Consider the following 52,508-nt stretch of genomic DNA (forward strand, 5'->3'; position numbering starts at 1 on the left):
CCGGAGGACCGGGCGGCCAGTCCTCTCGAGCCATCAACGGCACACAGCCATCAGCCACACCCGGTCCTCCCGGACCGCCTTACATTCTTAGGGACGGCCATGTCCCACAGTCCCAGCGGTGAAGTCCATCGGCTCAAGGCCAACTCGGTCGGTCTCGTCGGGGTGGTGTTCATGGCGGTCGCCACCGCCGCGCCGATCACCGCGATGACCGGAAACCTGCCGATCGCCGTCGGTTTCGGCAACGGTGTCGGGGCCCCGGCCGGCTATCTCTTCGCCACCCTCGTCCTGACGGTCTTCGCCGTCGGATACGTGGCCATGGCCAAGCGGATCACCGCGGCCGGCGCCTTCTACGGATACATATCCCATGGCCTGGGCCGGATCGCCGGCATGGCCTCCGGCATGCTCGCCGTCCTCGCCTACATCGTTTTCGAGGCCTCGATCGTCGGCGTCTTCTCGTACTTCGCCAAGACGACCGTGCACGACCAGTTCGGACTCGACCTCCCCTGGATCCTGTACGCGGCCGTGATGCTCTGCGCCACCGCCGTCCTCGCACACTTCGACATCAACCTCACCGCCAAGGCACTCGGCGTGATGCTGGTCGGGGAGATAGCCGTCCTCTTCGCCGTCGCCACCGCCGTGCTGCTCGCGGGCGGCGGCCCGGACGGCATCCCGCTGGAGCCGGTCCACCCCAAGAACGCCTTCACCGGCACCTCCGCCGGGCTCGGCCTCTTCTTCGCCTTCTGGTCCTGGGTCGGCTTCGAATCGACCGCCATGTACGGCGAGGAGTCCCGGGACCCCAAGCGGGTGATCCCGAAGGCCACCCTGATATCGGTCATCGGCGTCGGCCTCTTCTACATCTTCGTCTCCTGGATGACCATCGCGGGCAACGGCCTGTCCAAGTCGGTCGAGCTGTCCGCCTCCGCCGGCCCCCTGGACCTCTTCTTCGCACCCACCCGAGAGTTCCTCGGCTCCTGGGCCGTCGACTCCTTCCAGTGGCTGCTCCTGACCGGCTCCTTCGCCTGCGGCATGGCCTTCCACCAGTGCGCCGCCCGCTACCTCTACGCGATCGGCCGGGAGGGCTTCCTGCACCCGGCGCTCGGCCGCACCCACGCCCGCCACGGCTCCCCGCACACCGCCTCCCTCGTCCAGAGCTCCATCGCCGTTGCCCTCGTCGGCGGCTTCTGGCTCACCGGCCAGGACCCGTACATCCACCTCTACACCCTGCTCGCGATCCTCGGCACGATGGCGATCCTCATCGTCCAGACCCTCTGCTCCTTCGCTGTGATCGGCTACTTCCGCAAGAACCACCCCGAGGACCGGCACTGGTTCAGGACCTTCACCGCCCCTCTGCTCGGCGGCATCGCCATGAGCGCCGTCGTCGTCCTGCTGGTCCTCAACATGAAGACGGCGGCCGGACTCGCCGCCGACTCCCTTGTCTTCACCCTCATCCCCTGGATCGTCGCCGCCGTCTTCCTCGGCGGCCTGGGACTCGGCGTCCACCTCAAGCTCAGGGCGCCCGAGCGCTACGAGGTCATCGGCCGGATCGTCCTGGAGGACGCCACCGAACGCACCGACCCCGGCGCCGAGACCCCTTCCCCCTCCGCCGCGAACGTCTGACATCCGAGGAGCCACCCGCCATGGCCCGAACCTCTGTCATGCACGCACTCAAGCAACTCGCCGCCGAACACTCCGCCGCCCGCCGACTTGCCCTCCCCGCTGTCGACGTACGGGGCTTGAGCCGCCGCGCCCTGTTGGAGCGGGCCGCGGCCCTCGGCCTCAGCACCGTGCTGGCAGGCGCCGCCACCACCGCCCCCGCCCGTGCCGAGACGCCGCCGGACGACAGGAAGCCGCCGACGGGCAACCCCCGAGTCGCCGTCGTCGGCGCGGGCATCGCAGGCCTGACCGCCGCCCTCACCCTCAAGGACGCGGGCATCGCCTGCACCGTCTACGAGGCCGACCCCACACGGGTCGGCGGCCGCATGTGGACCCAGCGCGACCACTGGGCATACGGCCAGACCTCCGAGATCGGCGGCGAACTGATCGACACCAGCCACAAGAAGATCCTCGAACTGTGCCGCCGCTTCAACCTGCCGACCGAGGATTTCCTCGGCGGCGGACCCAACGGAGCCGAAGAAGTCCTCTGGTTCGACGGCGCCTACTACCCCCGTGCCCAGGCCGACGAGGACTTCAAGGCCGTCTACCAGGCGCTGCGCCGCGATCTGCAGGACGCGGGCGAGGTCACCTGGAACTCCACCACTCCCACCGGCACGGCCCTCGACAACATGTCCCTGTTCCAGTGGATCGAGACCCGTGTCCCCGGCGGGCACACCTCACGCCTCGGCCAGTTCATCGACGTCGCCTACAACGTCGAGTACGGCGCCGACACCGCCCACCAGTCCGCCCTCGCCCTGGTCCTCCTCATGGGGTACCAGCCCAACCCCGGCCACTTCAACGTCTGGGGCCTGTCCAACGAGCGCTACCACATCATCGGCGGCAACGATCGGCTTCCCCAGGCCATGGCGCAGGCCCTGCCCGCAGGCTCCCTGCTGATGGGACGCGAACTCACGGCGGTCAGAGCCAATGCCGACGGATCCCAAACCCTCACCTTCGACGACTCGGGCACCACCCGCACCGTCACCGCCGACCACACCATCCTGTGCGTACCCCTGCCCGTACTCCAGCGCATCGACCTCGCGGCAGCCGGATTCGACCCGCTCATGAGGAACCTGCTGCGCGATGCCCGCATGGGCTACTGCACCAAACTCACCATGCAGTTCACCAGCCGGCCCTGGCGCGGCACCGGCCCCTGGCCCGGTGTCTCGGCCGGCGACTGCTTCACCGACTCCGACGTCCAGCAGACCTGGGACACCACCAAGGTCCAGCCCGGAAACGGCGGCATCCTCCTCCAGTACGGGGGCGGCACCCTGGCCGGTGCAGTGACGCCCGCGACCCCCTTCGCCACCGAGGCCGACCCCTGCGTACGGACCCTCGCCACCCGGATGCTCACGGGCATCGACGCGTTCTTCCCCGGCACCAAGGCCGCGTGGAACGGACGCGCACAGGTGTCGGCCTGGCACCGCCACCCCTACACCCTCGGCGCGTACTCGTACTGGCCCACCGGCTACCTGCACCGGTACGCCGGGTACGAGGGCACCGCGCAGGGGAACGTCCACATCGGCGGGGAACACTGCAGCTACGACTTCCAGGGCTTCATGGAAGGCGGCGCCACCGAGGGCGAGCGTGCGGCACGTGAGGTCGTCGCCGCCCTGATGTAGACGGTGACCAGCCCTCACACCCGAGTCAGACGCAAGCGGCTCCCCCCCCGTGCGGGGTGTGGGGAGCCGCAGGTGCGCGCCGCCGGCAGGGGCGGGATCAGGCGGCTTGGGGCTGCCGCAGTTCTGCCTGGCCGAAGAGGAGGGCGTAGCCTCCCGGGAGCCGGCGGAGGATGCGGGCGAGAAGCTCGGGTCCGGCGAGCGTGGCGACGGCGGCGAGGACGGCGCCGGCGTCCCAGCGGGCGGTGGCCGGTGTGGCGCCGGTACGGGCGGCGAGGTCCTTGACGAAGCCCCAGCCGGTGAGCTGCTCGTCGTCGGGGATCTGGGCGGTCAGGGTGAGGGCGGCCTCGACGGGCAGGCACTGTGCGAGGTCGACGCGTTCGTCGCCGGTGACCTGTCGGCCGAGGGCGGCGAGGACGTTGTGGACGGCTTCTCCGGCGCGTTCGCGGGTGGGGTAGGCGCCCTCGTAGCGCACGCGTTCCAGCATGTGGTCGAACGTCATGGCCCTGGCGTGCGGGTTCGGTCGAGGCTGGTCGTACATGGTGCTGCGGTTGCCTTTCTCTTCGAGGGTTCGGGTTCCGGCCGGTGACGGCGGTCAGGTGGGCTGGGGGTGGCCGAAGAGGAGGTCGTAGCCGGGCGGGAGCTGGAGCAGGACATCGCGCATGAGGACGTCACCTGCTGCGGCGGCCACGGTGCTGAGGACCGCGCCGATGTCCCACAGGGCCGTCTTCTCGGTGGCGCCCTCGATCCAGGCCGCGGTCGCGCGGACGAAGCGTTCGGGTGAGAGCGGTTCGGCGGCCTGCAGGGGATTGAGGAGGATCAGGGCGTACGTCTCAGGGAGCCGGGCCGCGAGTTCGGCCCGCACGGTGCCGACCAGATGCGCGCCCAGCAGGGCCAGGACGACGCGGGCCGCCCGTTCGGCTTCCGGCAGGGTCGTGTACTCGCCGCGTTCCTGGACGTGGGCCAGGAACGCCTCCCTGCGTATCGACATCACGGCACCTCCGGGGGAGGGGAGGGGTGGTGAAGGGGCGAGGGGTGCGGAGGACGGGGTGCCGGAGGGGGATCGGGTCCCCGTCCTCCGCCGCTGGTGCGGGTCTGTTCAGCCGGAGATCTGCTTGCGGCCGGACTCGCCGCCGATGCTGATCTTGCGGGGCTTGGCCCGCTCGGCGATCGGGATGCGCAGGGTCAGGACACCCGCGTCGTAGTCGGCTTCGATGTGTTCGGTGTCGAGGGTGTCGGCCAGCATGAGCTGGCGGGAGAAGACGCCGAGGGGCCGCTCGGAGAGTTCCATCTGCACGCCGTCGGACTTGTCCGTGGGGCGGCGCTCGGCCTTGACGGTCAGCATGGTCCGCTCGACGTCGATGTCGATCGCCTCGGTGCTCACGCCGGGGAGGTCGAAGGCGATCACGTACACGTCGCCCTGGCGGTAGGCGTCCATCGGCATCACGGACGGCTTGGACCACGTGCCCGAGGCACCGGACAGCTGCTGGACGATCCGGTCCATCTCGCGGAATGGGTCAGTGCGCATCAACATCGCGAAACACCTCCAGTCGGTTCAGGCAGGAACTGCCCATGCGCTTCAACGTGCTTCCGTTGTAACATGTCATCCAAGCGATGACAAACAGGCAGTCATCTGGAGGATGACAGACCGACGGAGAGTGTCATGAACGAGGCCGCCCCCACGCCCGCCCAGGTGTCCTTTCTTGCCGCCGCAGCGGCGCTGCAGACCATCGAGCAGGCCGTGAAGGACGCGCAGCAAGCCCCCGCGGGATCACCGACGGCCCCAGCGACGCCCGCGCCGGGTCCGGACCCGGGCCCGGACCCGGCCCTGGCCGCCCTGCTGATGCTCCGCGAGATCCGTGAGCAGCTCGCCGGCTGGGAGAGCGGGCTGATCGAAACCGCCCGAGGGCAGGGCGCGAGCTGGGCCGACCTGGCCGGGCCGCTCGGGGTCGCCAGCCGGCAGGCGGCAGAACGCCGCTACCTGCGCCTGCGCCCCGGCACGGCGGGCAGCACCGGCGAGCAGCGCGTCCAGGCCACCCGCGACACGCGCGCCGCCGACCGCATCGTGACCGCCTGGGCGCGCGACAACGCGGCCGACCTGCGCCGGCTCGCAGGCCAGGTCACCGCCCTCACCGGCCTCCCCGACAGCGCGCAAGGCGCCGTCGGCGACCTGAACCTGGCCCTCGCCGACAACGACGCCGCCCGCCTCGTCGGCCCACTGGCCGACACCCGGCCTCATCTGCGGCCGCAGGACGCCGATCTCGCCGATCGCATCGACGCCCTGACCCGGCACACCGATCAGCTCCGCCAGGACACCCACGACCAGCGCAGCATGTGATCCACAACCCCGGACCACCGACGGCCAGAACCCCGGACCACCGACGGCCAGAGGGCTTCGGGGCGGGCCACGCCCGCAGATGCAAGGAGTGAACCACCATGGTCGAACACCCTCCCCGGACGGCCGGCGGCCACGACATCACCGTGGAGGTCCTGGACCACGCCGTCGCGGTCAGGCCCACCGGCGAGATCGACATCGAGACGGCACCCTCCCTGCGGTTCGCCCTCGCCGAAGCCCTTGCCCACGCCTCACCGGACAAGCCCGTGGCGGTCGACTGCAGCCGCCTCACCTTCTGCGACTCCGCGGCACTGAACGCACTCATCACCGCGCGGCGGGCTGCACAGGAGGCCGGCACCGACATCCGCCTCGCAGTCCCCAATCACCAGCTCCGGCGACTTCTGGAGGTGACCGGCACCCTGTCCCTCTTCCCCGTGGACCGGGAGCCGCCGACGGCCGGGCGCGTTCCGAGCGGATGCCCGGACGGACCGCCTCAGTAGGCGCGGCGCCGGAACGCGGGCGCCTTCCGGCACCGCGCGGGTGTCACAGGAACCGGCGGATGGGGGTGACGGCAAGCTCTCGCAGCCGTTGGGCCGCAGAACGGCGACTCCAGCGCGCGGGCTCCATCTGCTCACTGACCTGCACATCCTCGTCGAAGTGGCGGTCCAGGGTTGCGGTGAAGTCCTCGTCCAGGACCGCGAGCATCACCTCTTCGTCGTGATCCAGGGAGCGGCGGTTGAAATTGGTGGAGCCTATGAGCGCCGCGATCCGGTCGACGGTGATGACCTTGGCGTGCATCATCGTCGGCTGGTACTCGAAGATCTTCACTCCGCAGGCCTGGAGCTCCGCGTAGAAGTTCTGACCGGCCAGCCGACAGACCCGCTTGTCGGTGTGCGGGCCGGGCAGGAGTATCTCGACCTCGACGCCCCGACGTGCCGCCGCGCACAGCAGCTCGATGAAATAGGCGTCCGGGGCGAAGTAGGCGGTGGACAAGCGGAAGCGTTCCTGGGCGGACTCGATGGTGACCCGGATCAGGGTCTGCATGTCCTGCCAGCCGATGCTGGCCGAGCCCCGGACCACCTGCACCACTGCCTCGCCCTGCGGCGTGTGGCCGGTGAAGCGGTCCCGGTCGTCGAAGAGGGTGTCGTGGCACTCGGCCCAGTTCTGTGCGAAAGCGGCGGCAACGCCGTCCACGGCGGGCCCGCGCAGCTGGACGTGGGTGTCGCGCCACTCGTTCTCGTTGCGGGCGTCACCGCACCATTCTTCGGCGATGCCGACGCCGCCGGTGAACGCCGTCTGTTCGTCGACAACCAGCACTTTGCGGTGGCAGCGGTGGTTCTGCTTGAGCGGGGAGAGGTAGAGGGGCTTGCGGAACCACGCCACGTCGGCCCCGGCGTCCGCCATCAGATCGAGCAGGTCCTGCTCGATGAGCCGGCTGCCGAAGCCGTCGAGCAGCAGCCGTACCCGGACGCCCGCGCGGGCCCGGTCGGCCAGCGCATGGGCGAACTGCCGGGCTATCTCGCCGCGCCAGTACACGAACGTCATCATGTCGACGGTGTGTTCTGCGGCGCGGATGCTGTCCAGCATCGCCGTGAAGATCTCGTCGCCGTTGCGCAGGGCAAGCAACGCGTTCCCTTCGGTGGCGGCGATGCCGATCAGCCGCTCGAGGCGCCGCCGCATCCGCTCTTTGCGCTCGGCCACCGGCAGCACCGGGGCGACGGTCGTCCCGCCGGGCGGTTGCGACCCGCTGATTGCACTCGTCATGACTCCACCTGACCGGTCGGGGAAGACCGCCCCGCACGTCCGGCAACCGCCGGGGCGAGCCGACTGTACACAGCCTCAGGCCGGGGATACGCGTGGGTTCCCCTCATCAGGTCCGGCGGCTATGGCGCCGAGCCGGCCGGGGCGCCGCCTCTCATGGCGGAAGCCTGCGACCCGGGCGCGGCTGGCCGCTGCTCCGGTCGCCGGTCTCGAGCGGCGGACGGCAATCCCCGGAACCGTCGCGCCCGGGCTGCCAATATCTGTCACCGCGATGCAAGAATTTAGCGGTCCATGCGACGAGGCTTTTTAGCGCGACGACCAGGATGAATTATTTTTCGTACGCAGACCGCTACGACATGCTATTGTCGCTCTCAGTTGCAGTCGTGGTTCCCAAAACTTCAAGCGCTCCAGTCGATCTCCGTATCGTGTGGGAGCGCTTTATATTTCCGGTCATTTTCCGAGCGGGGCATCATCGCGGCGACACGGTGTCCGTGCAGTGCGGATGCTGGTGTACTGCCCCAAAGGAGATCTGACATGGCATCTGGCACCGTGAAGTGGTTCAACGCGGCCAAGGGTTTCGGCTTCATCGAGCAGGACGGTGGCGGCGCTGACGTGTTCGCCCACTTCTCGAACATCGCCGCCCAGGGCTTCCGGGAGCTCGTCGAAGGCCAGACGGTCACCTTCGACGTCGTGCAGGGCCAGAAGGGTCCGACGGCCGAGAACATCCTTCCCGCCTGACGCTGACACGCATCTTGTAGCTGGGGCCCGCATCCTTCGGGGTGCGGGCCCCAGCTGCGGACACTTTCCCGCAGCGGTTTCACCTGCGGCGTGCCCGCCGGACACGGACCTACAGGGCCGCAGACAGCTGCGGAGCCGCACCCCCCTGATGTCCTGTGTTCGATGTCCGCTTGACGTCACCCTATTTCGAGCCTCCGCGACACTGATTTCCCGTGCCGGGTTCGATTTTGCATTCCATTCGGTCCGTTCTCGTGATTCTCGCGCTGCACTTCCGCTGTGGGAATTCCTGATGCGTGCCGTATCAAGGAAGGTTCTGAATGAGCCCCACGCGTACGAACGACCGCTCCTCCCGCGGCCGACGTAGTCCCGTTTCGGCGGCTCGGCGCAGCAACGTGCGGCAGTCCGCATTCGACGCGGCGGCCTGAGACGTACGTGATCGGGAAACTGACCCACTCTCTGCAGGAGGCACGTTTTGACGCTGGTCCAGATGCAGTCCCGCTCGGTGAGTGCCAACCCCGTGCACCCGGTGGTGGTCGACGCCATGGAGGCCGCAGGTCCGCAGGTCTGTGACGACATGACGGTCGAAGTGGCCCTGTCCGTCATGGCCAGTGCCCGCGCAGGTCATCTGCTGGTCTGCGACGAGGACGGCCTGTGCACCGGGCTGGTCACCCCGGCTCAGCTCGCCGCCGTCCGTGACAGCGACGCGTACACGGACCGAGTCCGGCTGCGCGACGTCCTCGGTGACCGCGGGCCCTTCGCCTCCCCCGCGACCACGAGGGCCGAGGCCGAGCACGCGATGCGCTACCGCCGGCTTGACGCTCTGCCCGTCGTCGACGAGCAGGGCGGCGCTCTGGGCGTCCTCGCCCTTGCACGCTGACCGCCTCACCGCGGCACCACCCTCCCCTTTCTTCTCCCTGTGAGGCTCCATGCGCTGTGTCATCGCCCGTTTCCCGTTCGATCTGACCAAGAGCGGCGTCCTGGAATCGATGAAGGGCATCAAGCCCGAGCAGGTGCTCGGCGAGTCCGTGATCATCGGCCGCCGCACCTACCCCGTCAAGCAGGTCGGCCAGGTCGTCACCCGCCAGGACCGCCGCGACTTCAGTGCCGGCGAAGTCCTCCGGGCCATGACCCAGCTCGGCTTCACCTGCCGCAGCATCCCCCGGGCCGCCGCGCCCACGCGCGTCCTCAGCCCGCTGCAGAGGGCATCCGCCATGCTCGGCGCCCCGGTGTCCGTCTGACCGTCTGACCGACGGGACCGGCGCGAGCCACACCGCAACGAGGACCGACCGGCGTGCGCCGGTCGGTCCTCGTTGCGTGGCGGGGGCGCCGACCGCTCTACGGGGCGCCCGCGGTGGACGAACGCCCCTACGGCGAGTCCCGGAAAGCCCACGGGCAGCGGGTGCCGAGGGGCGGAGCACCGTCGCGGAAGTGCGCGGCGCGGGCACGCTCATGGCCGTCCCCCTCCCGTACCGCCGTCGCCCGGCGCGGCCGGATGGCGTACCGGCGCCGAGGCGGTGGTCGTGGGGGCCGGGGCGGGGTCGGGGCGGCGGCCGACCGGGGTGATCCGGGCGGCGCCGGTCTTGAAAAGCGGCTGCTTGGAGGCCGGATCCCAGGTGGTGGGCGTCAGTTCGTTGGCCGCCCGGTGGTGGCCGTCCCGGTCGGGGGCGTCCCAGTAGCCGTAGTGGAACGGCAGGAAGAGGACGCCCTCGCGGATGCCGGTGATCCGCACCGCGGCCCGGACCGTACCTCGCCGGGTGGACACCTCGGCCAGATCGCCTTCCTCGATGCCGGCGGCTGCCGCATCGGCAGCGGACATCTCGATCCACATCTGGGGCGCCGCGGCACGCAGTTCGGGCACGCGACCTGTGCGCGTGCGGGTGTGGAACTGGTAGAGGGTGCGGCCGGTCGTGAGCCAGAGGGGATAGTCGGCGTCGGGCTGTTCGGGCGGCGAAACGTACGGGGCGGTACGCAGGACCGCCTTGCCGTCGGGGTTCAGGGAGCGGTAGGCGTCCTCGTCCTGCGGGGTGCCCGTGAGGAGGTCGCGGCCGTAGCTCTCACAGTCCTCCGGACGGCTGCGGAAGTCGCCCGTGGTGTAGAGGCGCTCGGTACCGTCGGGGTGTTCGGCGGTGCAGGGCCACTGGACGCCTCCGCGTTCGCGCAGCAGGGCGTAGCTCAGTCCGCTGTAGTCGCAGGGGCGGCCGCGGCTGCATTCCTTCCACGCCTCGAAGACCTCCTCGGGGCCCCGCCAGGGCAGGAGCGGTGCGTCCGAGGCGTCGCGCAGGTCCATGCGGCGGGCGAAGTCCAGAAAGACGCCGAGGTCGGGCCGGGCCTCGCCCGGCGGGTCGATCGCCTTGAGGGAGAGGTGCACGGTGCGGTCGGCGTTGGTGAAGGTGCCGGTCTTCTCACCCCATCCGGCGGCCGGCAGCACCACGTCGGCGAACTCGGTCGTCTCTGTCGGGAAGAGGTCCTGGACGATGAGGAAGAGCCGGTCCTGACCGAGTACGGCGCGGATGCGCTCCAGTTCGGGCAGGGACACGGCGGGGTTGGTCCCGGAGATCCACAGCATGCGCAGGGAGCCTTCCTCGGCGAGGCGGATCATCTGCATGAGGTGGGTGGGCGGACCGTCGTGCGGGATGCGGTCGGGGGACAGGTTCCAGATCTTCGCGAGCTCCTCCACATGGCGGAGGTTGGCCCAGTTGCGGAACCCGGGCAGATCGCCGTCGGCTCCGCACTCGCGGGTGTTCTGGGCGGTCGGCTGGCCGTTCATCTGCAGGACGCCGCAGCCGGGCCGCCCGAGCATGCCGCGGATCAGGTGCAGGTTGTTGACCTGGACGGCGGCCGCGGTGGCCTGGTGGGACTGGTAGAAGCCCTGCAGGACCGTCGACAGCAGCCGGCCGGCCTGGCCGAGCAGCCGGGCCGCGGCGCGGATCTGCTCGGCGGGTATCCCGGTGGCCTCGGCGGCGGCCTCGGCGGGGAACCCGGCCACCTGCCGTTCCAGACGGTCGAAACCGACGACATGGGCCTCGATGTACGCGGGGTCGGTCCAGCCGCCTGCGATCACCTCGTGCAGGAGGCCGTTCATGAGGGCGAGGTTCGTGCCGGGCCTCGACTGGAGATGGATCGTGGCGACCTCCGACACCGGTCCCGGACGGGGGTCGACGCACAGCAGCACGGGCGGCTCGGATCCGGCGAGACGGTCCAGGACCCGGCTCCACAGCACGCCCTGGGTCTCCGCCATGTTGTGGCCGAACAGGGCGATGGTGTCGGCATGGTCGACGTCGCCGTAGGAACCGGGCTGGCCGTCGCAGCCGAACGACTCCTTGAGGGCCTCGCCGGCCGTCGCCGTGCACAGGCGGGTGTTCCCGTCGAGGTGCTTGGTGCCCAGACCGCCACGGGCGATGAGCGCGAGCGCGTAGTACTCCTCCAGGAACAGCTGGCCGCTGGTGTAGAAGCCGATCGAGGAGGGGCCGGGGCCGTCGAGGAGTGCGCGGGTACGGTCGGTGATCCGGGTCATCGCGGTGTCCCAGTCCGTCTCCCGCCGGACGCCGTCCTCGCGGACCAGCGGCCGGGTCAGGCGGTCCGGCGAGGCGATGGCCTGCCAGCCGTACACATCCTTGGGGTCGAGGCGGCCGCGGTTCACCCGGTCGCGGGCCACGCCGCGAACGCCGACGAGCCGCCCGTCCCGGACCGCCAGCTCCATCGCGTCGCCGTTGGAGTGCAGGTTCGAGGCCGTCGGAACCCACCGGTCGACACGGACGGCGCCGTGGTCGTCGGCGCCGGCGGAGTCGGAGTCGGAGTCAGCGTCGGCGTCGGCGTCGGCGGAGTCCGCGGTGAGGTACGAGTCGACGCGTACGGGCCAGGGCCCGCCGCGGGCGTAAGGGGTCCGGCGGCCCCACGGTTCGGCGATGCGATCGGGAGCAGGCTCGGAGGTGGCCATGCCCGGCACCTGCCCGCATTCACGCCTGCCATGCCCGGCCGGCCGCCCGCCCGCGAGGTCCCTCTCAGGCCGGGCACGGAGGTCAGGGCAGGGGAGTGCCGCCGGTCGCGTTGACGATCTCCCCGGTGATGTAGCCGGCTTGAGGCGAGGCCAGGAACACGTAGGCGGGCGCCATCTCCGCCGGCTGAGCCGGCCGGCCCAGAGGCGACTGTTCGCCGAACTTCGCCGCGTCGGGCATGGTCGCGGGGATCAGCGGCGTCCACACCGGCCCGGGTGCGACGCCGTTGACGCGGATCCCGCGCTCGGCGAGCATCTGCGCCAGCCCGTGGGTGAAGGAGATGATCGCCGACTTCGTCATGGCGTAGTCGAGCAGGTGGGGGCTCGGCTGGTACCCCTGCACGGAGGTGGTGTTGATGACCGACCCGCCGCGCGGCATGTGGGCGAGGGCCTTCCGGGTGAGCCAGAACATTCCGTACAGGTTGGTCTTCATCACGCGGTCGAACTGCTCCGTGGTGATCGCTTCGATGCCGTCGGGCTGGGACATCTGGTAGGCGGCGTTGTTGACGAGGATGTCGACGCGCCCCAGTTCGCCCACGGCCCGGTCGATCAGCGCCGCGCACTGCTCCTCGTCACGGATGTCACACGCGACCGGTACGGCCTTGCGCCCCGCTTCCCGGATCAGGCGCGCAGTCTCGGCCGCCTCGTCCGCCTCCTCCGGCAGGTGGGTGAAGACCACGTCCGAGCCCTCCCGGGCGAACGCCAGGCAGACGGCCCTGCCGATACCGGAATCCCCGCCGGTGACGACGGCCGCCCGGCCGAGGAGCACGTCGTGGCCCTGGTAGGAGTCCTCGCCGTGGTCCGGTCGTGGCTCCATCGCCTCGGTGGAGCCGGGATGGTCCTGCTCCTGGTCGGGAAAGGGAGGGCGCGGGTGCCGGGTCGTGGGGTCGGGGACTCGGGCTGGTTCCTGAGGCATGGGATCTCCGTCGGGCCGGGTCGGCGGGGCGGCCACCTCTGTGGCCGGGGGCTCAGGGCGAGGGGGCTTCCCCCCGGGGGCCAAGGGGATGCGGGTACGGGCCGCCGGACGCGCACGGGCCGGGCGGAACTGATCGGCAGGCCGCCCGGTACCGCGCGTGGGTCAGTGACCGAGGGCGTTCCTGAGCTGCTGCTTGGTCATGGTCGAGCGACCTTCGATACCGCGCTTCTTCGCCTCCTCGTAGAGCTCGTCCTTGGTGCGCTCGGACGAGCCACCGCCTCCGCCTCCGCCGCCGGACTTCTGCCCGCCCCGTTCAGAGGCGGACTTGCCCTGCGTGGAACCACGACTGCTCGTCTTGCTCTCTCCCGACCGGGCACGCTCCTTGTTCACCGTGCGGGAGGCCATCTCCTTCGCACGGTCTTCGGACATGCCGCGCTTCTCGCCGGACTCCTTGACGTGCTCGTACTGGCGTTCCCGCTTGGGACTTGATCCTCGAGGCATGACAAAACCTTTCATCGTCGGACACGGCTCAAGGTCATGGTGCGCGTACCCGCATCTGCCCGCATCTCACGCCGATCGGACGAGGAGCCGGCCCGAGACCGACTCGGCTTCGCGCCGTACGAACACGCTCGCCGGCTGTGTGACCTTGCGAAGGCGGCACGGAGTGGATGCGGATGCGGATGCGGAGCCGGGCGCGGCACGGCACGGTAGGCGGGTGGCGGGGCAGGCGGGGCAGGCCGCACAGGGCAGAGGGAGGAACAGCCGTGAACGAGCCGGATGCAGGTCCATTCGTCGTCTTCGCCAACTTCCTTTCGGACTTGGCGGTCGATCTCGAGGAAGGTGAGGTGCTGGCGCAGTGGGCACTGCAGGCCCCGCGGAAGGCGTGGTTGCTGCGGCCGGGGGACGTGCTCGTCAGCCCCGGCCCCCTGAGCGGCGAGTTCCGGCGGTACGTGAGCGGCCTGACGGGTGTACCGATCGAGCAGGCTGCGGTCATCGCGGTGCCGCCCGCGGGCTCCGTCCCCCTTGCACAGGCGGTCCGTCGGGCCGGCCTTCTCGAAGAGGTGCGCGCTCACGCGAGCCGCCCGGGCACGGCCCTGTTGCCCACGGCCATGGACGCGTCCGCCCTCGCGTTCGCCCGGGAACTCGGAATCACCGTGCACCCCTACGACACGGTCGACGAGGCCGCGGCCGCCCTGCCGACGACGATGCTGCTGAACACGAAGGCGGGATTTCGACAAGCCGCCGGGCAGGTGGGCATGCGGTTGCCCCATGGACGGGTGTGCAGCCGCCCGGAGGTGGAAGAGGTCGTAGGCCGGCTGCTTCGGCAGCATGAGCGGGTGGTGGTCAAACCCGACCGCTCCGCAGGGGGCCACGGTCTGCGTTTCCTCACGAGGAAGGACGTACGGGGGACCGCCCTGGCGCTGGAGTCCGTCGGCGGACCACATGGCACGTGGGTGGTGGAGGAATGCCTGCCGGTGGCCGAGTCGGTGAGCATCCAGATGGAGAACACGGCCTGCGGAACGCGCGTCCTGTTCAGCGGTGCTATGCGAACGGAGCAGGGCTCCTTCACGGGATATGTCTCCCCCCTGCCGCCGTCGTGTGCGCATGTGGCGGGCGAACTGGAGGAGTGGGGGAGGGGGCTGGGCCGCCACCTGGCCGGACAGGGGTACCTCGGTCCCTTCGGGGTGGACGCTCTCGTCACCACGGACGGCGTCGCGTACGCAAGTGAGAGCAACGTCCGCCGTACCGCGACCACCACGCCCTACACGATGGTCACCCGGCTGGCGGCGGCGTCCGGCCTTGCGCGTCCGGTGTGGGCACTGTCGAAGAGGCGAACCCGTGAGCCCTTCGGCTTCGAGGAAGCCCTCGACCGGCTGCGTGAACACCGACTCGCCTTCGACCCGGCGCGCGCGGAGGGAGTGGTGCTCTACGCGGACGCGCCGGCGGACGGTCACTCATGGCGCTACGCGGTCATCGCCGCGCACTGGGAAGGTATGCGCGAACTGGAGACGCTTCTGGCGCGGGCCATGGGATTCGACGGCCCCTGACCGGCTGTGCGCCACGGGCGCCCGGACGTCCGTCCGATGGACCGCCTGGAGCTCCAGGCCGTGCACGCCACCCGGTCCGGTCGAACGGGCGTCCGGGACCCTTCCCTTTGCTATGCCCCGCAGCGGTTTTGCCGACTGCGACGCACGAGGACGAACACCAGGAGGGCGACCCCGGCCGACAGCAGGGGGGTCCACTTGGATCCAGCCGCGTGCGCAGCCTTGTCACGCACCGCCTCGGGGGTTTTGTCGGCTGCGAGTTGTCCTGCGCGGGCTGCGGTGTCGCGCACGTGCGCAGCGGTTTGGGCGGCTGTGTGCACGAGTGGCTCGGGTGCCTTGCTCTTCGCCAGCTCGCTTGCGTGGGCGGCCTTCTCCCGGACCTGGGAGGTGGCCTGCTTGGCTTTGGCGAGAGTCTGTTCCTTGATCGCGGCGGTCTTCTCCTTCGCTGTGGGCTTGTCGCCGGGTGACTCCCCCGGCTCGCCGGACCGGCCCTGTTCGTCCTGGGTGGGATCGGCCGGGTCTTGGGGCTCTCCCGAGGGGGAGGAGGACTCGCTGGCGTCATGCGGGCTGGTCATCGGTGTACTGCTCCGTCCCGGCCTTGCGGCCGCGTTTTCGTGGTGGGCATCAGGCGGGTGCCTGTGGTTGCAGGGCCGCTGCGGTGATGATGGCGCGGGGAACGGCCGGATGCCCGGCGCCGAGCTGGTGCTCTACTCCGGTCGGGGTCAGGCACGACACGGTGGGCGGTACCGGACAGGGGCTATTCGGCGCGGTGCGCCTTGTGCGCGGCCATCCGCAGCTGCGCTGTCGCGGGGAGCCGGGTCCGGCCGGTGGACTGCCTGGCGCGTTCCAGCGGACCGTCGCACAGCGCCTGCAGGACGGGGCCTGGTTCGCTGCCGGGGGTGAGGGTGAGGTCCAGGTGGGCTTCCGGGTGGCTGGGACGACCGTCCATCCGTGCCCGGGCCTTGTGGACGCCGGGCTGTTGCCCGGCATCGGCGGCCAGAGCATCGCTGAGGGCGCGTTCGCGCAGTTCCACGCCCTCCATGGCGGGGGGTCCGCCGACGGGAATGTGGCCGGGGTGGGTACGGCGGGTCTGGGCCAGCAGCCACCAGAGGGCGAGCAGGACGACGATGGCGAGAGCGGCGATCACTGCGGGCCACCACCATCCTTCGTCCGTCCACCGGGTGCGATCGGCGGCGTCGAGCAGGACACCGCCGGGGCTGGTCCAAGGCCAGCCGTCGGGTGGTGCCACGCGCCAGCGCCGGTACAGGTCGAAGCCGCCCGCCAGAATCAGGATTCCTGTGCTGAGCAGGACGATGCCTGTCAGGGCCAGCAGGACTCGGTTGGTTGCGGATTTCCTCTTCATGGGATCCGTTTCCTGTCTCTTGCTCGCCCGTGAGCCTCCACGGACGAGTCACTTGCGCCGTGCGCGGACCCGGACGGCGATTCCAGGCGGGTGGGCGAGGGCGAGCTGGGCGAGTTCTCCCTGCAGGGCGGCCAAGAGATCGGTCTTGACGTCGGCCGCGGGGCGGTAACGCACGTTCGCGCGTGCCCCGATGCGGCGCCGGCCGATGCGGATCCGCGCGCCGCTGACGCCTGGCACACGCATGGCGGCATCCCGCAGGAGCAGAGCCACAGCGTCGCGTTCCAGCACGGCCCGCACGTCGGCGTCAGGGGATCTGAGAGGCATCTGGTGACGCAAGCCCGGGGTGACCGCCAGGATGATCAGCCAGAGGCCGAGAAGGGCGATGACGGCGGCGCCGATCTGTATCCACATGTCGTTCAGAGGCCGGGTGGCCAGCTCGTCGGCGAGACGCATGCGCCAGTCGGCCGCGCCCGCGTCGGCGCCGGCCCGCACCCTCGCGATGTCGAAGAGGAAGACCGCGGCCGCGGCCGCGATGACCAGGGCCGTCACTGCGGCAGGTATCCGTCGCGCGGACCACGGGCGCCCGACACGGGGCCGTGGGCCGGGTTCCTTGGCGAGCTGGACCACGGTGCGGGAGGTGACCTCGTCGGTTGCGGTGGGGTGCTCGGTCTCGGCGGAGGCGTCTTGGTCCCGTTTCATACCGGCTCTCCTTCCGGGTGGGACTACCGTCCGGGCTCACTGCACACGCCGGCGTTCCAGACCGCCGGAGGGGACCAGGCGCTCAATGGCGAGGGTGACCTCGGTGACGCGCATCCCGGTCAACTGGGTCACGCGCTCGCCGACGTAGTTCTGCACCTGACGAGAGGTGTCGGCGAGATCCACCGGATAGGGCAGCTCGAGAAGCAGGTCGAGCCGCGCGGATCCGCTGCTGACGGTGACCGAGGCGCGCGGAGCGACCAGTTTCACGTGACCGGAGGCGGTGAGCGCATGTGTGGCCAGGGCCTCCTGCGCGGCGCGGACCGCAATGCGTGACACCACCCTCTCCGGAATCACCGTGGCGCCGCGTTCGGCCGCCGGGAGGAGCGCCGGGGCTGACGATGCCGCTCCCGCGGGCGGAGCAACGGCGGGTTGCGCGCTCACCGCTGGTTCCGGGAACGCGTGAAGTCGGACATCTCCAGGTCACCCTGGACCATGCGGCCGACCACCAGGCCTACGAGGCCGAGGACCGCCACGAGGAGGAAGGCCCAGAAACCACCGAAGAATGCGGCGAAGCCCAAAGCCATGCCGGCAAGCAGGCCTGTAGTTGCTGCGCTCATCTCACTCACCTGTTTTTCCTATCGTTCTCGTCCTGCCCGGTGGGTGGAGTGCCGGGGCAGGCTGCGGGGTCATTGCACGCGGCCCTCTCCGCTCTCGTCGTCCTCCTCGTCGGGAAGGTGGACGTCGTCGACGGTGACGTTCACCTCGACGACCTCCAGGCCGGTCATGCGTTCCACCGCCGTGATGACGCTGGTGCGGATGTCGGCGGCGACGTCCGCGATGGCGACGCCGTACTCCACGACCACGTCGAGATCGATGGCCGCCTGACGTTCCCCCACCTCGACCTTCACGCCGCGCGAGACGCTGGACCGGCCCCCGACCTTGTCCGACACCGCCCCGAGCGTGCGGGCCATGCCGGTACCGAGGCTGTGGATGCCCGGCACCTCGCGGGTGGCCATGCCTGCGATCTTCTCGACCACACTGTCGGAGATGGTGGTCCGGCCCCGCGACTCGGGCGCCGTCCCTGCGCCGGTGTGGCCCTCGAGCGTGTTGCCCGCAGGACGCGCTTGGGCGCGAGTGCGGTCCCTGCCCTCGGGGCGTGGCTCATTCCCACCCGAGGTGGGGTTGGTGATGTCCGACATGAGGACCTCCCCAGGCTGTCCGTCCGGGCGCCGGTGCGGTGCCCTGAACGTTTAGACACATCTCGGGGCGAATCCTCACCCCGCTCGTGAGACGCGCACCCCCTACCATCGAAGAGTGCGTACGCAGGCCGCGACGACCGTCTTCGGCAGAAAGCGAGCGGCGGATGCGCAACCGGACCAGACCCCCGCCCCCACACGGTGCAGACCTCCCACTGCGGCCCGAACCGCGGTGGCTCGCCGACCCCGCAGCGAGCCGCGAGCCACTCGGTGAGGCCGACGACAGGGTGCTGGCCGTGCGGGCCTCCGAAGGGGATGAGGACGCCTTCGCGGTCCTGGTCCGTCGACACACCAGCCGCCTGCTGGCCCTCGCCCAGCACCTGCTCGGCAACCGGCTGGACGCCGAGGACGCCGTCCAGGACGCCTTCCTCAGCGCCTGGCGCCAGCTCCCGGAATTCCGCCACGGCGCCTCTTTCGGCACCTGGATGTACCGCATCGTCGCGAACCGGTGCCTCAACACGATGCGCCACAGACCCCACCCGCTGCCCTTGGACACCGTCCCCGAACCCGCCGCCGCGGATGCGAACAGCTCACCGCCCCGAGCGGCCGAGTCGGACGCGGCCACAGCTGCTTTGGCGCGAGCCCTGATGGAACTCCGCCCCGAACTGCGCGTGTGCTGGGTCCTGCGGGAGCTGCACGGCCTGCACTACGACGAGATCGCCCACGTGGTGGGCACCAGCGAGCAAACAGTGCGCGGCCGGCTCTTCCGCGCACGACGCGCTCTGATGGAGGCGATGCGCCCATGGCGCTAGACGACCCGCACCTCACCTCCGGCCCCGAGCCCCGGCGCGTGGGCGCCGCCCAGCCTCGAGCGCTTCCGAGCACCGACGCCGAAATGCTTGCCGGCGCGGAGCTGCTGCCCTGCGGGCGCCCCCTTGGACACGCCTGGGAACAGGCCCGCGACCCCGTCCCGGCAGACCCGCACACCGCACACTGCCCCCACTGCCAAGAGGCTGTCGAAGGGCTGACAGCCCTGGACCGGGCCACCCGTGCTCTGCGCGGCCAACGACAGCCCGACGGCCACGGCCTCGCCAACCGGGTCATCAACGCGGTACGGGCCGAGGTACGGCTGGGCGCCATGCTCCTGCTGGACGACCCCGATCACGACCTGCGCATCGCCGAGAGCGCCGCCGCGAAGGAGCTGCGCCGAGCCGCCGACACCGTTCCCGGACTCCGCGCGGCCAGTTGCCGTCTGACCCCAACCCAGGACGGTCGGGCCTCTCATGTCGTCACCCTCACGATCGCAGCCACGCTCGACCAGCCGTTGCCGGAACGGGCCGAGAAGGCACGCCGAGCCGTTCTCCACGCGGCTGACCGTCTCCTCGGCCTCGCCGTCACAGCCGTCGACCTCAAAATCAACGCGGTTCTGGAACCCACCGCGGGTCGTCGCTCCGAGCTGAGCCACCGATGACCGACACACGGAAGGACATCCACCGGGCCGCAGCCCGGGCAGCGCTCGGCGTACCCGGAGTGGCAGCGCTCCAGCCCTCGCTGGCCGACCGGCTGGCCCTCGCGGCCGCCCGCGTGCAAGAGGCCGTGACCGCCACGGGAACGGGCACCACTTCCCAAACGACCACGGGCACCACCTCCCAAACGGCCACGGGAACGGGCACCGCCTCCCACTCCGAGCAGGCCGGCATCCGGACCCAGATCACCCCAGAGGGCAGCTGGCACGTGGAAGTGCGCTGCGTGCTGAAGGCTGACCGCCGGGTGGTCGCCACAGCCCGGCAGGTGCGCGAACAGGTGCGCACCGCCGTCACCGCGTGCCTCGTGCAGCACGGCGCAACCGCCCCGGTCACGGTCCGCGTCATGGTGACCGTCACCCGCACCGTTTAGCGGGTGTAAGGCACCCTGCGCCTACTCCACGATCACCGGCGGGAACGCTGCACGGTCTGCCCGCAGGAGGTCCGCGCCCGCGGGATCCGGCGCCGCCTGCTGCCAGACGCGGACGTACTTGGCCTTCGCAGCCCAGACCCCCAGATCCGCGGTGTCTGCGCTGTAATCCTGCCGGTCCCTGCCCCGCTCGCCGTCGTAGATGCGCAGGCTGTCCGGCTTGGTCTCCCACACGGTGATGGTGGTGACCCGGCGTAGTTCCTGCCGGAACGGGTCGTCGGGGTGGGCGGCCAGGGCGGGGGCCCGCAGGGAACCGAGTTGGCGCAGGCCCAGGGAGGCGAGCGAGTACGCGACCGGTGCCCCGCCTTCGGCCCACGCGTCGGGCTTCACCGTGACGGCGGTGCCCTCGTACTGCGTCGCGTCGTACAGGGTCGCCCCGATCGGGCCGGCGTCGTCTGCCATCACTCCACTCCCGCCCCGCCTGACTGGCTCCTGCCCCGCGCCGGCCACCGCATACACGCCCGGCCGGCCCTGTCCTTCGTGCCTGTTCCGACCCACCCGGGGTATAGGCCCTATGCCATAGGAAAGGGGGCGGAGATGAGCGCCCGGGAGAAGACGAAGGCCAAGGCCGAGCAGGTGATCGGGAAGGCTGTGAGGAAGGCGGCGCATGCCCTGGGCAACAAAACCACCGAGGCCAAGGGTGCCGCTCTGGAAGCCCGCGGTAAGGCACGGCAGGTAAAGGAGAAGGGAAAGGACGCTTTCAGGTTCTGAGCATCAGGCGGTGCAGGAGAATCAGCGGACGACTACGAACCGGCGGACATGCGGACAGGCGCTGACCACCTGAGACGAGCCGAAAAGTGGAAACTACCGCAGCCCCTCGCGAGCGATAGGGTGTATCTCGCGAGGAGGAGGCTGTCATGGGTGGAGCTACGACGACTCCCCGCGAACGGTACCGCCAGCAGGTACGCGCGGAGATCAAGGAAATGGCCTGGGAGCAGATTGCCGCTGCGGGGGCGTCCGCACTCTCCCTCAATGCGATCGCGAAGCACATGGGCCTGAGCGGGGGCGGCCTCTACCGTTACTTCACGAGCCGCGACGAATTGGTCACCGAACTCGTCCGAGACGCATATCAGAGCCTGGTCGGCACCTTCCGAGCGGCCACCGCCAAAGGAGGCGCCGACCTTTCCACGCTGGCCCTCGCGCTGCGCGCGTGGGCCCTTGATGATCCGCAGCGGTATTTCCTCGTCTACGGCACACCTGTCCCCGGATACCACGCTCCCGACGATGTCGCCGCAATGGCGTCGGAGATCATGGGGATGCTCCAGGATGCGTGTGCCGAGCTGCCCGTCGATGCCCCTCCGCCGGCCCCGCGGGCTCCTGAGACGCACCTGGACCCCCATCGGGAGGGGACGACCGGGCATCCTGCGCCTCCCGCAGCCCTGCGGCTGGCGGTCTCCTCCTGGGCCCGCCTGCACGGCGTCCTCTCCCTGGAACTCGGCGGCCATTTCACCGGCACGGGGTTCGACCCCGCCGTGCTCTTCCAGACCGAGCTGGACGTGCTGGCGGCCCACTGACCGAGCGGCCGGTCGCGCCGGGCACTGCACAGGAGGCTGCTGGTCAGTCGCGGGGTGGGAGCAGGGGACCGAGTGGGCCGAGGTCGAGATTGAGGTCTTCGAGGGCGAAGCCGTGTTGGGCGCACAGGTCGGCGAGGCTGTCGTGGAGAGCCAGCAGGGTGGCGCCGAGTTCCTCTTCCTGCTGGTCGGTGAGGTCGCCGGCGTCCACGCGGCGCAAGGCCTGCCGTTCGATGAGCTGACGCAGGAGTTCGACGATGGTGAGGACGAGTTTGAGGAGGTCCTCTTCGACCGTGTCGCGATCGGCAACGATGCGGTGGGCGGGGCGCGGCCGTCTGTCGTCGTGAGGGGTGGGGGGCGCCTGGACGAGCCGGAAGGCGCGCGACATGGTGTCGCCGACGTCGCTCAGGCTCGCGGCCGGGCCAGGGCGCTGCTCGGGCGGGCGGCGTTCATCGCTCATCGATACCGCCGCCCTGGGTCGTGGAGAGTGCCGTCTCAGAGCTGACGGAGACGATGAGCGCCCGCAGCGATATGCGGACGAGGTCGATGTCTGCGATGGACAGGACGATGTCGCCGGTGATGACCACTCCGCCACTGAGCAGCCGGTCGAGGAGATCGACCAGCGCGACCTGGCGGCCGGGCAGCGGTTCACCGTGCTCCGCGAGCGTCATGGTGCCCGCTTGTGGGCGTGGTCCTGGCCCTGGACGTCGTCGGACGGGTCAGGGGCCCGGGTGGCGACTGGGGTGTCGGGCGGGGGCATGGCGAAGGAGTACGGAGCCCAGGGGCCGGTGACTTCGATGCTGATGTCGGGGAAGTCCTGGGCGGCTTGCGCGATGGCGGTTCGGAACCGCTCCGTCTCCTGGTCGGGGACGAGATAGGCGTCGTTGAGGACGTTCTCCCGGGGGCCGGTCAGGGCGCCGCTCTGAGGAGCGTGGCGTACGCGTTGCGAGGTATGGCGGGCGGCGATCGCGTCGATGGCCGCCGCGGCCTGCTGTGCCTGCCGGTAGACCCGTTCGCGGGTGTCGTGCTGGGCTCTGCGGCGTTGCAGGTACGCCTTGCCCGGCGTGGTGGGGGCGGCCGCGCCGACGTCGGCGGACGGCTCGCCCGTGGTGGGAGGGGCGAAGGGCGTGAGATAGATCTTGACGCCGTACTCGGTGTGGGCTTCGAGATGGGCCAGTCGCCTGGCGAAGGTGTCACGCTGTTCGACGAGGGCTTGGCGGGCCCGGCTGTCGTCCTGGTAGACGGTGGCCATCCGCAGGGGCAGGACCGTTGCGTGGGCGGCGACGGTTTGCACCACCTCGTGGTGGGCGCGGGCGACGTACTCGAGCCAGTGCACGTCCTCGAAGTGCTCTTTGAGTGCGATCTCGTTGAAGTCGCGTGCGGACACTGCGCTGATGACAAAGGCAAGGGCGGCGTCGGAGGCATCGGACGACGTGTCGAGCAGGAGCCGGACGGGTGCTCGGTCGATGCCGCTCAAGCCGGCGAGAGCTTCCCGCAGGGGTTCCGTCGGCCGGGCGACGGCGTAGACATAGGTGAGGGTTTCCAGAGGTGTGTTCACTGTCTGCGCCCCCTGCCTTCCCGGCCGGGACGTCCGCTGTCGGGTTCTTCGTAGGGCGGCCGGTCCTGAGGTTCGCCCTCGCCGATCCGCTCGTGGCGCAGGGCCTCCAGCTCGGCGCGCAGGCGGCGGTTCTCCTGCTCCAGTGGGCTGCCGGTGTGCCGCGTGGACAGCGAAGGGTCGTGTTCCCACCAGTCGATGCCCATCTCCTTGGCCTTGTCGACGGAGGCGATCAGGATCCGGAGTTTGATGGTCAACAGCTCGATGTCGAGCAGGTTGATGCGGATGTCGCCCGCGATGACGATGCCCTTGTCCAGGACCCGCTCGAGAATGTCAGCGAGGCTGGACGAGGAGCTCGGTCCGTACGGAACCGGGGTGGCGCGGGAGGGGAAGGCGCCGAGTCGGCCGGGGAGGGGTTCGGTCACGATGGCTTGCTCGCTTTCCCGGTCAGGGCATCTGTTGCCGGTATTGCGCGATCTCTGTCAGCCGCTCGAGGAGCTCGTCCTCTCGCTCGTCGAACGTTTCCTGGTCGATCTCTCCCCCGACCAGCCGCTGCTCCAGATCGGCGAGTTCGCGCCAGATGGGGGCGGGGTCGTAGTACTCCTCTTCCGCCTTGTCGACGACGCGCTGGGCGACCCACACCACGGCCCGCATCGGCGCGGCGGGGAGCGTCAGCAGGTTGGTCAGCAGTCCCATGATCCTTCCTCCTTCCTGTTGTAGGGCCTTCCATGGGCGGGCCGGTCTTACACGAAGCTGTACGGAGGCAGGGGGCCCGTGAAGCGCAAGTCGACGCCGCCACCGATCTGGCGGGCCAGGTTCGCCTCCGCGGTGCGGAATGCTTCCTTCTGCTCGTCGGGGACGAGGAGCGAGAGGTTGAGGAAATCGCTCTGGGAGGGTGGGTGGGCGACGTGTTCGCGCGCGAAGGGCAGCAGCGCCTCGACGAGGCCGGCCGCGAGGCTCTCCTGCCGTGCCTGGACCTCCTGGGCCACCAGCTCCCCCAGGGCGAGCGGCAGTTGGGGATCTTGGTCGCCTCCGCGGATCCGGTCGTTCAGTTCGCGGGCCTCAGGCACGTCTTCGAGGATCTGGTGCAGCAGCGGTTCCTGGTCCTCCTGTGAGGCCCTCACGTGGTATTCGGCGCATCCCTCAAGGCGCTGCAGAGTCGCGAGGTAGCTGTCCGCGTTCGCCTCCAGAGCCTGCCGCACTTCACGATCATCAGAGGCGGTGTAGCCGAACTGCAGCGGCAGCGTCAAGCCGTCCGCCATCAGGCGTTCCTGCACCTCCTGGTGCACCAGGAGGTCGCGGCGCTTGGGCCTGATCTCTTCGGAGATGTCGCTGACGACCGCGCACAGGGGCCCGGCGGTAACCGTCCGCAGAGGTGCGCCGCGGGTGCCCACGCCGGTCATCCCGTCAAGGCGGCGAGGATGGGTCGGGGCGGTGATCGAGTACACGTAGAGCGCCATCGGTCACTCCTTCTCCCGGCGTACCGGGCGCCGGGCCGGGCGCCGCCGCTTGGGGGCGGCCTCCACTTCCTCTTCCTCCTGCTCGTCCTCCTCGGGCTCCTGAGAGCGGGAGGACCTGCCGGTCAGGGAGTCGGTCACCGCGTCGACGGCTCCGCTCAACGCACCCTTCGTCTTGCCGCGAGCGCCGCCTTCGAGCATGTTCCCCATGACTTCGGGCAGCTGGGCGGGCGCCTTGCGGCCCGCTTCCAGGTCGAGGCGGTTGCAGGCCTCCGCGAACCGGAGGTAGGTGTCTACGCTGGCCACCACGATCCGCGCGTCGATCTTGATGAGCTCGATGCCCACCAGTGAGATGCGGACGAAGACATCGATGACCAGACCGCGGTCGAGAATGAGTTCCAGGACGTCGTAAAGGCTGCTCGTGCTGCCTCCTCCCCTGGAGACGGCACTGCCGCCCTGCGGCACCATGGTCATGGCGCCTCCCTTCCTCGGAGGCCTGCACTCAGGTCGTCCGGTCGATCATTCCTCGGCTGTAGCGGCGGGTCCGCTCGTAAGAGATCAGCTCGCCGTCCTCGTCGAGAGCAACTTTGTAGCTGGCCATCACGCTCGTGGTGTCCGGGATGCGCTCCAGCTCCACCACCTCCACCTGCGCCACCCAGCCGTCTTCCGTCGGCTTGAGCGAGGACACGGAATCGGGGTGCCGGCCCAGGAGTTGAGCCAGCTGCTCGGCGGCCGAGCGCATCGCCGACGCGGCATTGGGTACCCCCGACCGACGCCGGGAGGCAGCCCGCCGGGGCGGTTGCCTGTCCTGCTCGTCACCCGCTCCACCGGCGTGCGATGACGCACGCCGCGGGCGTGGAGTTTCTGCTGCGGCCATAAGTCACTCCCCTGGGGAGACGGCCTCACAGAAACTAGAATGTCACTAAATGCGCGCATAAGTCTTGCGATGAGGGCAGGAGCTTTCTGAGGCCGCCCCGGCAGGGACCCGCTGTCGACCGGCGGCGCGCACACCGCGGTCCGCTGTTCGCGGGCGGCGCCATCGAGTCCGCAAGTGCCCTGACAAGGGGATGACCATGGACGACACCACCAAGATCGCACTCGCGGCCGCCGTGGTCGGGGGCTATGTGCTCGGCCGGACCAAGAAGGGCCGCCTGGCTTTCACCGCGGCGACCTATCTGGCCGGCCGGCGCTTCGGCCTCGAGCCCGGGCAGCTGATGAAGGAAGGCCTTTCCCGGCTCAAGGAGATGCCGCAGTTCGCCGAACTCGGCGAGCAGCTGCGCGGGGAAGCCCTCGACGCGGGCAAGCAGGCCCTGAGCGCTGCGGCCAACCGCAAGCTCGGCGAGCTCGCCGACACCCTCCACGACCGCACTGCCGAGCTCACCCGTGGCGGCTCCAGCCGTGACGAGGACGAAGAGGAAGAGGAACCCTACGAGGACGAGGCGGAAGAGGACGAGGAGGAGGAAGGCGCGGAGCCCGAAGGCGAAGCCGAGGAGGATGAAGCGCCGGAGGAAGAGGAAGAGGAAGAGGAGCCGGAGGAGGAAGAGGAAGAGGAGCCGGAGGAGGAAGAGCCGGGGGAGGAAGAGGAGGAAGAGCCGGACGAGGAAGAGCCGGAGGAGGAAGAAGAAGCGCCTCCGCCACGGCGTCGGCAGGCCCGGACTCCGACCCGCAGTCGCGCAGCCAAGCCCGCCGCCCCCGCTCGGAAGACCGCAGCCAAGCGGGCCGCCCCCGCCAAGAAGACGGCGCCCGGCAAGGCCACCGGCACCAAGTCCGCGGCCAAGTCCACACCTGCCAGGAAGGGCGCCGCCTCCAAGGCCTCACCCTCCAAGAGCGCCGCCAAGAAGACCGCGGCGACGCCGAGCAAGAAGTCGACAGGGCGGACCCCGGCGCGCAAGACGGCCGCCAAGAAGTCCGCGACGGCAGCGCCGAGCAAGAAGTCGACAGGGCGGACCCCGGCCCGCAAGACGGCCGCCAAGAAGACCACAGGTCGCGGCCCCGCTCGCAAGACGGCCGCGAAGAAGACGGCGGCACGCAAGCCGTCCGCGCGGAGGTAGGGGTAGGCCATGGCAACCTCAGACCGCGCCAACGCGAAGGAACCGTCGGGGCTGGACCAGCTCCTGAACGAACTCTCCGGGTTCCTCGCCGCCCAGGCGGACCAGCTCGCCGACAAGGCGACCGACAAACTCGGAGACATCACCGACCAGCTCTACGACGTGGCCCAGAACGGAGGCAAGCTCTCCGACGTCGCAGGAATCGGCGGCCGGCTCCTCCAGGGCGACTCCCCAATGAAGGCCTTTGCCGGCCAGAAGTTCGGCAACCTGAAGGACAAGGTGACCGACACCGTCTCCCAAGCCTTCGGCAAGGGCCGAGGGCGCAAGAGCGGCGGCAAAGTCGTCAACATCGTCGAAGCGATCGACGTCGGACTGCCTCTGCGCACGACCTATGACCACTGGACCCAGTACGAGAACTTCAGCAGCTTCGCCAAGGGTGTTCGCGACGTCTCACGCGACGACGAGACCAGCAGCGACTGGAAAGTGAAGGTAGGCCCCTCCACCCGCTCCTGGAAGGCAACCGTCCAGGAACAGATACCCGACGACCGCATCGTGTGGACCTCATCGGGCGCCAAGGGAACCACTCGCGGCTGCGTCAGCTTCCACGAACTCGCTCCGTCGCTCACCCGCATCGTCATCGTGGTCGAGTACGCCCCGTCCGGGCTGTTCGAGAAGACGGGCAACATCTGGCGCGCGCAGGGCCGCCGCCTGCGCCTGGATCTGAAGAACTTCCTGCGCTACGTCACCCTCACCACGGACGAGCCCGAGGGCTGGCGCGGCGAAATCCAGGACGGCGAGGTCGTCGTGACGCACGAGGAGGCCTTGGAGGAAGAGGAAGCCCAGGGCGAGGAAGAGCCGGAGGGTGAAGAGGAAGCCGAACAGGGCGAAGAGGAAGCCGAACAGGGCGACGAAGCAGAGGCGGCAGAGGACGAATACGCAGACGAAGACGACAGCGGAGAAGAACCCGAGGACTACGAGACGGAGTACGAGAACGAAGACGAGGCGGAGGGCGACACGTACGACTCCGACGAGCCCGAAGACGAAGGGCCCGAAGACGAGGAGGCGGAGGAAGAGGAGGCCGAACAGCCCGAGGAGGACGAGGAAGAAGTGCGTCCTCGCCGACGCCGCAGGCAACCTGCCTGATCCGGGCCGGGCCTCTGGGCCGGGCCCTTCAGAGAAGGCCGGCATCGAGGGCCGACGGGAGTGCACCTCCTGTCGGCCCTCCCGCACGCTGCCCCGGTACCCGGTATCTGAGCTGAGCAGGAGGAGAGGCCGGCAGGAGCGTCTCCTGCCGGCCTCTCCCGCCCCCGCAGGGGCGGTGTCAGTGCTTGAGTGTGTCCTTCGCCTTCTGACCGGCCTGCTTGGCATCACCTGCGATCTGCTCGCCCCGCCCCTTCATCTCCAGGCTCTCGTTCCCGACAGCCTTCCCCGTGGTCTCCTTCGCCTTGCCCTTGGTCGACTTCGCAACGTTCTTGATCTTCTTGCCTGCGCCCACGCCTCTCACCTCCAAGCGCCGCCCAGCACGGGCGTGGCGACGCCAATCAAGCCTTTACCCGCATTGGGGGCGAACATGCGATATGAGGGCAAATCCGTCATGGTGGCCACCCCCACTCGTAGGGTCGGGCCATGACCGAGAACGAGATCAAACTCAAGGCCATTGCCGCGCTGACCGCTCTGCGTGGGGGAGTCGAGGAGGGCCTCGTCTCCGAACTCCTGGGGGAGACCATCCCCGAGCAGTTCGCGGTCCCGGCCGGCGCCTCTGCGGAAGAGGTCGGCGGCGCCCTCCTGGACCAGCTGTCCGCCCCGCTGAGCGCCCTGGTGAGTGGTTTCATCGCCGCTTTCGAGGCGGTCGCCGACGCATACGACGCGACGGGCTTCGAGCCCGAGACCGAGCTGATCCTGCAGGAACTGGCCCTCCGCCTCGCTCGAGACGACTCGGAGTGATGACCTCGCTCCGGCGGGAACTCACCGGCGTGCGGACCTCTCCAGCAGGTGAGAACCCCTGAATGAGGTGACTCGAGAGGGGAAGGCGCAGGGCGGACCTGGTGGCGCACGGCCACCACGTCGATCCCACGTACGACCAGGGAGTGAGTCATCATGCCTCGTGGTTCCAGCCCCAAGCGTGAACGCCAGTACGAACACATCAAGGAGAGCGCCGAGCAGCGCGGCGAGAGCACCGAGCGTGCCGAAGAGATCGCAGCACGCACCGTCAACAAGGAACGCGCCCGCGCCGGCGAGTCGAAGACCGCGAGCCGGTCTTCCCTGCAGGACATGTCGTCCTCGAAGCGTGGTGGACAGCGCTCCCACAGCGGCTCGCAGGGCCCCACGAAGGAGCAGCTGTACAACGAGGCCAAGCAGCGGGGCATCGAGGGCCGTTCGAAGATGGACAAGGCCGAACTCAAGCAGGCCCTCGGCCGCTGACGCACCGGCGGTAAGAGTACGGCCCATTCCGTATCGGGCGCCTCGTCGGCGGTGGACGGGGGCCCGTTCTCCGCATGGTGTGCGGTCCGAGATCTGATCAGGCGGGGCGTGGTCTCTTCGTGACAGCGGGGTCGGGGAGAACCGTGCCGGCGTTCAGTGGGAGGGTCGCTCCGCCCCGTATGGCGTGGATGACCGCGTCGTGCAGGGCGCGGCTCGCGTCCTCACTGGGGCACGGTACGGGGCTGCCCACGAGCGGGAGCCAGTCGGAGGCGCCGCTGTACTGCACCGTGACGTGTGCCAGACCGTCGACCTCGGTCCAGGTGGTGTGGACGTCGAGCTCACCGGTCAAGACGGGGCCCGCCTCGCCGGTCTCGACCCCGTTCCGTCCGGCGAAGATCCCCCGGGTGGTCCATGATGCCCAGCTCATCCGGCCTCCCTGGTGCGCGTTGTTCTGCCAGTGTGCACGCGTCGGCCTCCGCGTGCCCCCGCAGGCCGGAAGTCACGCGGGAGCAGCGGTTTTGGCGGCAGACCCCAGGCGGTGCGGCGCCCCTCCGCAGCCTTCAGCGCAGATTCAGCCCCTGCATGTCATCGATTCGATGTCTTTCCTGCTCGTCATCCTAAGGGTGACGTCCTGCTTGTCATCGTTCCGATGACATGTTACAACGGAAGCACGTTGAAGCGCATGGGCAGTTCCTGCCTGAACCGACTGGAGGTGTTTCGCGATGTTGATGCGCACTGACCCGTTCCGCGAGATGGACCGGATCGTCCAGCAGCTGTCCGGTGCCTCGGGCACGTGGTCGAAGCCGTCCGTGATGCCGATGGACGCCTACCGCCAGGGCGACGTGTACGTGATCGCCTTCGACCTCCCCGGCGTGAGCACCGAGGCGATCGACATCGACGTCGAGCGGAACATGCTGACCGTCAAGGCCGAGCGCCGGCCCACCGACAAGTCCGACGGCGTGCAGATGGAACTCTCCGAGCGGCCCCTCGGCGTCTTCTCCCGCCAGCTCATGCTGGCCGACACCCTCGACACCGAACACATCGAAGCCGACTACGACGCGGGTGTCCTGACCCTGCGCATCCCGATCGCCGAGCGGGCCAAGCCCCGCAAGATCAGCATCGGCGGCGAGTCCGGCCGCAAGCAGATCTCCGGCTGAGCGCACCCGGCGAACAGCCGGAGATCCGCTCCGCCCCCGCCTGAGGTGCTCGCGGCGGAGGACCAGGCTCTGATCCCCTCCGCCGCACCGCCGTACCTCCGCGACTCAGAGTTCGGGCTGGTGGGTGGGGTTGATGACCAGGAGCCACTCGTCGCCGCGCTCCTCGACGGCGAAGCCGGCATGACGGAAGGCTGAGGCGAGGGCGAGCCCGAAGGCGCGGCGCAGCCCGGGCAGGTCATTGCGCGTGCCGGTCCGGGTGCGGCGGGGGCCGCGGCGCCGTACCCGCCCCCGCAAGCGCTGGATCTCCTCGGGCATCCAGCCGACCATGGCGCCGCGGGCGTGCTGGATCACATGGACGCCTTCCGTACCGGCTGCGGCGGGGGCGAATCCTGCTTCCTGCAGCACGGAGCCCACGGCGGCCAGGAACTGCGCTTCCGGATCATTCACGGTTCGAACTGTAAAGGCGCTCCGCCTTGTGGACGTCCGAGGGGCACGGGCGTGTCCGGCGGTCGCCCATGGGGCGAAACGAACGGCTCCCCCTCGCAGCTCGTGAGGGGGAGCCGTTCGCGGTGGACCGTGCGGCCCGCCGCCCTGCGTCAGGCGTGCCGGTGGGAGTGCCGGTTTCCGGCGACGAGGCGGTACAGGGCCAGGAGGATGAGGGATCCGATGATGGCGGCGATCCAGGTGGACAGGTCGAAGAACCCGTCGATGGAGTCCACGCCGAAGATGACCTTGCCGAGCCAGCCGCCGAGCAGGCCTCCTGCGATGCCGATGAGGGCGGTGATGATGATTCCGCCCGGGTCCTTGCCCGGCATGAGCGCCTTGGCTATGAGGCCGGCCAGCAGCCCGATGAGGATCCAAGCGATGATGCCCATAATGCGTCTCCTGCCTTGCGCTGGGAGGTCGGTGTCAGCTCGCTTATGCACGCTGCGCGCGATTCCAAACGTTCCCTGCACGGCGTCGCGTGCCCTGGCATGAATGGCGCCGAGGTGGAGAGCCGCACACCATGAAGCCCATACCGAAGCAGGACCACGACGGTGAACCGGAGCGGGTGGACGGCGGTCGGCAGGCCGTGGCGGGCCCCGGCGAGCAGGTGGAGGAACGAGCGCCCGACCAGCTCACCGACCTGCCCAAGCGTTCCTGGAAAGGGGTGCTGCGCGGCACCCTGAAGGAGTTCAAGGACGACGAGCTGGCCGACCGGGCCGCAGGGCTGACCTACTACGGCGTGCTTGCGCTCTTCCCGGCCCTGCTGGTGCTGGTGTCCCTGCTGGGCATCGCGGGCGAGTCGACGACGCAGCGGGTCCTGGACAACCTGCGGAGGCTGGCACCGGGCTCCGCCCGGGACGTGATCAGCAACGCGGTGCAGCAGCTGCAGGGCAACGCCGGTGTCGGCTCGCTGGTGGCGATCGTGGGGCTGGTCGTCGCGGTGTGGTCCGCCTCCGGCTACATCGCGGCGTTCATCCGCACCTCGAACGCCGTCTACGACATGCCCGAGGGCCGCCCGGTGTGGAAGGTGCTGCCGCTGCGCCTCGCACTCACCGTCACCCTGATGATCCTCGCCTGCGCCAGTGCACTCATCGTCGTCTTCACCGGCGGCCTGGCAGAGCAGGCCGGCGCCGCCCTGGGCGTCGGTGACAGTGCGCTGACGGTGTGGTCGATCGCCAAGTGGCCGGTCCTGGTGCTCCTCGTCACGATCATGATCGCGCTGCTGTACTGGGCTGCGCCGAACGCCAAGGGGCGCGGGTTCAGGTGGGTGACCCCCGGCAGCTTCCTGGCCCTGGTGATCTGGATGATCGCTTCGGCCGGCTTCGCGTTCTACGTCGCGAACTTCGGCTCCTACAACAAGACGTACGGCACGCTCGCCGGCGTGATCGTCTTCCTGGTCTGGCTGTGGATCACCAACCTCGCGATCCTCCTGGGCCTGGAGTTCGACGCGGAACTGGCCCGCCAGCGGGCGATCGCCGGCGGTCTGCCCGCTGACGAGGAGCCTTACGTCCAACCGCGTGACACCCGGGCATGGAGCGAGGCGGACCAACGCCGCATGGAGCAATGAGCGCACCGGATCGACGTCGCCGGCCGCCTTGTCCGGAGCCGGTGGAGGAGACGGTTGGACCGTGTGACGCCGGGCAGTCGCCGAGCATGAGCGCCGCAGGTACCTCCGTGGAACTCGTCGGCATGCCCGGGCAGGACGCCGTGGCCGAGCTGGCCGACTGGGTGCGCATCGAGTCCGTCTCGTCCGATCCTGGCCGGGCGGATGACGTACGGCGTTCCGCCCGGTGGCTGGCGGAAGCCCTGCGGCGGGACGGTTTCCCCCGCGCGGAGGTATGGGAAACGGACGGCCTGCCGGCCGTCTACGGCTGCCGGCCGGCCGCCGACGCCGACGCGCCGGTCCTGCTGGTCTACAGCCACCACGACGTACACGCGGCCGACCCCTCCGAATGGCAGGTCACCGCCCCCTTCTCACCGCTCGGGCGTGACGACCGCCTGTACGGCCGGGGCGCGTCCGATGCCAAGGGGCAGATCATGTGCCACCTGTGGGCTCTGCGCACGCATCTCGTGGAGCGCGCCGCCCCCACCGTCACGGTGAAGTACTTGATCGAGGGGGAGGAGGAGATCGGTTCCGTGCACCTGGCGGATCTGCTGGCCGAGCATGCCGACGACCTGGACGCGGACGTGGTCATGATTTCCGACTCCATGCTCTGGTCCTTGGACGAGCCGACCGTCTGCGGGGTGGTCCGCGGGTCGGTCACCGCCACCCTCACCGTCCGTGGTGCCCAGCGCGACATCCACAGCGGGGCGGTGTCCGGCGCTGCGGCGAACGCGGCCTTCGAGCTCTGCAGGTTGCTCGGGCTTCTGACCGAGGAGTCCGGCCGGATCACCTTGCCGGGTTTCTACGATGCGGTGGCCGACCCGGGCACGCACCTGCGCACGACGCTGGACACGATGCCCTTCGACCTGCCGGCCTGGCTGGCCGACACGGGTACGTTCGAGGCCGTCGGTGAAGAGGGGTTCACGGTGCCGGAGCGCCTGTGGGCCCGGCCTTCCGTCGAGGTCGCCCGGCTCACGGCCGGCCGCACCGATGCGCCCGCGCTCGGACTCATCCCGGCGGAGGCGGCCGCTGACGTGTTGCTCAGGCTCGTACCGGACCAGCGTGCCGATCAGGTAGCCGACCAGCTGCGCAGTTGGCTGGACGGGCACCGTCGACCGGGCTTCACCTACGCCCTGGAGGTCTCCTCCACCATCTCGGACCCGTATCGAACGCCGCCGGATCATCCCGCCCTGGCGGCTCTGACCCGGGCGGTCGGCCATGCGTACGGGGCTCCGGCGCGGCACATCGGCAACGGCGGGGCCACCCCGGCCGCGCAGCTCGCGCGCGCTTGCGACGCGCCCGTGCTCTTCTTCGGGACGGGCCTGCCCGGGGACCGCTGGCACGGCCCCGAGGAGAGGGTGGAGATCCAGGCACTTCGCCTCGGTGTCCGTGCGCTGGCCCGGTTCCTCGGCGAACTGCGGTCAGAGCTCGGGCCCTCCTGAGGGCGGGGGCACGAGCCGTCACCGCGGCCGCGCCCGCGACAGGTCCCCCTTCTCCGGCGGGGGGCCGGTGAGAACGGGTGGGGTGGATGTCAGGCACGCAAAAGAGGAAAGCCCGCCCACTCCGGTTCGTCGGCAGGGCCTGGGGCACGCGCACCTTGGGGGCACGGGGCAGCACGGACTGACAGACACGGACTGACAGACAGGACTGACAGAACGGACGAGGACAGTCGGCAAGGAGGCAAGGCATCATGAGGGCACTCACATGGCACGGCAAGCGGGACGTACGCGTCGACACCGTGCCCGACCCCGTCATCCGCGCAGACGACGACATCATCGTCAAGATCACGACGACCGGCCTGTGCGGTTCCGACCTGCACCTCTACGAAGTCCTCGGCGCGTTCCTCGATGCCGGCGACATCCTGGGCCACGAGCCCATGGGCATCGTCGAAGAGGTCGGGCCCGGGGTCACGGAGCTGAAGCCGGGGGACCGGGTGGTGGTCCCCTTCAACATCTCGTGCGGGACCTGCTACATGTGCGCCCGGGGCCTGCAGTCCCAGTGCGAGACGACGCAGGTCCACGAGCACGGCACCGGTGCGTCGCTCTTCGGCTACACGAAGCTCTACGGGCAGGTGCCGGGCGGCCAGGCCCAGTACCTGCGGGTCCCCTTCGGCAACACCCTCCCCATCCGGGTTCCGGAGGGGCCGCCCGACGATCGGTTCGTCTACCTGTCGGACGTGCTGCCCACGGCCTGGCAGGCGGTCGCGTACGCGGACGTACCGCAGGGCGGCAGCATCGCCGTGCTGGGCCTGGGGCCGATCGGCGACATGAGCTGCCGGATCGCCGCCCACCGGGGTGCGGATACGGTCATCGGCATCGACCTCGTTCCGGAACGCCTGGACCGGGCCCGTGGGCGCGGTTTCCACACCCTGGACGTCCGGCAGAGCGGTGAGGACCTGGTGGACGCCGTCCGCGATCTGACCGGCGGCCGGGGTCCCGACGCCGTCGTCGACGCCGTGGGGATGGAAGCCCACGGCAGCCGCGTCGCCGCCGCCGCACAGGGCGTGACCACCCTCCTGCCCGACGCCCTCGCCGCGACCATGATGAAACGCGCCGGGATCGACCGGCTCTCCGCGCTGTACACCGCCATCGACCTCGTGCGTCGCGGCGGCACCGTTTCCGTGTCCGGGGTGTACGGCGGCGCAGTGGATCCGCTGCCGCTGCTGACCGTGTTCGACAAGCAGCTCACCCTGCGCATGGGCCAGGCCAACGTACGGCGCTGGGTCGACGACATCCTTCCGCTGCTCACCGACGGAGATCCGCTCGGCGTGGACGACTTCGCCACGCACCGCCTGCCCCTCGAAGAGGCTCCGGACGCATACGAGATGTTCCAGAAGAAGCAGGACGGCGCCGTCAAGGTCCTCTTCAACCCGTGACACGGCTGCGCCCTGTCCCACCGGTACGCCGCTCCAGGTGGGGCAGGCCGCGGGAGTCCCCTTCCATACGGCTGCCCTACGACGCGACCGTCCGCATAAATGGTGGGACGATGTCATTACCACCGGTACGGGCGTATATACCCATGCGTCCCACCCGAGACAGATAGCAGGCGAGGAATGACGAAGCAGCCGAAGTCATCGCACCCCAAGCACGGCGAGGGCCCCAGCCGCCACGAGGGCACGGAGCAGCACGGTTGGTCGCCGGACGTGGACGCGACGAGTCAGCAGGAGAATCCGAGCGCCCACCGTTCCTTCCACCCGGACGAGTACGCCCCGTCCAAGGGCCCCGGCCGAACGGTGTCCAAGGAAGAGGCGGGCGACCCCCACGGCAAGCCGGTGAAGAGCCAGAGCAAGCGCGGGGAGGAGCAGAGCAAGGGCTCCGACGAGCAGGGCATGCACGACCTCGGACCGCAGGGCCGGTCCGGGCGTCCGAGCGGAAGCAAGGACGCTTCCGCCTACACAGGGGTGGACCCCCAGGACCCGCCCGGCAAGCGCAGCGCAGGGTAGGGCGTGTCTGAGCGGTCGCGGTCGGGCGCCGTCGCCGAGGGCCGTTCGCCGGCGCCACCCTCCGGTCACGGCGCCGCCGTCCATGTCGGTTGCCCCTTGCGCGAGTCACTCGCGTGAGTCGCGTGAGTTGCGCGAGTGAGGTGCCGAGGGCGGGGCAGGCGAAGGAGGAAGGACGGCAGGAATTTCACCCTGTCGTCCCCCGGCTGTCCTGTCCGACCCCGCGTGCAAGGAGTTGCCATGCACAGTGCCCCGCCGGAGCCTGAACTTCCGGACCCTGTACCCGAGAAGCCTGACGCCGTCACACCTGACCTGCCCCCCGTCGGGCCGGGCGCCCCCGACATCCCGGACGCCGCGGCCGGACCCCGGAGCAACGCCCCCGACGGCCCCGACGGCCCCGAGAAGGGGGGCAGCGAGGAGGGCGAGCGGCCCGCAGCCGGCCCGGGCAACGCCAAGCCCCAGGAGCCGACCGACTGACCCGCGACCACCCGGGGGCACATGCCGGAAGTACGGGCGGCCTTGCGGCCGGCCCGTGCAGGCCGGCGTACGCAGATGGGCGGAGGCACAGTGAGCATGCGGACACGCGCTCAGCCCCTCGTGGGCCGCACGGTGGTGGTGACGGGCGCGGCTCGGGGAGTGGGAGCCGCGCTCGCCCGGGCTTTCGACGACCGGGGCGCCCGGCTGGCCCTGCTGGGCCTGGAGGGTAGGCGGCTGGAGCACCTGGCCGGGACACTGCGCAACGAAGCCGCCTGCTGGCACGTCGACGTAACCGATGACGCGGCCATGGCGGACGCCGCCCGCCACGTTCGGGCCCGCCTCGGGCCGGCGTCCGTGGTGGTGGGGAACGCCGGCATCGCCGAAGGCGGACGGTTCGCCGATTCCGACCCGCGCACCTGGCGCCGCGTCGTCGAGGTCAATCTCATCGGCAGCGCGGTGACCCTGCGCTCTTTCCTGCCGGACCTCTTCGACACCCGCGGCTATTACCTCCAGGTCGCCTCCCTGGCCTCCATGGGGGCGTCGCCGCTGATGAGCGCCTACTGCGCTTCCAAAGCCGGCGTCGAGTCCATGGCCCACGCCCTGCGCGCCGAGCTCTCGCCCCATGGCGTCGGCGTGGGAATCGCCTACATCAACTGGACCGACACCGACATGATCCGGGACGCGGACCGTCATGCCGTCCTGCGGGAGCTGCGCGCCCACATGCCGCCGCCCGCGCGCAAGGTGTACCCGGCCGAGTACGTCGCGGACCGGCTGGCGACCGCGGTGGAGCGCCGCAGGGCTACCGTCTACGTGCCCGCCTGGCTGCGTGCCGTCCAGCCGGCCCGCGCTGCCCTGCCGCCCCTGGTCACCCGCCTCGCACGCACCGAACTGCCCCGCCTCGAGCGTGCCACCCCCTTCGAGGCCACGGGCCTGCTGGGGGCCGGCGGGCGCGCCGACGACGGACTCCGCAACTCCCCCTGAAGTCCTTGCGCACCTCGGGGGCGCGGCACTCTGCGAAGAGCGGGCATTCGCGGCCGTCCCGACCGGGCGGGGTTACGTCTGATGCTCCGAAGATCGCGGGAAACCCGAATGGGGGGCCCTCTTGGGGGCAGTCGCAGCATGCCGTCAGCGGAGGCGGCCTGCACGGCGTGCAGCTTCCACCTCGGAGGTACGCGATGTCCAGTACGGCTCTGACCCCGGGAAGGCTGTCCGGCGCACTGGTCGCCCTCCCGAGCGTCTACCGCCCCCAGGCGGACACCTGCCTGCTCGCCGAGGCACTCGCCCACGAGCAGCTCGGGCCTGGTACGGAAGTCCTGGAAATCGGCACCGGGACCGGCGCCCTGGCTCTGCACGCCGCACGCAGAGGCGCCGGGGTCACGGCGGTCGACGTCTCCTGGCCCGCGGTGGTGACGGCGCGCCTGAACGCCCTGCTCCACCGGCTTCCCCTCCGCGTGCTGCACGGCGACTTCGCGGCACGCACCGCCGGCCGACGCTTCGATCTGGTCGTCTCCAACCCACCGTACGTGCCTGCTCCGGGGGTGCGGTTGCCCTCGCGTGGCCCTGCCCGAGCCTGGGACGCAGGTCCCGACGGGCGCATGATGATCGACCGGATCTGTGCGACCACCCCGGCTCTGCTGCGTCCCGGCGGTGTTCTGCTCATGGTGCATTCGGGCATGTGTGGGCCTCAGGCGACCGTGGACCGGCTGGCCGGGGCGGGACTGGCCGCGGAGATCACGGCGAAGGTGTCCGTCCCCTGGGGCCCGGTCCTGCGTTCGCGACGGGGCTGGCTGGAGCAGCAGGGGTTCGCGAGCGAAGCCGAGCAGTGGGAAGAGCTGGTGGTCATCCGTGCCCGGAATCTCTGACGGCGACCGGTGCCCCGCGTTCGCGGCCGTGCCCGCCCGCCGGGTGTGGGTGGACCCGCAGGGGCCGGTCCTCGTCGAGGGCCCCGTCGAAATCGTTCTGGACGACGGGACGGTCGCCCGGTCCGACCGCTTCGCGGCGGCCGTGTGCACGTGCCGTCGCAGTCGTACGTATCCGTGGTGCGACACCAGCCACCGCCCCCGCGAGCGAACCACGCCGACCGAGGACAGGAACCTGTGATGCCCGTTCCCAGCCCGAGCCCGGCGGCCACCGCTGCCGCCCCCCGCCTGGTCGAAGGGCGTGGCGACTTGTCCCGCGCCGTGACGGAGGCCCTGCGCTCAGGCGGCACGCCGCGGTACTCCACCGCGGCCGTGCGCGCGGCCGACCCGTGGGGCGAGGACCTCCAGCTCGCCCTCTACCTGCTGTACGAGTTGCACTATCGCGGCTTCGACGGGGTGGACGACGCACGCGAGTGGGACCCTGACCTGCTGCGGCTGCGCCAGGCTGTGGAAGCCCGTTTCCTCGACGCCCTGCACACCGGGCTGTCCGACGCCCCCCGGACGGTCGAGGACGCCTTCGGGCCGCTCCTGGTGGAGCCCGTAGACCTCTCCGGAAGCCTCAGCCGCCACCTCGAAACCGACGGGGAACTGTGGCAGCTGCGCGAGTACGCGACCCTGCGCTCCCTCTACCACCTCAAGGAAGCCGACCCGCACGCCTGGGTCATCCCCCGCCTCACCGGGCGGGCCAAGGCCGCCATGGTCGCCATCGAATACGACGAGTTCGGCGCCGGCCGCGCCGACCGGATCCACGCACGGCTCTTCGCCGACCTCATGGCCGACCTCGGCCTCGATCCCGCCTACGGCCGGTACCTGGACCACGCGCCCGCGCCCCTCCTCGCCACCGTGAACCTGATGTCCCTCTTCGGGCTCCACCGCGCCCTGCGAGGCGCTCTCGTCGGTCACTTCGCCTGCGTCGAGGTCACGTCGTCACCCGGGTCCAGGCGCCTGGCCAAGGCCATGCGGCGCTGCGGTGCGGGACCCGCGGCCGAGCACTTCTACGCCGAACACGTGGAGGCCGACGCCGTCCACGAACAGGTCGTACGCCACGAGGTGATCGGCGGGCTCCTCACGGACGAGCCCGCCCTGGAGGCCGACATCGCCTTCGGCTGCGCGGCGACCGTTCTGCTGGAGGACCGCCTCGCCGACCACATCCGTGCTGCGTGGGCGCAGGGGCGCAGCGCCTTGCGCAGACCGCTGCCGTAAGGCTCACACCCAGGGGGGAGTGGCGCCGGGCGGCGGGGCGCAGCCGCGGCCGGTGCGCAGGCTCCGCAGGTCGACGACCGCCTGGAGTTCCCCGTGAGTTCTTAGCATCAGAGGGCAAGTATTCGCTCCGCCGCCGAAGGAAGGGCTAGAAAGAACTCGACCTAACCAGGCCCGGCGACACGGATGATGAGAGCCGTCGTCGATCGGGGTCATGTCGAAGGCGGTGGTGGTGTGGCGCGCCAATACAACAGGGTCGAACCGGCTGTGGTCGGGGATCCTCCCGGGAGTCCGAGTTGCGAACTCCTCCACCTGACGGATTCCGTCGTACTGGAACCCATGTCGTTTTCCGTGGAGGACGCGTCGGTGGAGGAGTACCGGCTCCTCGTCTCCGCCATCCGGTCCAGAGCAGCGGAGGCGCCGCGATTTCCCAGGAAGGCGGGAGGCGGGGAGGGGAGAGTGCGATACCTCCCCGTGAACATTCGGCTGAGAGGCCTGTCCATCGAGCTCTACGTCGAGTTCCGCCCGCAGAACTCGGGCGACTCGGCCGTGCGGATCGTCGGATTTCGCAACACCTTCGAAGACGGACAGGCCCCGCCCGAAGCGTACTTCCGTCACGTGCGGGACTCGGTCGTACCCCCGGGCATCCCCCGAGCGGCGGCCCTGCCGTTCGACGGAGGATGCCCCGCCCTGGAGGCGGCGGCCGATGCGCGGCGCACCATCCTCCCCCTCGGGCGCCGTCCCCTGATCAATGCGGTCATCTGGTTGCATCGGAACAGCGATGCGAAGTGCACGGCACGCGGGATTCTCGTGCTTTCGGAGATGCTCTGCGCGGCGGCCCGTTCCCCCCTGCTCGCAGAGAGCGTGGCACGCATCTGGATGACCGGTGGACCGCTGTCGACCGCGACATGGGCAGCCGCGTAACCAGCGGACGACCGATTTCTCGTGGTGGGTGGCGACGACCGGCCGACCGGGATCGTCCATGACCGGCCCGGCTCTCGATTCCGAAGCGCTTCACTGCTCGGGTCCAGGATGCCGGCCGTCGGGAAAACGCTTCGAACGAGCACCAATCCCATGGCGTCGATGCCTCGAAGAAACAGCGAGATCCCTCTCCGGGAATCATTCCACCCCCGTACGATCTGCGATTCCCTCCCCGGGAATCCATGGAACAGGAGTGAATGTGATAGTCAAGCGCGCTGGTCGCCGTCTCGTGGTACTAGCCACCGTGCCCGCCGCCGTGTTCCTGACGCTGGGCCTTTCAGGTCCAGCTCTCGCCGAGGGTGGGAAGGCGTACCAGATCGACCTGGCGCAGCTGAACGAATCCGGTTCCCGAGGCACCGTCATGCTCAATCTCAAGGGCAACCAGCTGACCGTGCAAATAGAGTCCGAGGGCATGGTGCCCGGACAGCCGTCGGCTCAGCATCTGCACGGCTCCACCAAGGGTCACGACTTCCACTGCCCGGATGCCAGCGACGACACCAACCGCGACGGGATTCTCAACAACACCGAGGCCACCGTCGACTACGGCGACATCAACATCTCGCTCACCACGTCCGGGGACACGAAGGCGGCCAGCGGCCTCGCCGTGGACCGCATGCCCGTCGCCGACAAGCAGGGCAAGATCTCCTACGAGCGGACGATCGCCGTCGGTCAGGACGTGGTCGACCACATCAAGGACCTGCACGTCGTACAGCACGGCATCGACCGCAACGACAACGGCAAGTACGACTTCGACGGCGCCGGCAAGAGCGAGCTCGATCCGAAGCTGCCCCAGGAGGCCACGGCGCCGACCAACTGCGGAGAGGTCAAGGGCGCGGCCGTGGGGTCCGTTCCGGTCGGCGGCATCGAGACCGGCGGCGGTTCCCCGCAGAGCGCGGCGCTGCCGATCGCGACGACGGCCGGTGCGGCAGTCGTCGTGTACGCGGCGATGGCGGGCGTGATCGCCGCAGCGCGGAGGCGGGCCGTTGTGGTCCCCGGCCGTACGGAGACCCCCGGGGGCGGCGCGTGAAGTGCACGCCGGTCTCCGCACCTACGGTGTCCGCGGGGTGGCCTCGCCGCCGTCGGAGCACGGGTCCCCTGGCCGCCGCCGTCTTGGCCGCGTTGCTCCTCGCGGGGTGCGCCGGCCAGGACAAGGGGGCGCCGCCGCCCGCCCCGCAGGGGCAAGCCCCGCAGAGCGGGACACCGGCCGGCGGCGGCGTCGCAGGCACTCCTGCCGGCAAGGCCCCCGCCGGCGGCAACGGCACATCGTCCGAGGGCGGGGCCCAGAGCGGTACGGGCCCGGCCGAGGCCGCCCTCGCCCGTTCGGAGCCCCAGAAGATCACGATTCCGTCCCTCGGCGTTTCCAGCACCCTGGAGACGCTGCGGCTGAACCAGGACGGAACGATGGAGACTCCGAAGAACCCCGGTCTCGCGGGCTGGTACGAGCCGGGGCCCACCCCCGGCTCCCAGGGGCCGGCGGTGATCGCAGGCCATGTCACGTGGAACGGCGCGGCGGCCGTGTTCGAGAAGCTGAAGACGATGAAGGCCGGTGACACCATCAAGGTGACCCGGCGGGACAACAAGACGGTCACGTTCACGGTGAACCGGGTCGCCGAATACCCGAAGGCCGAGTTCCCCACGCTCGAGGTCTACAAGAATCTCGATCACGCGGGCCTTCGCCTGGTCACCTGCGGCGGCGAATTCGACCCGAAGAAGAACTACTACGACAGCAACGTGGTCGTGTTCGCCCGCATGACGGGGACCGCGTAACCAGGACGGACGGATACGGGAAGGGCGCCCGTCGGCCGCAGGATCGTACTGCGGCCGACGGCCCCGACGTCGTGTCCGGTGTTCAGCGGACGGCGGCCAGGACGTGGCTGGGGCCCACCTGCCAGACGGCTCCCACGTGCTCGAATCCCGCGTCACGCAGCAGGGCGACATGGCCGGAGAGGGTCAGGTCGTTCCCCTCGCAGGGCGGCCGCCCGTCGTGACCGCGCCCCGCGAGGAGGGGGGCGAGCTCAGGGTCGGCAGCCGCGCTCGACCACCAGGACTCCCAGTCCTCGCGAGAGGAGAGCGCATTGCGCTCGGCGTGGCGGCGCCCGATGTCCAGGGCGAGTTCGGAGACCTTCGTGGAGTCCGGGCTGATGTGGTCCCCGTTGATGAGGATGCCGCCGGGGCGCAGGCGGCCGGCCAGTTCCCGGTAGACCCGCCGCAGGGTCTCCGTCCCCAGGTAGTGCAAGGCCGTGGTCGACACCGCCGCGTCCACGGGCCGGTCCAGCGCGAGCGCGTCGAGCCAGCCGGGCTCGCCGATCACCGCCTCCACGTAGCGCAGGGCGGCGCCGTAGTGGGCGCTGCCCAGCTCCAGGAGCAGCGGATCCGCGTCGATCGCCAGGACTTCGGCGGCCGGAATGCGGTCCGCGATCCGTGCCGCCAGGCAGCCCGGTCCGCTTCCCAGGTCGAGCACCAGTGGTGCGTGCCGGCCGTGTGTCACGTGCTCGACCAGGTCGGTGATGACCTCGAACCTCTCCTCGCGGTCGACCGCGTACCGCTGCTGCTGGCGTTCCCAGCGCTCCACCCAGCGGGTGGCCGTCGCCGTGCTCATGCTCATGGTGGATCGAGTTGCCTCCGTCGCCACGACTCATTCCGTTAATGGAAATCATTGCAGACTGGCGAGGGTGGAGAGCAGCCCTTCGATCTCCTCAGGTGTGTTGTGCACGTGGAGGCTCACCCGCACCGAGCCCTCCTTCTCGCCCGCGCCCGCCTGACAGTGGCCGTCGGACCGCACCATCAAGCCATGGCTGTAGAGGATGAAGCCGAGGTCGTGCGCGTTGACCCCGCGATGCCGGAACGTCACGAGGCTCCGGCGCCGCTGAACCTGCGATCCGGCCGCAAGGCTCGATCGGCAGCCCAGGACCTCGTAGGCGCCCATCCTGCTCAGTCCATCGGTCAGCCGGGCCGTGAGCGCCACCGTCCAGCGTTCGATCCGGTCGACGCCGGCGGCGTCCAGCCAGTCGAGCGCCGCCGCCAGGCTGGCGACGCCGACCGTGTTCGGTGTGCCCGACCAGCCGCCGGGGCGGAACTCCGGCCCTCGCCGGCCGCGGGCCCACACCGCGCCGGTGCCCGGCAGGGCCAGCGCCTTGTGGCCGGAGAAGACCACGAAGTCCACGTCGAGGTCGGCCACGGAGAACGGAAGGTGGCCGACGCTCTGCGCGGCGTCGAGGCAGATGGGCACCTCCGGCCCGACCACCCGCCGTACGCGGTCCACGTTCAGGTCGACGCCGTACACGTGGTGCACGTGGGTGGCGGCCACGAACCGGGTACGGGGACCGACGATCCCGGCCAGGGCCGCGGGATCGTAGTCACCGGAACCCGCCTGACGGGGCAGCTCCCGGACGACGATCCGGACCCCTTGGCGCGCCAGGAGTTCCCGCACCTCCAGCCACGGGGACAGGTTCGCCTGATGGTCGGCGAACGGGACGACGATCTCGTCACCGTCGCCGAGCAGGCCGGCCAGCCAGTCCCGTGCCACCGTGCGCAACCCTTCGGTGGCGCCGCTGGTGAAGTGCACCGTCGACCGCCCGGGATCCGGATCACCCAGGAATTCCTTGACCTGATCGCGGGTGCGTTCCACCAGAGCGGTCGTGGTGTTGGCCCAGGGGTACGAGCCCCGGCCCGCGTTGGCGTTGGAGGTGACGAGGTAGTCCTGCACCGCGTCCAGCACGGCCTGCGGCTTCTGGGCCGTGGCCGCGCTGTCCAGGTAGGCCAGTTCCGGATGCGCGGCGATGATCGGGAACTGGGCGCGCAGCGGAAGCTGCCAGGCGGCGAGCTCGGAGATGTCGTCGAGAGGGTCGGTCATCTCACTCACGCACCAGAGGTGCGCCCGCGTCCCGCCAGGCGATGATCCCGCCGGCCAGGCTCCGTACGTCCGGATGGCCCATCCGCGTCAGGAGTGCCGCGTACCGGGCGGACTTCTCACCGACCGGACAGGCCAGCAGAACCGGCCGGCTCTTGCTGAAGGGCAGTCCCCCACGCAGGAGTTCGTCGAAAATCTCGTCCACGATGTTGACCGAGCCGTCGATGTGGAGGGCCGCGTAGGCGAACGGGCCGCGCAGGTCGATCACCAGCGGGCGCTGTGCCTCGATCCACTTCTGCGCGTCGTGAGCGTCGATGACCGATGCGCCGCGCACCTCGGCGCCGCTCAGGGACGCCACCGAGTTCCTCGACGGAGGCCGGCCGAACAGCTCCGGCCGGCGTTGCCGCAGATAGCCGAGGTAGGGTTCCGCCCGGTCGCAGACGATGAAGACGGCCGTCCTTCGGGCCGGCAACGCCGCGTCGAGCGGGCGCAGATGCCGTACGGCGCCGTGGTACGCGGCCCCGCCCGTCGGCCCCGCGAGCATCCCGCAGCGGCGGACCAGCGTCAGCATCCCGTCGATGGCCTCGTCGGCACTCACCGGCTCGATCGCGTCGTACGTGGCCGGGTCGAAGAGACCGACCTGCTGCACCTCGTCGGCGTTGCGGATGCCGGGGATGAAGTCCGACTTCTGCCCGACCAGGCCGACGACGCTCACCCCGGGGTCCCGCGCCCGCAGGGCCCTGGCCACCCCCGAGGACGATCCCGCGGTGCCCACACAGGCGATGAACCAGTCGGGCGCCCGGTCGTCCAGATCCGCGATGATCTCCGGGCCGGTGCCCGAGGCGTGCGCCTGCGTGTTACGGGCGTTGAAGTACTGGTCCGTGTGGAAGTGGGCACCGTCGGGGCGGCTCAGCCGCTGGTGGAAGAGGGTCAGCGGGTCGTCGGGATTGGTCGGGTCGAGGCACTCGGTCTGGCCGGGCAGCTCCTCGATTTCGGCGCCCAGCAGCAGGAGCAGGTCCCTGACCTCCGGTATGCGCATGCGATTGGTGACACTCTTGAACGACAGCCCGTGCATGCCCGCGATGAGGGCCAGGGCCTTGGCGGTGTTCCCGCTGGACAGCTCCACGATCGTCTCGCCGCGCTCCTCGGCGCCGGGCAGGCCGTCGCGGACCATGTTCCAGGCGGCCCGGTCCTTCAGTGAACCGAAGGGGTTGAGCATCTCCAGCTTCGCGTAGAGATCGATGTTGCGCAGGCCGTGTACGGCCGGGTCGATCAGGACCAGCGGGGTGTTCCCGATGGCCTCCGTGATGCTGTCGTACCTCATGCCTGCTGTCCCCCCATGTGTCCGACCGGCCAGTACTGCTCGTCAAGGCACCAGTGCCAGGAACCCCCTTCCTCGCGGACGGCGACTTTCCGCGCGAGGGGCTGCTGTTGCGCGTGCGTGGCGGTGAAGTCCATGCAGTAGCCGGCCGTGTTGACGAAGGCGAGGAGGTCACCCGGCTGCGGCAGCCGTGGCAGGAAGACGGTTCTGCGGGTGATGAGGTCCGCCTCCAGACAGAGGTTGCCCATGAGGTGGACGCCCACGGGCCCGTCGGCCCCGGTCGTCGCGCCGTCACGGGGGAGGAGCACGGGGTCCATGAGCACTCCGTGGTCCTCCAGGCCCACGTCTCCCGCGTTCATCGCGAGGCGCACCAGGGGCTCGCCGGACTCCGTGGACCGTACCTCCAGCACCTTGCCGAGAGACAGGCCGCACTGGTCCGCCAGGGCCCGGCCCGGTTCGGCGTACAGATCGGTGAGGTTCTCCAGCAACAGGGTGCCCAGCGGGCGCCCGAGGCCGGGTGCGGGCCGACCGAGCAGCTCGTCCAGATACGCGGCGCCGGCGACCGGGCGGTGTGCCGGGTAGAGGCTCAGCGATCCCTTGAGAGTGCCGTTCTCCGCGCGCAACCCGTAGCCGTGGCCGCCCCAGGTCATGGCCGGGCGCCTGCCCATGACCGCGTGGGTGAGTTCCGTGGTGTAGCGGTCCCACTGGTCGGCGCGCGCCAGGTAGTTGATGCCGAAGCCGCCGCCCACATCGATGGCGCGCGGCTGGAAGCCACGTAAGCGCAAGTCCTCCACCGCCCGCAGGCACCCTTCCAGCGCCGTCGTCTTCTCGTCCAGGCTCGTGGTGTCGAGGTGGTAGCCGACGCCGATCGGCTCCAGTGCGTCCTGGTGGCGTTCCAGCGTGTCGAGAAGGCCGTCGAGGGATGCGAACGCGGTGCCGAAGCGGCTGCGGCGCGAGAGCATCCGGGCGCCGGAGGTCTCGAAACCCGACAGCCGCAGCACCACCCGCAACCGGGGCAGTTCGTACGCGCGTACGAGGCGTGCCGCCTCCTCCAGCTCCGTGGCCCCGTCGGCGTTGACCGTGACCCCGGCGTGAGCGGCGAGCCAGAGGAACTCGGGGTCCTTCGGCCCGGTCGCCATGATCCTGTCACCCGTGAATCCGGACCCGAGGGCATGCTGCAACTCGCCGACGGACGCGGCGTCCAGGGCGGCGGCGGTCGGCGCGAGCCGCCGCACCAGGGCGCTGGAGCGGTTCGCCTTGTGCGCGAAGAAGACCCGGCCGGCGAGCTGGTGCCGGCGCAAGACGGAGCGGAAGCGCTCCGCGTTCTCCGCGATCTGTTCCGGCAGCACGATGTTGAGGGGCGATCCCAGTGCGGCCACGAGCATGTGGAGGAACGACGCCGACCCGAGCAGGGCCGCCAGGCGTTGTTCCAGACGCGGTTCCAGGTACAGCGGTGCGTTGCTCATCCCAGCTGTTCCTCCCCGACGAGGCATACGTACCGGTTTCGGCAAACGGCCATACGACCGTAACTCCCGCCGGGCACTTTGCGCCCCGCCCGGCGGAGGAGGGACCGCAACACGTCGCCGGACGGCTGGATCGGGACGGTCAGAGGGTGAGACTCATGAGGATTTCGTCCCGGTCCTCACCAGGGGCGATCCGCAACGCGCCGGGCAGGCGGCCGATCTCCACCCAGCCGGCCTTGCCGTAGAAGTCCTCGAGCCCGAGTCCCGCTCGTGCGGCCAGTGTCAGCCTCTCCAAGCCCATCTCGTCCCGGGCCACGTCACGTACCCGGCCCATCAGTGCGGCGCCGATCCCGCGACCGCGGAACCGCGGGTGGGTCTGGACGTGGTTGACGACGCCGCAATGCGCCACGAGCGGATGGAGATCGCGCCGGACGATCAGCCAGCCGGCGAGCGCACCCCCGACGAGGGCGACGAGCAGTCTGCTGCGCCGGGGATCGAGACCGTGGACGAGTTCGTCCACGACGGGGCCGACGTCGCGTGCGCTCACCGGCGGCAGCGGGAATCCGGCGGCGATGACCGCGCCACCGGTGTTGGCCACCGTCTCCCAGCAGGCGATGAGCTGCCGTCTGAGCTCAGGGGTGACGCCCTCGGGTCGGGAGATCACCTCGAACGCGAGGGCCGTGTGTGCCGTCATGTCCGCCAGCCTCCCAGAGGCGACGCCGAGGAGGCAGCACCTCGGCCCCGGCCGATGCGGGCCGCCTGGGCCGGCCGTTCAGAGCCGTCCGACCGTGCGGCGCCGGCTCCGCCGCCTGATCCCTCAGCCCTGGCGAACGGCTGTGTCTCCTCCCTCCAGGCCTTCGGCGGCCGGCCGTTCGCAGCCGGACAGGACGCTGACGAAGGGCACCCCGGTGCGAGGATGCTCGATGACCTCGGCCTCGACCTCGTACACGTCGGACAGGAGCGGGGCCGTGAGGACCTCCTCGGGCCGTCCGGTGGCCACGACGCGGCCACCGGCCATGACACAGATCCGGTCGCAGAAGGCCGCGGCGAGGTTCAGGTCGTGGAGCGCGACGACAGCGGTGACGCCGAGCCTGCGCACGAGCCGGAGGGCGTCGAGCTGGTGGCGCAGGTCCAGGTGGTTGGTCGGCTCGTCCAGCACCATGGTCCCGGTGCGCTGCGCGAGGGCGCGGGCGATCAGTACCCGCTGCTTCTCGCCGCCCGAGAGGCGGTCGAACGGGGCATGGGCGAGGCCGTCGACGTGAAGCCGGGCCAAGGACCGCGTGATGATGGCGCGGTCGTCCGCGTCGTCGCCCGCGAAGGCCCGCTTGTGCGGGGTGCGGCCCATGGCGACCACGTCGTACACGCTCAGCTCGAAGTCCCCGGAGGTTTCCTGCAGTACGGCCGCCAGCCGCTGGGCGAGTCGCCTGCCCGGCATCCGCCAGACGTCCTCACCGTCGAGCAGGACGCGGCCCGTGGTGGGGCGCAGAGCCCGGTAGAAGGTGCGCAGCAGGGTGGATTTGCCGGCGCCGTTGGGGCCGACCAGGCCCACCACCTCGCCGGGCGCCACGTGCAGCGACGCCTGGTGGACCAGGGACTTGCCGTTCACCACGACGCTGACGCCCTCGGCGGCGAGTGCACCGGGTGCGGAGATCGGTCGGTTCGTCACCGGGTCGCCTTCCGTCGCATCAGCCAGAGGAAGAAGGGTCCGCCGACGAGGGCGGTGAGGAGGCCGACGGGTATCTCCTCGGGGCTCATGAGCGTGCGCGCGGCGAGGTCGGCGGAGATCAGGAAGGCCGCCCCCAGAAGGGCTGCGGCGGGCAGCGCGCGCCGGTGGTCGGCGCCCACGAGCAGGCGCACCACGTGCGGCATGATCAGTCCGACGAAACCGATCTGCCCGCTGACCGCGACGATGGTGCCGATCATCAGGGCGACCAGGGTGAACAGGGCGCCGCGGAAGCGGTGGACGTCCAGGCCGAGGGCCGCGGCGGCTTCCTCCCCGGCGAGCAGGAGATTGAGCGGACGGCAGACGCCGAGGAGGACGGCCGTCCCGAGCAGGACCGCACCGACGGGGATCCACACCGTGGTCCAGGTGGTCCCGGCCAGCCCGCCGAGCATCCAGCGCAGCGCGGACTGCGTCTTGTGCGGATCGTTCGAGGTCACGATCAGGAAGCCGGCCAGCGCCGACAGCACCTCGGCCGTGGCCACACCCGCCAGGACCAGCCGTACCGTCGTCATCCTGCCGCCGGAGCGGGCGAGGAAGTAGACGGCGACCAAGGCGGCCAGGGCGCCGCAGAAGGCGGCCACCGGCAGGGTGAACAGCCCGAACACGGTCAGGTTCAGGACCAGGACGAGTACGGCGCCGACCGAGGCGCCCGAGGACACGCCCAGCAACATGGGATCGGCCAGCGGATTGCGGACCAGGGCCTGGAGCGCCATTCCGGCCACCGCCAGGCCCGCACCGACCACGCCGGCCAGCAGGACCCGGGGCAGGCGTACGTCGACGACGATCGTCTCGCGCACCGGGGTCCACGTCGGGTCTGCGAGGGCCGGGTGAAGGCGGTGCAGGAGGATGCTCCACACCTGCTCGGCCGGGACGCTGACCGAGCCCGCCGCGACCGCGGCCGTGGCGGCGCAGGCCGCCAGGACAGCCAGGAAGGCCAGGACCAGGCTGTAGGGGATCCCGGGGCGCCGCGCGGGACCGGGCCGGCCCTCCTCGCGAAGGCCGGCCCCTTCGGCCGCCGGGACCTTCACCCCGGTCACTGGACGCGGCCCGGGTGAAGCTGCTTCGCCAGCGACTCGACGGCCGACGGCATCCGGACGCCGAGCACCGTGGAGGACAGCGGCAGGACCGCGAACCGCTGGTTCTTGATCGCGGGCACGTCCTTCAGCGCCGGGTGGGTGAGCAGGAACTTCTTCTTGTCCTCGACGGACTGGTCCCCGTAGTCGTAGATGACGACGGCCTCGGGGGAGCGCTGCGCCACCTGCTCGAACGAGACGTCGCCGAAGGCCTTGTCGAGGTCGGCGAAGAGGTTCACCCCGCCGGCCCGCCGGATCATCTCGTTGCCGATGCCCTTGCCGCCCGCGGTGAACGCCGTTGTGTCCCCGCTGTCGTACACGAAGAGCTTGACCGGGGTGACGCCGGTGAGCCGGGTCTCGACCTTGTCGAGGGTGGCGTGCAGTTTCCCCAACTGCTCCTCGGCCCGTGTGGGTACGCCGAAGATCTTGGCGACCGTGCGGATCTCCTCGTCCATGGAGGCGACGTTCACCGGGCCGGTGGGGCACTCCTCGGTGTTGAGGTGGGTGTTGATCCCCGCCTTGGTGAAGGCGGCCCGGCTGCGGCCCTCCTTCTCGTCGAAGGTGGAGGACCAGCCGCCGTAGACGAAGTCGGGCTCGGCCTCCAACAGCGCCTCGAAGGACGGGTATTCCTTCGACAGCACCTTCACGCTGTCGTAGGCGGCCTGGTACTCGGGGAGGATCCTGTCGTCGAGATAGCCCGTGCCCGCCATCGACTTCTCCAGGCCGAGCGACAGCATGACCTCGGTCGCGTGCTGGTTGAGCGAAACGGCGCGCTGCGGCGGACGCTGATAGGTGGTCTCCACCCCGCAGTTGGCGACGGTGACGGGAAAGCCCTGCGAGATCGCACCCGACGACGGGGTGGCGGCGGGCGTGGCCGTACCTCCGCAGCCGGATATCAGCAGGGACACAGTCAGTGCGGACAGCACGGATTTCGGGTGGTTGCGGGGCATGGGTGGTCCTCTCACCGCAGATGGATTCGGATGGTGCCCAGGGGAAGCCGGCCGGCCCGGTGCAGCTCGCTGCGGGGCGGCATGGCGAGGGCGCATGCGGGCGCACATGGGGCGCGCAGGGTCGAGCACGGTGCTTCGTGCCACGACGGGGGGCAAGGCGACGTCCCCGCACGACCCGATGCCCTGGGAGGGCAGGGCGTCTCACGGGCCGGTGTAACGGCCCGTCGCCTACGAGGGGTTCGGCCCGGGGATGTCGCGGGCCGGGACGGGACGCGCTCTGCCCGCGGCGTCTGTCGCGACGAAGGTCGTCTCCGCGCCGCCGTGGACGGCGCCGTACAGGTCGGTGTCGTGCTCACTCGTGATGTGGGCGAGCGTCACCCGGGACTCACCCGGACTCCTGGAAACGCACCCTGCGGTGATGACGGTCGGGTCGGCCACGTCAACTCTCCTTCGCGAGTCGCGGCAGAAAGGCCCCGGAGCATGTTCTTCGGGACCCCGCATGACACTTCGGCATGCGGGCAGTGGCAGGTCTTCGGACTCGCGGGCACACCTTCCGGTTTCCCGGTCGGCACCTACTGACCGTCGCTTCCCAGGACCGGTTCCGGTCCCAGTGCTCATGACGGCGCTCGTTCCCACTCACCGCTGCGGGGCAGTCCCGGATTCCCACCGGGTTCCCTCTTACGACGCATCCCGCCTGGCGGACGGGGCGAACCAGCTGCACCGACAGCCTACCCGTGAGAAGGACCGTGCAGGCGGGAACCACGTGCTCAGCCCCCCAACCGGTCGGTCTCCCACCTCCGTTCGAATAAGGAGAGGAGGTCGCCCGGCTGCGCCGAGTAGCATCCCGGGATGCCCCAGACGATCGAGACGCTGAGCCCCGAAGCCGGGCGGACCGACACCGCGGGACTGCGCGGGTACGACGCGGACTCCCTGGCACGGTGCGCGGTCGATACGGCTCAGCCGTGGTGGCGCCGCAGGGCCTGCGCGCAGGCGCTGGCCGGACGGGTCCCCGAGCGGCGCGTGGCCGAACTGATCGGGTGCGTCCAGGACACCGGCGACGTGGCCGAGGTGCGCATCGCCTTGCTGGACCTCCTCGCGGACCGGCCGGAACTGCTCCCCTGGCTACGGCACGAGGACCGGATCCAGGACAGCTCGTACCGCGTGCCCGAGGCGGTACTGAAGACCCGTGCCGCGCTCGGAGACCGCACGGCGGCGGGTGCCCTGGCGACGCTCGCCTTCAGTCCGTGGCGTCACCGGCGGGAGATCGGCGAGGCGGGACTGGACGAACTGGCCGCGCGGTACGGGGTCGAGGAGGTCCTGGCCGAACTCGGCGGGGCCCGGCCCGAGGACCGCTCCATCGGCGTCCGTCTGCGGCAGCGCGCCGGTGAGGACGTGACCGGCGCGCTCGCCGACCCCGACCGGGCCGTCGCGTACCGCGCCCAGGCGTTCCTGACCGACCCCGAACGGCTGCGCGGCTACCTGGACGAGGCGCCGACGCAGGAGGCGAAGCTGTGGGCCCTGTACGCACTGCACCGTCTGACCGACGACACCGCCGAGACCCGCAGGGTGTACGAGGCGCTGGGGCGGCCCCGCGTCGAGGTG

At 70.3% G+C, this 52,508-nt stretch carries 66 protein-coding genes and 1 riboswitch (1 of these 67 running past the window's edge); of the genes, 31 read left to right on the plus strand and 35 right to left on the minus strand.

Annotation, left to right across the window (positions count from 1 at the left end; translation table 11 throughout):
* Positions 1–99: 99 nt before the first annotated feature.
* Positions 100–1,617, plus strand: coding sequence for an APC family permease (locus ACWGIF_RS12780; RefSeq protein ID WP_453495255.1), 1,518 nt, complete (start codon positions 100–102; stop codon positions 1,615–1,617).
* A gap of 20 nt (positions 1,618–1,637) precedes the next feature.
* Positions 1,638–3,275 (plus strand): FAD-dependent oxidoreductase, encoded by a 1,638-nt coding sequence (locus tag ACWGIF_RS12785; protein WP_453495258.1) that lies wholly within the window; start codon positions 1,638–1,640, stop codon positions 3,273–3,275.
* A 97-nt stretch (positions 3,276–3,372) separates the two neighbouring features.
* On the opposite strand, the gene ACWGIF_RS12790 is transcribed toward ACWGIF_RS12785, so the two are convergent.
* The 3 genes from ACWGIF_RS12790 to ACWGIF_RS12800 all read right to left on the minus strand — a co-directional run bounded on the left by ACWGIF_RS12790 (position 3,373) and on the right by ACWGIF_RS12800 (position 4,806).
* Positions 3,373–3,813: a DUF2267 domain-containing protein gene (locus ACWGIF_RS12790; protein ID WP_453495261.1), complete on the minus strand. Its 441-nt coding sequence runs from the start codon at positions 3,811–3,813 to the stop codon at positions 3,373–3,375.
* Between the two features lie 54 nt (positions 3,814–3,867).
* Positions 3,868–4,263: a DUF2267 domain-containing protein gene (locus tag ACWGIF_RS12795; protein ID WP_453495264.1), complete on the minus strand. Its 396-nt coding sequence runs from the start codon at positions 4,261–4,263 to the stop codon at positions 3,868–3,870.
* A 108-nt stretch (positions 4,264–4,371) separates the two neighbouring features.
* Positions 4,372–4,806 (minus strand): Hsp20/alpha crystallin family protein, encoded by a 435-nt coding sequence (locus ACWGIF_RS12800; RefSeq protein ID WP_453495267.1) that lies wholly within the window; start codon positions 4,804–4,806, stop codon positions 4,372–4,374.
* Between the two features lie 129 nt (positions 4,807–4,935).
* On the opposite strand from ACWGIF_RS12800, the gene ACWGIF_RS12805 reads away from it, so the two are divergent.
* The gene (locus ACWGIF_RS12805) at positions 4,936–5,610 is read left to right on the plus strand and encodes an HSP18 transcriptional regulator (protein ID WP_453495270.1); all 675 of its coding nucleotides are present in this window, start codon (positions 4,936–4,938) and stop codon (positions 5,608–5,610) included.
* A gap of 98 nt (positions 5,611–5,708) precedes the next feature.
* On the plus strand, positions 5,709–6,107 hold the full coding sequence (locus ACWGIF_RS12810; protein ID WP_453495273.1) for an STAS domain-containing protein: 399 nt from the start codon (positions 5,709–5,711) through the stop codon (positions 6,105–6,107).
* Between the two features lie 43 nt (positions 6,108–6,150).
* Here ACWGIF_RS12810 and ACWGIF_RS12815 read toward each other — a convergent pair whose 3' ends face one another.
* Positions 6,151–7,287, minus strand: a complete 1,137-nt coding sequence (locus ACWGIF_RS12815; RefSeq protein WP_453495544.1) for a phospholipase D-like domain-containing protein — start codon at positions 7,285–7,287, stop codon at positions 6,151–6,153.
* Between the two features lie 615 nt (positions 7,288–7,902).
* Between ACWGIF_RS12815 and ACWGIF_RS12820 the strand changes: the two genes are divergently transcribed.
* The 3 genes from ACWGIF_RS12820 (at position 7,903) to ACWGIF_RS12830 (ending at position 9,344) form a co-directional block, all read left to right on the plus strand.
* Positions 7,903–8,106 (plus strand): cold-shock protein, encoded by a 204-nt coding sequence (locus ACWGIF_RS12820; RefSeq protein ID WP_453495276.1) that lies wholly within the window; start codon positions 7,903–7,905, stop codon positions 8,104–8,106.
* A 472-nt stretch (positions 8,107–8,578) separates the two neighbouring features.
* Positions 8,579–8,983 (plus strand): CBS domain-containing protein, encoded by a 405-nt coding sequence (locus ACWGIF_RS12825; protein ID WP_453495279.1) that lies wholly within the window; start codon positions 8,579–8,581, stop codon positions 8,981–8,983.
* A gap of 49 nt (positions 8,984–9,032) precedes the next feature.
* The gene (locus tag ACWGIF_RS12830) at positions 9,033–9,344 is read left to right on the plus strand and encodes an SCO5918 family protein (protein WP_453495282.1); all 312 of its coding nucleotides are present in this window, start codon (positions 9,033–9,035) and stop codon (positions 9,342–9,344) included.
* Positions 9,345–9,553: 209 nt separating this feature from the next.
* On the opposite strand, the gene ACWGIF_RS12835 is transcribed toward ACWGIF_RS12830, so the two are convergent.
* The 3 genes from ACWGIF_RS12835 to ACWGIF_RS12845 all read right to left on the minus strand — a co-directional run bounded on the left by ACWGIF_RS12835 (position 9,554) and on the right by ACWGIF_RS12845 (position 13,517).
* Complete coding sequence (locus ACWGIF_RS12835) at positions 9,554–12,043, minus strand: molybdopterin oxidoreductase family protein (RefSeq protein WP_453495285.1); 2,490 nt, start codon at positions 12,041–12,043, stop codon at positions 9,554–9,556.
* An 82-nt stretch (positions 12,044–12,125) separates the two neighbouring features.
* Complete coding sequence (locus tag ACWGIF_RS12840; RefSeq protein ID WP_453495288.1) at positions 12,126–13,016, minus strand: SDR family oxidoreductase; 891 nt, start codon at positions 13,014–13,016, stop codon at positions 12,126–12,128.
* A 162-nt stretch (positions 13,017–13,178) separates the two neighbouring features.
* The gene (locus ACWGIF_RS12845; protein WP_453495291.1) at positions 13,179–13,517 is read right to left on the minus strand and encodes a plasmid stabilization protein; all 339 of its coding nucleotides are present in this window, start codon (positions 13,515–13,517) and stop codon (positions 13,179–13,181) included.
* Positions 13,518–13,780: 263 nt separating this feature from the next.
* Between ACWGIF_RS12845 and ACWGIF_RS12850 the strand changes: the two genes are divergently transcribed.
* Positions 13,781–15,064, plus strand: a complete 1,284-nt coding sequence (locus ACWGIF_RS12850) for a preATP grasp domain-containing protein (RefSeq protein WP_453495294.1) — start codon at positions 13,781–13,783, stop codon at positions 15,062–15,064.
* 110 nt (positions 15,065–15,174) lie between these two features.
* Here ACWGIF_RS12850 and ACWGIF_RS12855 read toward each other — a convergent pair whose 3' ends face one another.
* The 6 genes from ACWGIF_RS12855 to ACWGIF_RS12880 form a co-directional block, all read right to left on the minus strand.
* Positions 15,175–15,636, minus strand: coding sequence for a hypothetical protein (locus ACWGIF_RS12855; RefSeq protein ID WP_453495297.1), 462 nt, complete (start codon positions 15,634–15,636; stop codon positions 15,175–15,177).
* A 182-nt stretch (positions 15,637–15,818) separates the two neighbouring features.
* Positions 15,819–16,424: an alkaline shock response membrane anchor protein AmaP gene (locus tag ACWGIF_RS12860; RefSeq protein WP_453495300.1), complete on the minus strand. Its 606-nt coding sequence runs from the start codon at positions 16,422–16,424 to the stop codon at positions 15,819–15,821.
* A gap of 48 nt (positions 16,425–16,472) precedes the next feature.
* Positions 16,473–17,123, minus strand: a complete 651-nt coding sequence (locus ACWGIF_RS12865) for a DUF6286 domain-containing protein (protein WP_453495303.1) — start codon at positions 17,121–17,123, stop codon at positions 16,473–16,475.
* 36 nt (positions 17,124–17,159) lie between these two features.
* Positions 17,160–17,564 (minus strand): Asp23/Gls24 family envelope stress response protein, encoded by a 405-nt coding sequence (locus ACWGIF_RS12870; protein ID WP_453495306.1) that lies wholly within the window; start codon positions 17,562–17,564, stop codon positions 17,160–17,162.
* A complete protein-coding gene (locus ACWGIF_RS12875; RefSeq protein ID WP_453495547.1) occupies positions 17,561–17,740 on the minus strand; it encodes a DUF2273 domain-containing protein in 180 nt (59 codons plus the stop codon). Before ACWGIF_RS12875 ends, ACWGIF_RS12870 begins: the two co-directional genes overlap by 4 nt.
* A 69-nt stretch (positions 17,741–17,809) precedes the next feature.
* Positions 17,810–18,322: an Asp23/Gls24 family envelope stress response protein gene (locus ACWGIF_RS12880; protein ID WP_453495309.1), complete on the minus strand. Its 513-nt coding sequence runs from the start codon at positions 18,320–18,322 to the stop codon at positions 17,810–17,812.
* A 293-nt stretch (positions 18,323–18,615) separates the two neighbouring features.
* On the opposite strand from ACWGIF_RS12880, the gene ACWGIF_RS12885 reads away from it, so the two are divergent.
* From ACWGIF_RS12885 to ACWGIF_RS12895, 3 genes are read left to right on the plus strand one after another with little or no spacing between them, the layout of a single operon-like run.
* Positions 18,616–19,131, plus strand: coding sequence for an RNA polymerase sigma factor (locus tag ACWGIF_RS12885; RefSeq protein ID WP_453495312.1), 516 nt, complete (start codon positions 18,616–18,618; stop codon positions 19,129–19,131).
* Positions 19,122–19,790, plus strand: coding sequence for a hypothetical protein (locus ACWGIF_RS12890; protein ID WP_453495315.1), 669 nt, complete (start codon positions 19,122–19,124; stop codon positions 19,788–19,790). The genes ACWGIF_RS12885 and ACWGIF_RS12890 overlap by 10 nt, the downstream gene beginning before the upstream one ends.
* Positions 19,787–20,215: a hypothetical protein gene (locus ACWGIF_RS12895; protein WP_453495318.1), complete on the plus strand. Its 429-nt coding sequence runs from the start codon at positions 19,787–19,789 to the stop codon at positions 20,213–20,215. The genes ACWGIF_RS12890 and ACWGIF_RS12895 overlap by 4 nt, the downstream gene beginning before the upstream one ends.
* Positions 20,216–20,236: 21 nt before the next feature.
* On the opposite strand, the gene ACWGIF_RS12900 is transcribed toward ACWGIF_RS12895, so the two are convergent.
* Complete coding sequence (locus ACWGIF_RS12900; RefSeq protein WP_453495321.1) at positions 20,237–20,674, minus strand: hypothetical protein; 438 nt, start codon at positions 20,672–20,674, stop codon at positions 20,237–20,239.
* A gap of 135 nt (positions 20,675–20,809) precedes the next feature.
* Between ACWGIF_RS12900 and ACWGIF_RS12905 the strand changes: the two genes are divergently transcribed.
* Positions 20,810–20,983, plus strand: a complete 174-nt coding sequence (locus ACWGIF_RS12905) for a hypothetical protein (RefSeq protein ID WP_453495324.1) — start codon at positions 20,810–20,812, stop codon at positions 20,981–20,983.
* Between the two features lie 146 nt (positions 20,984–21,129).
* On the plus strand, positions 21,130–21,786 hold the full coding sequence (locus tag ACWGIF_RS12910; RefSeq protein ID WP_453495327.1) for a TetR/AcrR family transcriptional regulator: 657 nt from the start codon (positions 21,130–21,132) through the stop codon (positions 21,784–21,786).
* A 43-nt stretch (positions 21,787–21,829) separates the two neighbouring features.
* On the opposite strand, the gene ACWGIF_RS12915 is transcribed toward ACWGIF_RS12910, so the two are convergent.
* Genes ACWGIF_RS12915 through ACWGIF_RS12950 form a run of 8 tightly spaced genes read right to left on the minus strand, consistent with a single transcriptional unit; the run spans position 21,830 to position 25,672 of the window.
* The gene (locus ACWGIF_RS12915; protein WP_453495330.1) at positions 21,830–22,243 is read right to left on the minus strand and encodes a gas vesicle protein K; all 414 of its coding nucleotides are present in this window, start codon (positions 22,241–22,243) and stop codon (positions 21,830–21,832) included.
* On the minus strand, positions 22,233–22,454 hold the full coding sequence (locus tag ACWGIF_RS12920) for a gas vesicle protein (protein WP_453495333.1): 222 nt from the start codon (positions 22,452–22,454) through the stop codon (positions 22,233–22,235). Before ACWGIF_RS12920 ends, ACWGIF_RS12915 begins: the two co-directional genes overlap by 11 nt.
* Positions 22,451–23,341 carry a GvpL/GvpF family gas vesicle protein gene (locus ACWGIF_RS12925; protein ID WP_453495336.1) on the minus strand — a complete coding sequence of 297 codons (891 nt, stop codon included), beginning with the start codon at positions 23,339–23,341 and terminating at the stop codon, positions 22,451–22,453. The genes ACWGIF_RS12920 and ACWGIF_RS12925 overlap by 4 nt, the downstream gene beginning before the upstream one ends.
* On the minus strand, positions 23,338–23,763 hold the full coding sequence (locus ACWGIF_RS12930) for a gas vesicle protein (RefSeq protein WP_453495339.1): 426 nt from the start codon (positions 23,761–23,763) through the stop codon (positions 23,338–23,340). The genes ACWGIF_RS12925 and ACWGIF_RS12930 overlap by 4 nt, the downstream gene beginning before the upstream one ends.
* A gap of 22 nt (positions 23,764–23,785) precedes the next feature.
* The gene (locus tag ACWGIF_RS12935; RefSeq protein WP_453495342.1) at positions 23,786–24,034 is read right to left on the minus strand and encodes a gas vesicle protein GvpG; all 249 of its coding nucleotides are present in this window, start codon (positions 24,032–24,034) and stop codon (positions 23,786–23,788) included.
* A 47-nt stretch (positions 24,035–24,081) separates the two neighbouring features.
* Positions 24,082–24,798: a GvpL/GvpF family gas vesicle protein gene (locus ACWGIF_RS12940; protein WP_453495345.1), complete on the minus strand. Its 717-nt coding sequence runs from the start codon at positions 24,796–24,798 to the stop codon at positions 24,082–24,084.
* A 3-nt stretch (positions 24,799–24,801) separates the two neighbouring features.
* On the minus strand, positions 24,802–25,269 hold the full coding sequence (locus tag ACWGIF_RS12945; protein WP_453495348.1) for a gas vesicle structural protein GvpA: 468 nt from the start codon (positions 25,267–25,269) through the stop codon (positions 24,802–24,804).
* A 28-nt stretch (positions 25,270–25,297) separates the two neighbouring features.
* The gene (locus tag ACWGIF_RS12950) at positions 25,298–25,672 is read right to left on the minus strand and encodes a gas vesicle protein GvpO (RefSeq protein ID WP_453495351.1); all 375 of its coding nucleotides are present in this window, start codon (positions 25,670–25,672) and stop codon (positions 25,298–25,300) included.
* Between the two features lie 196 nt (positions 25,673–25,868).
* Here ACWGIF_RS12950 and ACWGIF_RS12955 point away from each other — a divergent pair, with 196 nt between their 5' ends.
* Entirely contained in the window at positions 25,869–26,846 is a 978-nt protein-coding gene (locus tag ACWGIF_RS12955) for a histone protein (RefSeq protein ID WP_453495354.1), read from the plus strand.
* A 9-nt stretch (positions 26,847–26,855) separates the two neighbouring features.
* Positions 26,856–27,986 (plus strand): SRPBCC family protein, encoded by a 1,131-nt coding sequence (locus tag ACWGIF_RS12960; protein WP_453495357.1) that lies wholly within the window; start codon positions 26,856–26,858, stop codon positions 27,984–27,986.
* 178 nt (positions 27,987–28,164) lie between these two features.
* Here ACWGIF_RS12960 and ACWGIF_RS12965 read toward each other — a convergent pair whose 3' ends face one another.
* Complete coding sequence (locus tag ACWGIF_RS12965) at positions 28,165–28,338, minus strand: CsbD family protein (RefSeq protein ID WP_453495360.1); 174 nt, start codon at positions 28,336–28,338, stop codon at positions 28,165–28,167.
* A gap of 131 nt (positions 28,339–28,469) precedes the next feature.
* On the opposite strand from ACWGIF_RS12965, the gene ACWGIF_RS12970 reads away from it, so the two are divergent.
* Both ACWGIF_RS12970 and ACWGIF_RS12975 read left to right on the plus strand, forming a co-directional pair.
* Positions 28,470–28,787 carry a hypothetical protein gene (locus tag ACWGIF_RS12970; RefSeq protein WP_453495363.1) on the plus strand — a complete coding sequence of 106 codons (318 nt, stop codon included), beginning with the start codon at positions 28,470–28,472 and terminating at the stop codon, positions 28,785–28,787.
* Between the two features lie 153 nt (positions 28,788–28,940).
* Complete coding sequence (locus ACWGIF_RS12975) at positions 28,941–29,264, plus strand: plasmid stabilization protein (RefSeq protein ID WP_453495366.1); 324 nt, start codon at positions 28,941–28,943, stop codon at positions 29,262–29,264.
* 97 nt (positions 29,265–29,361) lie between these two features.
* On the opposite strand, the gene ACWGIF_RS12980 is transcribed toward ACWGIF_RS12975, so the two are convergent.
* A complete protein-coding gene (locus tag ACWGIF_RS12980; protein WP_453495369.1) occupies positions 29,362–29,691 on the minus strand; it encodes a hypothetical protein in 330 nt (109 codons plus the stop codon).
* Between the two features lie 295 nt (positions 29,692–29,986).
* Between ACWGIF_RS12980 and ACWGIF_RS12985 the strand changes: the two genes are divergently transcribed.
* Positions 29,987–30,421, plus strand: coding sequence for an Hsp20/alpha crystallin family protein (locus ACWGIF_RS12985; protein WP_453495372.1), 435 nt, complete (start codon positions 29,987–29,989; stop codon positions 30,419–30,421).
* 105 nt (positions 30,422–30,526) lie between these two features.
* On the opposite strand, the gene ACWGIF_RS12990 is transcribed toward ACWGIF_RS12985, so the two are convergent.
* Together ACWGIF_RS12990 and ACWGIF_RS12995 are read right to left on the minus strand one after the other, a co-directional pair.
* Positions 30,527–30,868, minus strand: a complete 342-nt coding sequence (locus tag ACWGIF_RS12990) for a hypothetical protein (protein ID WP_453495375.1) — start codon at positions 30,866–30,868, stop codon at positions 30,527–30,529.
* A gap of 149 nt (positions 30,869–31,017) precedes the next feature.
* The gene (locus ACWGIF_RS12995) at positions 31,018–31,296 is read right to left on the minus strand and encodes a GlsB/YeaQ/YmgE family stress response membrane protein (protein WP_453495378.1); all 279 of its coding nucleotides are present in this window, start codon (positions 31,294–31,296) and stop codon (positions 31,018–31,020) included.
* A 131-nt stretch (positions 31,297–31,427) separates the two neighbouring features.
* Here ACWGIF_RS12995 and ACWGIF_RS13000 point away from each other — a divergent pair, with 131 nt between their 5' ends.
* The 12 genes from ACWGIF_RS13000 (at position 31,428) to ACWGIF_RS13055 (ending at position 42,293) form a co-directional block, all read left to right on the plus strand.
* Positions 31,428–32,474 (plus strand): YihY/virulence factor BrkB family protein, encoded by a 1,047-nt coding sequence (locus ACWGIF_RS13000; protein WP_453495381.1) that lies wholly within the window; start codon positions 31,428–31,430, stop codon positions 32,472–32,474.
* An 86-nt stretch (positions 32,475–32,560) separates the two neighbouring features.
* The gene (locus ACWGIF_RS13005; RefSeq protein ID WP_453495384.1) at positions 32,561–33,952 is read left to right on the plus strand and encodes a M20/M25/M40 family metallo-hydrolase; all 1,392 of its coding nucleotides are present in this window, start codon (positions 32,561–32,563) and stop codon (positions 33,950–33,952) included.
* A gap of 248 nt (positions 33,953–34,200) precedes the next feature.
* On the plus strand, positions 34,201–35,385 hold the full coding sequence (locus ACWGIF_RS13010) for a zinc-dependent alcohol dehydrogenase (RefSeq protein ID WP_453495386.1): 1,185 nt from the start codon (positions 34,201–34,203) through the stop codon (positions 35,383–35,385).
* A gap of 177 nt (positions 35,386–35,562) precedes the next feature.
* A complete protein-coding gene (locus ACWGIF_RS13015) occupies positions 35,563–35,952 on the plus strand; it encodes a hypothetical protein (protein ID WP_453495389.1) in 390 nt (129 codons plus the stop codon).
* A gap of 237 nt (positions 35,953–36,189) precedes the next feature.
* Positions 36,190–36,426 carry a hypothetical protein gene (locus ACWGIF_RS13020; protein ID WP_453495392.1) on the plus strand — a complete coding sequence of 79 codons (237 nt, stop codon included), beginning with the start codon at positions 36,190–36,192 and terminating at the stop codon, positions 36,424–36,426.
* 96 nt (positions 36,427–36,522) lie between these two features.
* Positions 36,523–37,407: an SDR family oxidoreductase gene (locus tag ACWGIF_RS13025; RefSeq protein WP_453495395.1), complete on the plus strand. Its 885-nt coding sequence runs from the start codon at positions 36,523–36,525 to the stop codon at positions 37,405–37,407.
* Positions 37,408–37,601: 194 nt separating this feature from the next.
* Entirely contained in the window at positions 37,602–38,288 is a 687-nt protein-coding gene (locus ACWGIF_RS13030; protein ID WP_453495398.1) for a HemK2/MTQ2 family protein methyltransferase, read from the plus strand.
* Positions 38,272–38,526 carry a CDGSH iron-sulfur domain-containing protein gene (locus tag ACWGIF_RS13035; RefSeq protein ID WP_453495401.1) on the plus strand — a complete coding sequence of 85 codons (255 nt, stop codon included), beginning with the start codon at positions 38,272–38,274 and terminating at the stop codon, positions 38,524–38,526. Before ACWGIF_RS13030 ends, ACWGIF_RS13035 begins: the two co-directional genes overlap by 17 nt.
* Positions 38,526–39,548 carry an iron-containing redox enzyme family protein gene (locus tag ACWGIF_RS13040; protein ID WP_453495404.1) on the plus strand — a complete coding sequence of 341 codons (1,023 nt, stop codon included), beginning with the start codon at positions 38,526–38,528 and terminating at the stop codon, positions 39,546–39,548. The genes ACWGIF_RS13035 and ACWGIF_RS13040 overlap by 1 nt, the downstream gene beginning before the upstream one ends.
* Before the next feature lie 471 nt (positions 39,549–40,019).
* Positions 40,020–40,469 (plus strand): ribosome-inactivating family protein, encoded by a 450-nt coding sequence (locus ACWGIF_RS13045; RefSeq protein ID WP_453495407.1) that lies wholly within the window; start codon positions 40,020–40,022, stop codon positions 40,467–40,469.
* A 259-nt stretch (positions 40,470–40,728) separates the two neighbouring features.
* On the plus strand, positions 40,729–41,553 hold the full coding sequence (locus ACWGIF_RS13050) for a hypothetical protein (protein ID WP_453495550.1): 825 nt from the start codon (positions 40,729–40,731) through the stop codon (positions 41,551–41,553).
* A gap of 83 nt (positions 41,554–41,636) precedes the next feature.
* Entirely contained in the window at positions 41,637–42,293 is a 657-nt protein-coding gene (locus ACWGIF_RS13055) for a class F sortase (RefSeq protein ID WP_453495410.1), read from the plus strand.
* Between the two features lie 82 nt (positions 42,294–42,375).
* Here the strand turns inward: ACWGIF_RS13055 and ACWGIF_RS13060 are convergent, their stop codons facing one another.
* The 9 genes from ACWGIF_RS13060 to ACWGIF_RS13100 form a co-directional block, all read right to left on the minus strand.
* Entirely contained in the window at positions 42,376–43,131 is a 756-nt protein-coding gene (locus ACWGIF_RS13060; protein ID WP_453495413.1) for a class I SAM-dependent methyltransferase, read from the minus strand.
* 48 nt (positions 43,132–43,179) lie between these two features.
* Positions 43,180–44,379, minus strand: a complete 1,200-nt coding sequence (locus ACWGIF_RS13065; protein WP_453495553.1) for an aminotransferase class V-fold PLP-dependent enzyme — start codon at positions 44,377–44,379, stop codon at positions 43,180–43,182.
* A gap of 1 nt (position 44,380) precedes the next feature.
* Entirely contained in the window at positions 44,381–45,700 is a 1,320-nt protein-coding gene (locus ACWGIF_RS13070) for a pyridoxal-phosphate dependent enzyme (RefSeq protein WP_453495416.1), read from the minus strand.
* The gene (locus tag ACWGIF_RS13075) at positions 45,697–47,163 is read right to left on the minus strand and encodes a Y4yA family PLP-dependent enzyme (protein WP_453495419.1); all 1,467 of its coding nucleotides are present in this window, start codon (positions 47,161–47,163) and stop codon (positions 45,697–45,699) included. Before ACWGIF_RS13075 ends, ACWGIF_RS13070 begins: the two co-directional genes overlap by 4 nt.
* Positions 47,164–47,302: 139 nt before the next feature.
* Entirely contained in the window at positions 47,303–47,854 is a 552-nt protein-coding gene (locus ACWGIF_RS13080; RefSeq protein WP_453495422.1) for an N-acetyltransferase family protein, read from the minus strand.
* Positions 47,855–47,977: 123 nt separating this feature from the next.
* Entirely contained in the window at positions 47,978–48,853 is an 876-nt protein-coding gene (locus ACWGIF_RS13085) for an ABC transporter ATP-binding protein (RefSeq protein ID WP_453495556.1), read from the minus strand.
* Positions 48,823–49,911 carry a FecCD family ABC transporter permease gene (locus ACWGIF_RS13090; protein ID WP_453495425.1) on the minus strand — a complete coding sequence of 363 codons (1,089 nt, stop codon included), beginning with the start codon at positions 49,909–49,911 and terminating at the stop codon, positions 48,823–48,825. The genes ACWGIF_RS13085 and ACWGIF_RS13090 overlap by 31 nt, the downstream gene beginning before the upstream one ends.
* Before the next feature lie 5 nt (positions 49,912–49,916).
* A complete protein-coding gene (locus ACWGIF_RS13095) occupies positions 49,917–50,906 on the minus strand; it encodes an ABC transporter substrate-binding protein (RefSeq protein ID WP_453495428.1) in 990 nt (329 codons plus the stop codon).
* A 228-nt stretch (positions 50,907–51,134) separates the two neighbouring features.
* A complete protein-coding gene (locus tag ACWGIF_RS13100; protein WP_453495431.1) occupies positions 51,135–51,344 on the minus strand; it encodes a hypothetical protein in 210 nt (69 codons plus the stop codon).
* 68 nt (positions 51,345–51,412) lie between these two features.
* Positions 51,413–51,638: riboswitch (cobalamin riboswitch) on the minus strand.
* A gap of 117 nt (positions 51,639–51,755) precedes the next feature.
* Here ACWGIF_RS13100 and ACWGIF_RS13105 point away from each other — a divergent pair.
* A protein-coding gene (locus tag ACWGIF_RS13105; RefSeq protein WP_453495434.1) for a hypothetical protein crosses the window boundary here: on the plus strand, positions 51,756–52,508 show its 5' portion. 462 nt of this gene lie beyond the right edge of the window; the window shows 753 of its 1,215 coding nt (coding positions 1–753); its start codon is at positions 51,756–51,758; the stop codon falls past the right edge of the window.

This window comes from Streptomyces sp. NPDC054849 (assembly GCF_053610945.1).

Excerpts from the sequence above, each read along its gene's own strand:
- ACWGIF_RS12780 (WP_453495255.1), top strand. The coding sequence starts at position 100 with ATGTCCCACAGTCCCAGCGGTGAAGTCCATCGGCTCAAGGCCAACTCG.
- ACWGIF_RS12785 (WP_453495258.1), top strand. The coding sequence starts at position 1,638 with ATGGCCCGAACCTCTGTCATGCACGCACTCAAGCAACTCGCCGCCGAA.
- ACWGIF_RS12790 (WP_453495261.1), bottom strand. The coding sequence starts at position 3,813 with ATGTACGACCAGCCTCGACCGAACCCGCACGCCAGGGCCATGACGTTC.
- ACWGIF_RS12795 (WP_453495264.1), bottom strand. The coding sequence starts at position 4,263 with ATGTCGATACGCAGGGAGGCGTTCCTGGCCCACGTCCAGGAACGCGGC.
- ACWGIF_RS12800 (WP_453495267.1), bottom strand. The coding sequence starts at position 4,806 with ATGTTGATGCGCACTGACCCATTCCGCGAGATGGACCGGATCGTCCAG.
- ACWGIF_RS12805 (WP_453495270.1), top strand. The coding sequence starts at position 4,936 with ATGAACGAGGCCGCCCCCACGCCCGCCCAGGTGTCCTTTCTTGCCGCC.
- ACWGIF_RS12810 (WP_453495273.1), top strand. The coding sequence starts at position 5,709 with ATGGTCGAACACCCTCCCCGGACGGCCGGCGGCCACGACATCACCGTG.
- ACWGIF_RS12815 (WP_453495544.1), bottom strand. The coding sequence starts at position 7,287 with ATGCGGCGGCGCCTCGAGCGGCTGATCGGCATCGCCGCCACCGAAGGG.
- ACWGIF_RS12820 (WP_453495276.1), top strand. The coding sequence starts at position 7,903 with ATGGCATCTGGCACCGTGAAGTGGTTCAACGCGGCCAAGGGTTTCGGC.
- ACWGIF_RS12830 (WP_453495282.1), top strand. The coding sequence starts at position 9,033 with ATGCGCTGTGTCATCGCCCGTTTCCCGTTCGATCTGACCAAGAGCGGC.
- ACWGIF_RS12835 (WP_453495285.1), bottom strand. The coding sequence starts at position 12,043 with ATGGCCACCTCCGAGCCTGCTCCCGATCGCATCGCCGAACCGTGGGGC.
- ACWGIF_RS12840 (WP_453495288.1), bottom strand. The coding sequence starts at position 13,016 with ATGCCTCAGGAACCAGCCCGAGTCCCCGACCCCACGACCCGGCACCCG.
- ACWGIF_RS12845 (WP_453495291.1), bottom strand. The coding sequence starts at position 13,517 with ATGCCTCGAGGATCAAGTCCCAAGCGGGAACGCCAGTACGAGCACGTC.
- ACWGIF_RS12855 (WP_453495297.1), bottom strand. The coding sequence starts at position 15,636 with ATGACCAGCCCGCATGACGCCAGCGAGTCCTCCTCCCCCTCGGGAGAG.
- ACWGIF_RS12860 (WP_453495300.1), bottom strand. The coding sequence starts at position 16,424 with ATGAAGAGGAAATCCGCAACCAACCGAGTCCTGCTGGCCCTGACAGGC.
- ACWGIF_RS12865 (WP_453495303.1), bottom strand. The coding sequence starts at position 17,123 with ATGAAACGGGACCAAGACGCCTCCGCCGAGACCGAGCACCCCACCGCA.
- ACWGIF_RS12875 (WP_453495547.1), bottom strand. The coding sequence starts at position 17,740 with ATGAGCGCAGCAACTACAGGCCTGCTTGCCGGCATGGCTTTGGGCTTC.
- ACWGIF_RS12880 (WP_453495309.1), bottom strand. The coding sequence starts at position 18,322 with ATGTCGGACATCACCAACCCCACCTCGGGTGGGAATGAGCCACGCCCC.
- ACWGIF_RS12890 (WP_453495315.1), top strand. The coding sequence starts at position 19,122 with ATGGCGCTAGACGACCCGCACCTCACCTCCGGCCCCGAGCCCCGGCGC.
- ACWGIF_RS12895 (WP_453495318.1), top strand. The coding sequence starts at position 19,787 with ATGACCGACACACGGAAGGACATCCACCGGGCCGCAGCCCGGGCAGCG.
- ACWGIF_RS12900 (WP_453495321.1), bottom strand. The coding sequence starts at position 20,674 with ATGGCAGACGACGCCGGCCCGATCGGGGCGACCCTGTACGACGCGACG.
- ACWGIF_RS12905 (WP_453495324.1), top strand. The coding sequence starts at position 20,810 with ATGAGCGCCCGGGAGAAGACGAAGGCCAAGGCCGAGCAGGTGATCGGG.
- ACWGIF_RS12910 (WP_453495327.1), top strand. The coding sequence starts at position 21,130 with ATGGGTGGAGCTACGACGACTCCCCGCGAACGGTACCGCCAGCAGGTA.
- ACWGIF_RS12915 (WP_453495330.1), bottom strand. The coding sequence starts at position 22,243 with ATGAGCGATGAACGCCGCCCGCCCGAGCAGCGCCCTGGCCCGGCCGCG.
- ACWGIF_RS12920 (WP_453495333.1), bottom strand. The coding sequence starts at position 22,454 with ATGACGCTCGCGGAGCACGGTGAACCGCTGCCCGGCCGCCAGGTCGCG.
- ACWGIF_RS12935 (WP_453495342.1), bottom strand. The coding sequence starts at position 24,034 with ATGGGACTGCTGACCAACCTGCTGACGCTCCCCGCCGCGCCGATGCGG.
- ACWGIF_RS12940 (WP_453495345.1), bottom strand. The coding sequence starts at position 24,798 with ATGGCGCTCTACGTGTACTCGATCACCGCCCCGACCCATCCTCGCCGC.
- ACWGIF_RS12945 (WP_453495348.1), bottom strand. The coding sequence starts at position 25,269 with ATGACCATGGTGCCGCAGGGCGGCAGTGCCGTCTCCAGGGGAGGAGGC.
- ACWGIF_RS12950 (WP_453495351.1), bottom strand. The coding sequence starts at position 25,672 with ATGGCCGCAGCAGAAACTCCACGCCCGCGGCGTGCGTCATCGCACGCC.
- ACWGIF_RS12955 (WP_453495354.1), top strand. The coding sequence starts at position 25,869 with ATGGACGACACCACCAAGATCGCACTCGCGGCCGCCGTGGTCGGGGGC.
- ACWGIF_RS12960 (WP_453495357.1), top strand. The coding sequence starts at position 26,856 with ATGGCAACCTCAGACCGCGCCAACGCGAAGGAACCGTCGGGGCTGGAC.
- ACWGIF_RS12970 (WP_453495363.1), top strand. The coding sequence starts at position 28,470 with ATGACCGAGAACGAGATCAAACTCAAGGCCATTGCCGCGCTGACCGCT.
- ACWGIF_RS12975 (WP_453495366.1), top strand. The coding sequence starts at position 28,941 with ATGCCTCGTGGTTCCAGCCCCAAGCGTGAACGCCAGTACGAACACATC.
- ACWGIF_RS12980 (WP_453495369.1), bottom strand. The coding sequence starts at position 29,691 with ATGAGCTGGGCATCATGGACCACCCGGGGGATCTTCGCCGGACGGAAC.
- ACWGIF_RS12985 (WP_453495372.1), top strand. The coding sequence starts at position 29,987 with ATGTTGATGCGCACTGACCCGTTCCGCGAGATGGACCGGATCGTCCAG.
- ACWGIF_RS12995 (WP_453495378.1), bottom strand. The coding sequence starts at position 31,296 with ATGGGCATCATCGCTTGGATCCTCATCGGGCTGCTGGCCGGCCTCATA.
- ACWGIF_RS13000 (WP_453495381.1), top strand. The coding sequence starts at position 31,428 with ATGAAGCCCATACCGAAGCAGGACCACGACGGTGAACCGGAGCGGGTG.
- ACWGIF_RS13005 (WP_453495384.1), top strand. The coding sequence starts at position 32,561 with ATGAGCGCCGCAGGTACCTCCGTGGAACTCGTCGGCATGCCCGGGCAG.
- ACWGIF_RS13010 (WP_453495386.1), top strand. The coding sequence starts at position 34,201 with ATGAGGGCACTCACATGGCACGGCAAGCGGGACGTACGCGTCGACACC.
- ACWGIF_RS13015 (WP_453495389.1), top strand. The coding sequence starts at position 35,563 with ATGACGAAGCAGCCGAAGTCATCGCACCCCAAGCACGGCGAGGGCCCC.
- ACWGIF_RS13020 (WP_453495392.1), top strand. The coding sequence starts at position 36,190 with ATGCACAGTGCCCCGCCGGAGCCTGAACTTCCGGACCCTGTACCCGAG.
- ACWGIF_RS13025 (WP_453495395.1), top strand. The coding sequence starts at position 36,523 with ATGCGGACACGCGCTCAGCCCCTCGTGGGCCGCACGGTGGTGGTGACG.
- ACWGIF_RS13030 (WP_453495398.1), top strand. The coding sequence starts at position 37,602 with ATGTCCAGTACGGCTCTGACCCCGGGAAGGCTGTCCGGCGCACTGGTC.
- ACWGIF_RS13040 (WP_453495404.1), top strand. The coding sequence starts at position 38,526 with ATGCCCGTTCCCAGCCCGAGCCCGGCGGCCACCGCTGCCGCCCCCCGC.
- ACWGIF_RS13060 (WP_453495413.1), bottom strand. The coding sequence starts at position 43,131 with ATGAGCATGAGCACGGCGACGGCCACCCGCTGGGTGGAGCGCTGGGAA.
- ACWGIF_RS13065 (WP_453495553.1), bottom strand. The coding sequence starts at position 44,379 with ATGACCGACCCTCTCGACGACATCTCCGAGCTCGCCGCCTGGCAGCTT.
- ACWGIF_RS13070 (WP_453495416.1), bottom strand. The coding sequence starts at position 45,700 with ATGAGGTACGACAGCATCACGGAGGCCATCGGGAACACCCCGCTGGTC.
- ACWGIF_RS13075 (WP_453495419.1), bottom strand. The coding sequence starts at position 47,163 with ATGAGCAACGCACCGCTGTACCTGGAACCGCGTCTGGAACAACGCCTG.
- ACWGIF_RS13080 (WP_453495422.1), bottom strand. The coding sequence starts at position 47,854 with ATGACGGCACACACGGCCCTCGCGTTCGAGGTGATCTCCCGACCCGAG.
- ACWGIF_RS13095 (WP_453495428.1), bottom strand. The coding sequence starts at position 50,906 with ATGCCCCGCAACCACCCGAAATCCGTGCTGTCCGCACTGACTGTGTCC.